Raw genomic sequence first — 57,671 nt, 5'->3', positions numbered from 1 at the left:
GTGTCCTCCTCACGACTATAGGCGTCCCGCTGCCGCCAACCCGGCGCTAAAGGGCGCAATCCAGGCCTTATAAGCACTGCTCTCAAGACAGTGCGCCTGTATAAACGAAGACTCACGCGCGTTACTCGCTGTTTCCAAGCGCCTGAACGAGGACCCTTTTCATGCCAGACATTACCCTGACCACCTTGCAGAGCCTCAAGCTCAAAGGTGAAAAAATCACCATGCTGACCTGCTATGACGCCACCTTCGCCCACGCCAGCTGCCAGGCCGGGGTTGAAGTGCTGCTGGTGGGCGACTCCCTGGGCATGGTTCTTCAAGGGAATGACAGCACCCTGCCCGTCACCACCGATGAACTTGCGTACCACACCGCCAGCGTCAAGCGTGGCAACGATGGCGCCTTCATCATCGCCGACCTGCCGTTCATGGGTTACGCGACGCTTGAACAGACCTTCCAGAATGCCGGCAAGCTGATGCAAGCCGGTGCGCACATGATCAAAGTCGAAGGTGCGGTGTGGCTTGCCGAGTCGATCCGCCTGCTGGCTGAGCGCGGCGTGCCGGTGTGCGCGCACATGGGCCTGACACCACAGTCGGTGAACCTCCTCGGCGGCTACAAGGTACAGGGCCGTAATGAGGCCCAGGCGCGCCAGATGCGCGCCGATGCCATCGCCTTGGAACAAGCCGGCGCGGCAATGATCCTGCTCGAATGCGTGCCAAGCGAACTGGCGGCAGAAATCACCCAGGCCGTGAAAGTGCCGGTGATCGGTATTGGCGCGGGTTCCGCCACCGATGGCCAGGTACTGGTGTTGCACGACATGCTCGGCCTGTCGATCACCGGTCGCGTGCCGAAGTTCGTGAAAAACTTCATGACCGGCCAAGCCAGCATCCACGACGCATTGAGCGCCTACGTCGCTGAAGTCAAAGGCGTGACCTTCCCTGGCGCCGAACACGGATTCTCTGCATGAACACCGTAAAAACCGTACGTGAACTGCGCGCAGCCGTAACGCACGCCCGCAGCGCCGGCAAGCGCATTGGCTTTGTGCCCACCATGGGCAACCTGCACAGCGGCCATGCCACCCTGGTGACCAAGGCCGCCCAACAGGCCGACTTCGTGGTGGCGAGCATCTTCGTCAACCCGCTGCAGTTTGGCGCCGGCGAAGACTTGGACAAGTACCCACGCACCCTCGCCGCCGACCAGGAAAAGCTGCTGCAAGCCGGCTGCAACCTGCTGTTCGCGCCCACCGTCGAGGAAATGTACCCCGGCGGCATGACCGGCCAGACCCGCGTGAGCGTGCCGCAACTGTCTGAAGGCCTGTGCGGCGCCAGCCGTCCAGGGCACTTCGAAGGCGTGGCGACGGTGGTCAGCAAGCTGTTCAACATGGTCCAGCCGGACATGGCCGTGTTTGGCCAGAAGGATTACCAGCAACTGGCGGTGATCCGCGCCATGGTCCACGACCTGAACATGCCCATCCAGATCATCGGCGAACCCACCGTGCGCGCCGACGACGGTCTCGCACTGTCGTCGCGCAATGGCTACCTCACCGATGAGCAGCGGGCCATTGCCCCGGTGCTGTACCGCAGCCTCAGCCAGATTGGCGCAGCGATCAAAGCCGGTGATCACGACTTCGCCAAGCTGCGTGCCGAACAGGTCCAGCAGATCGAAGCTGCCGGGTTGCGCCTGGACTACCTTGAAGTACGCCAGGGCGTGCATTTGCGCCCCGCTACGCCCGAGGACCGCGATATCGTAATCCTGGTAGCCGCTTATCTGGGGGCCACCCGCCTCATCGACAACCTGCACCTGACCCTCGACTGACCCCTCCTTGCTGCGGAAATAAAAAGTGCCGGTATAAAAAAGTACCGGCCTGAACGCAGACAAAGCCAAGACATATCGACACGCTAGGTTTAATGTAATCGCCCTGCGCTATGGTTAGCGCTGTCCGGAACCCATTGCTTGATAAAAGACTGGACGTTCCGGGCTTAAAAGTGTCCTAAAGGCAGTCCCCGTAATAAAAGGAAACCCGCAGCGATGGCGTACTACCGCACTCCTCATGACGTTACCGCTCTGCCCGCCTGGCAAGCGCTCAATCAACATCGCCAAGCCATGCAGGATTTCAGCATGCGCGAAGCATTCAATGCCGATCCTCAGCGTTTCTCCCAGTTCACCTTGAGCAGCTGCGGACTTTTCCTCGATTACTCGAAAAACCTGATCACCAGCGAAACCCGTGACCTGCTCGTGGGCCTGGCCAAAGAAGTCGGCCTGAAAGACGCGATCAATTCGCTGTATGCCGGCGAGCCCGTCAACTCTTCCGAAGGTCGCCCAGCGCTGCACACCGCTCTGCGCCGTCCGGTGGGTGACAAGCTGTCGGTGAACGGCGTGAACATCATGCCGGACGTGCACAAGGTGCTGAACCAGATCACTGACCTGGTCGGCCGCATCCATGATGGCCTGTGGCGTGGCTACACCGAAAAGCCGATCACCGACGTGGTGAACATCGGTATCGGTGGCTCGTTCCTCGGCCCGGAACTGGTCTCCGAAGCGCTGTTGTCCTACGCCCATAAAGGCGTGCGCTGCCATTACCTGGCGAACATCGACGGCAGCGAGTTCCACGAGCTGACCATGAAGCTGCGCGCCGAGACCACGCTGTTTATCGTCTCGTCAAAATCCTTCAACACCCTTGAAACCCTGAAAAACGCCCAGGCCGCCCGCGCCTGGTATCTGGCTCAGGGTGGCTCGGAAGCCGAGTTGTATCGTCACTTCATCGCCGTATCCAGCAACAACGCGGCAGCCGTGGCCTTCGGTATCCGCGAAGAAAACATCTTCCCGATGTGGGACTGGGTCGGCGGCCGCTACTCACTGTGGTCGGCCATCGGCTTGCCCATCGCCCTGGCGATCGGCATGTCCAACTTCAAGGAACTGCTGTCCGGTGCCTACACCATGGACCAGCATTTCCAGAACGCCCCATTCGAAGCCAACATGCCGGTGCTGCTGGGCTTGCTGGGCGTGTGGTACGGCAACTTCTGGGGGGCGCAGAGCCACGCGATCCTGCCGTACGACCACTACCTGCGTAACATCACCAAGCACTTGCAACAGCTGGACATGGAATCCAACGGCAAGAGCGTTCGCCAGGACGGTACGCCCGTCGCTACCGATACCGGCCCGGTGATCTGGGGTGGCGTGGGTTGCAACGGCCAGCACGCTTACCACCAGTTGCTGCACCAGGGGACCCAACTGATCCCGGCCGACTTCATCGTGCCGATCGTCAGCTTCAACCCGGTGTCCGACCACCATCAGTGGCTGTACGCCAACTGCCTGTCCCAGAGCCAGGCGCTGATGCTCGGCAAGACCCGCTCCGAAGCCGAAGCCGAGCTGCGCGACAAAGGCATCCCGGAAGACGAAGTGCAGAAGCTGGCACCGCACAAGGTGATCCCGGGTAACCGTCCGAGCAACACCCTCGTGGTCGAGCGCATCAGCCCGCGTCGCCTGGGGGCACTGGTCGCCATGTATGAGCATAAAGTGTTCGTGCAGAGCGTGATCTGGGGCATCAACGCCTTCGACCAATGGGGCGTGGAACTGGGCAAAGAGCTGGGCAAAGGCGTCTACAACCGCCTGACCGGCGCCGAAGAAACCTCGGCCGAGGACGCTTCGACCCAGGGCCTGATCAACTACTTCCGCGGTCGTCACCGCGGCTGATACAGGTATTGCAGGGTCAACGTCCGTTTGGAGGTTGGCCTTGAACCCTCCCCTTGCAGGGTGCATCTTTATGACTTGTGGCTAAAACAAGAATAAGGATCGCTCATGTTCGATATCAGCACGTTTCCCACCGCCGATGCCGTCCGCCGGGCTGCGCAACTCAGTCAAGAGGACTACCAGCGCCTCTACCGCCAATCCATCGAACAGCCGGATACCTTCTGGGCTGAACAGGCCAAGGCCTTTCTCGACTGGATAACCCCTTGGCACACGGTTCATCGCTCAGACATCAACACCGGCGCCGCCCAATGGTTTGCCGGCGGGCAACTGAACGTCAGCTACAACTGCATCGACCGTCACCTGGGGCAACGCGCCGATCAACCGGCCTTCATCTGGGAAGGCGATGATCCTGCGAAATCGTCCACAATCACTTACCGCCAGCTGCACCAGAACGTCAGCCGCCTGGCCAATGTACTGAAAAGCCGTGGCGTGAAAAAAGGCGACCGGGTGTGCATCTACATGCCGATGATCCCGGAAGCCGCCTACGCCATGCTTGCCTGCACGCGGATTGGCGCCGTGCACTCCGTGGTTTTTGGTGGGTTCTCGCCGGACGCCCTGCGCGATCGTATTCTCGACACGGACTGCCGCACCGTGATCACCGCCGACGAAGGCGTACGCGGCGGCAAGCCGGTGGCGTTGAAACAAAATGTCGACAAAGCCCTGGCCAGTTGCCCCAACGTCAGTACCGTGCTGGTGGTTGAGCGCACGGGGGCTGACCTGATCTGGGTGAAAGACCGCGACATCAAGTACCGACAAGCCCTGGACGCCGCCAGCGACGACTGCCCGCCCGAGCCGATGGACGCTGAAGACCCGCTGTTCATCCTCTACACCTCCGGCAGCACCGGCAAACCCAAGGGCGTGTTGCACACCACCGGGGGCTACCTGCTGCAAGCAGCGATGACCTTCAAGTACGTGCTCGACTACCGCGACGGCGAAGTGTTCTGGTGCACCGCCGATGTGGGCTGGGTCACCGGCCACAGTTACATCGTGTACGGCCCGCTGGCCAATGGCGCGACCTCGCTGATGTTTGAAGGGGTGCCGAGCTACCCGGACAGTTCGCGCTTCTGGCAGGTGATCGACAAGCACAAGGTCAATATTTTCTACACCGCGCCCACGGCCTTGCGTGCATTGATGCGTGAGGGCCATGGCCCGCTGGAGAACACGTCCCGCGCCAGCCTGCGCCTGCTGGGCAGCGTCGGCGAACCGATCAACCCAGAAGCCTGGGATTGGTACTTCAACGCCGTGGGCGAACAACGCTGCCCGATTGTCGACACCTGGTGGCAGACCGAAACCGGCGGCATCATGCTCAGCCCCTTGGTCAGCGCGCAACGGATCAAGCCGGGCTGTGCAACCCAGCCGATGTTCGGCGTACAGCCCGTGTTACTGGATGAACACGGCAAGGCCTTCAGCGGCGCCGGCAGTGGCGTGCTGGCGATCAAAGCGAGCTGGCCGGGGCAGATCCGCAGTGTGTACGGCGATCCGCAGCGGATGATCGACACCTACTTCAAACCCTACCCCGGCTACTACTTCACCGGTGACGGTGCGCGGCGCGATGAAGACGGTGACTACTGGATCACCGGACGCATCGACGATGTGATCAACGTGTCCGGTCACCGTATCGGCACCGCCGAGGTCGAGAGCGCCCTGGTATTGCACGACCAGGTCGCCGAAGCCGCCGTGGTGGGCTACCCCCATGACGTCAAAGGCCAGGGCATTTATGCCTTTGTCACGCCCATGAATGGCGTGGAGCCCAGCGACGCGTTAAAAAAACATTTGCTGGAATTGGTCAGCAAGGAAATTGGCAGCTTCGCCAAGCCGGAACTGATTCAATGGGCACCGGCCTTGCCCAAGACCCGCTCCGGCAAGATCATGCGCAGGATTTTGCGCAAGATCGCCTGCAACGAACTCGACAGCCTCGGCGACACGTCGACCCTGGCTGACCCGAGCGTCGTAGAGGGCTTGATCGACAAGCGCCTGAACCGATAGGAAACCCCACGTCGCCATGGAATTTATTCGCAGCCGTATCGAAACCCAGTTGATGAGCCTCACCGGCCTGTCGCTGGGCCAACTGGACCTGGAAAACCCCAAGGGTGACCCAGGCCTGTTCGGGCCTGACTCGGTGAGTTGGCAAGTCCATGGCGACTTCACCAGCATGCTCGTCGGCGGCATCAGCGCCTTGATGCTGCAGGCCTTGCACCCCTTGGCCCTGGCGGGTGTATGGGACCATTCGAACTTTCGCCAGGACATGCTCGGGCGCTTACGGCGTACCTCGCAGTTCATCTCGGGCACGACCTTTGGCTCGCGCAAAGACGCTGAATGGCTGATCGAAAAGGTCCGTACCATTCATTTGCAGGTGGTCGGCCATGCGCCGGATGGTCGGCCCTATGCGGCCAGCGATCCGGAACTGCTGACCTGGGTGCATGTGGCGGAAGTCAGTCACTTCCTGGCCGCCCACTTACGGTATCGCAACCCACACCTCTCAGGCCGGGACCAGGACCGTTACTACAGTGAAATTGCCTTGGTGGCCGAGCGGCTGGGCGCACGGCATGTTCCGCGCTCGCGGCAGGAAATTTCGGATTATCTGGCACGTATTCGTCCACAACTGCTGTGCGACGATCGCAGCCGCGAGGTCCTGCGTTTGCTGCTGAATGCGCCCTCTCCCAGTACGCTGGCCAAACCTTTTGGCGCCTTGATGATGCAAGCCGGGATCGACCTGCTGCCGGATTGGGCCAGCGCCATGCTTGGACAGCACCAGAGCCCGCTGCAACGCCAGATGATCCGAGCCGGGGTCAAACGCAGTGCGCCGATGCTGCGTTGGGCCATGCGCAACGGTTCGGTACAACGCGCCCATCGGCGGATGGGGTTGATGTAGGCGACGGCGCATAGCTGTTAAACTTCGCGCCCTCAATTCCCCAGCAAGGCGCGCTCCATGTCTTCCTTGAATCAGGCGCTGCGCGCCGCCCTCGATCATCGCCAAGACCTGATCAGCGAGTTGCACGCCCAGGGCACCGACTGCTACCGCGTGTTCCACGGCAGCCAGGAAGGCGCCGGCGGCCTGACCATCGACCGCTACGGCCCGCAATTGCTGGTGCAGAGCTTCCACCAATCCCTGCAAACCGAAGCGCTGTTGGACCTGCATCAACAGATCAACCAGTCCATGGGGCTGGAATTGCTGCTGGTGTACAACGACCGTTCCCGTGGCAATTCGCGCATCGACCGCGAAGACACGGTATACCGTGCCGAGCCCGCCGCGCTGGAGGACCTGGTTGGTCACGAGTGGGGCCTCAATTACCGCGTGCGCGGGCGCCATGCCGGGCAGGACCCACTGCTGTTCCTTGACCTGCGCAATACCCGTGGCTGGGTCAAGGCGCACAGCGCCGGCAAAAGCGTGCTGAACCTGTTCGCCTACACCTGCGGCGTGGGACTGAGCGCGGCTGCCGGCGGTGCGCGTGAGGTGTGCAACCTGGACTTTGCCGAGGGCAACCTGGCGGTCGGTCGCGAAAATGGCCTGCTCAACCCGCAATTGCCCACCATGGAGTTCGTACAATCCGACTACTTCCCGGCCATTCGCCAACTGGCCGGCCTGCCGATCACCCAGCGACGTGGGCAGAAACTGCCGAGCTATCCGCGCCTGGAACAATGTCAGTACGACCTGGTTTTGCTTGACCCTCCGGCCTGGGCCAAGAGCGCATTCGGTACTGTCGACCTGCTGCGCGACTATCAGAGCCTGCTCAAACCCGCGCTGCTTGCCACGGCTGACGATGGCGTGCTGATCTGCTGCAACAACCTGGCAAAAGTCAGCATGGAGGATTGGCGCGAGCAGGTACTGCGTTGCGCTGAAAAAGCCGGCCGACCGGTGCGCGACTGCAAAATCATGACGCCCGGAGTGGACTTTCCCTCACAGGATCAACAGCCCCCCCTGAAAACCCTGATACTGCAACTGTAAGACCTTTCCCAAAGGCCCGGCTCTTCGGAACCGAAAACCCGTGCCATACTCCAAGGCACTCCTGTATGACATAGATGGCGCCGCCCCATGCCCAAAGGATTGATCCGCGCCGCTGGCGCCTTGTTGACTGCCCTTGCCCTGTACAGCTTACTGGGCTTTCTGATTCTCCCCGGTATTGCGCTTCGTATCGCCAACCAGCAGTTGGCGAATTACGCCACGGTGCCGGCGCGGATCGAACGGATCGAGTTCAATCCGTTCAGCCTGGAAGTGACGGCCTGGGGCCTGCAAATCGGTGAGCCCGGCAAGGAGCAGGTAGGTTTCGAACGCCTCTATGCCAACCTGCAGATCGACAGTCTCTGGACCCGCGCCTTGCACCTCGCTGATATACAACTGGACAAGCCCAAGACCGAGCTGTTGTTCGACAAGTCCGGCCAGTTGAATCTGGCGCAGTTGTTCAAGCTGCCACCCAGTGAGCCCACCCCGACCGATCCGGATGCCAAGCCGTTTCCGTTGCGTATCGACAGCATCAAGCTGGCGGCCGGCTACGTGCACTTCCAGGATTTACGCCCCAGCGAGCCTATCGAATTCCTCTACGACACACTCGACTTCGAGCTGAAGAACCTCAGCACCTTGCCAGAAGACAATGCCGACATGACCTTGGTCGCGGCAGGCCCTGAAGGTGGGCAGATCGACTGGAAAGGCAATTTCAGCCTGGTGCCGATCACCTCCGAAGGTACGTTGAAGGTCACTGGCGGAAAGATGAAAGCCTGGTGGCCCTACGTACGTGACGCGCTGCCACTGGTGCTTGAAGACGGCGTGCTCAACTTCAGCACCGAATACACGTTCAACCTGGCCAAAGAGACCGAACTGAAGCTGACCAACACCGCCGCCAGCATCGCACCGTTCTCCATCAAGGCCCCCGACGGCCGCCCATTGGTACGCCTGGAGCGCCTGGACGTCAGCGAGACCACCGTGGACCTGGCCAAGCAGCAGGTGATCGTCGGCAAGATCCGCAGCAACAAACTGGAAACCTGGGCGGCGCTTGAGGCCGACGGGCAGTTGGACTGGCAAAAGCTGTTCGCCAGCCAACCGAGTAAACCCGCCAAGGCGCCGGAGCCTGCGACCGCACCGGCCACCGCCGACTCGCCAAAACCCGCGCCCGCCGCGCCAAGCAAACCGTGGCAAGTGCTGCTCAAGGACGTGCAACTGCGCAATTACCAGGTGCACCTGGCTGACCGTCAGGCCAAGCCGGCGGTCGCGTTGGAAGTGGGCCCGCTGAACGTCGATATGCAGAACTTCGATAGCCTCAACCAGAGCCCGTTCACCTTGAAAGTCGACACCGGCCTGGGCAAGCAAGGCAAGCTCCAGGCGACCGGCGAAGTCAACCTCAACCCGGTCAGCGCCAAGCTCAAAGTGAACACCCAGGACATCGACCTCCGAGTTGCCCAGTCCTATATCAGCCCTTTCATCCGCCTGGAACTGCGCAGCGGCATGCTCGGCAGCGCCCTCGATGTAAACCTGAAAAGCACCGCCCCGTTGAAACTGCAAGTCACTGGCCGGGCACAGGTCGACCAGTTGCACACGCTGGACACCCTCAAGACCCGCGACTTCGTCAAATGGCAGCGCCTGGTACTGGAAGGTGTGAACTATCAACACGGCGACAGTCTGTCGATTGACAAGGTCAACCTGCTGCAGCCGTATGCGCGCTTCATGATCAACGACGACCGCACCACCAACGTGGATGACCTGTTGATACCGCAACCAGCCGACAAGAGCGCCAAGCCCGCCAGCAAAGACAAGCCCTTGGGCATTCGTATCGGGCAAATTGCGATCAATGACGGTTCCGCCAACTTTGCTGACTTCAGCCTCACACCTAACTTCGCCACGGCCATTCAACAGCTCAACGGGCAGATCGGCACGATCGACAGTCGCCAGGCCAAGCCGGCCAGCGTCGATATCAAGGGCAAGGTGGACCGGTATGCGCCGGTGACCATCAAAGGCAGCGTGAACCCGTTTGATCCTATGGCAGCGCTGGATATCGCCACCAGTTTCAAACGTGTCGAGCTGACCACCCTGACCCCCTATTCCGGTAAGTTCGCGGGGTTCCGGATCCGTAAGGGGCGCCTGAATCTCGACCTGCACTACGTGATCACCAAGGGCCAATTGAAGGCTGAGAACAAAGTGGTGGTTGAACAGCTGCAACTGGGTGAGAAAGTCGACAGCGCCGATGCCGTGGACTTGCCGATTCGCCTGGCAATCGCCCTGCTGAAGGACTCCGACGGCAAGATCTCCATCGAACTGCCGGTGACCGGCGACCTGAATAACCCGCAATTCAGCGTAATGCCGATCGTCTGGCAGACCCTGCGTAACCTGGTAGTGCGCGCGGCGACAGCGCCCTTCAAGTTTATCGGTGGGTTGGTGACGGGTGGGGGATCGGAAGACCTGGGGAATGTGTCGTTCGCCGCAGGTTCCAGCGAGTTGAACAAAGACGCTGAGGGCGCGTTGAATAAGCTGGCCAACGCGCTGAAAGAGCGCCCTACCCTGCGCCTGGAAATCGAAGGTACCGCCGCTGCCAGCAGCGATGGCCCACTTCTCGCCGCACAGCGTCTGGAGCGCGAATACCAATACAACTACTACAAGATGCTCCAGCGCCGTGGCGACAAGGTTCCGGCCCAGGCTTCCTTGGTGGAAGTACCGGAAAGTGAAAAAGCGCCCTTGCTGGAAGGCATCTACCGCACCCGTTTGAAACAGCAGCCGCCGGCGGAGTGGAAAGACCTTAGCCGTGATGAGCGCACAGCGAAGCTCAAGGACGGCGTGATCAAGTTCTGGAGCACAAGTGATGTACTGCTGCGCCAGTTGGGTCAGGACCGGGCCAGCACCGTCAAGGACTACCTGGTCGACAAAGGGAAGTTGGAAGATGACCGGGTGTACTTCATCGATGCCAACCTGGGCCAGGCCGAAAAGGATGGTCGAGTCGTGACACCGATGCACCTGGACGCCGAGTAACGCCTGAGCGACACCTGTGCAACGGTGGGAGCTGGCTTGCCTGCGATACCGACACCTCCGTGATTCAGCTGAATCGAGGTGATGCTATCGCAGGCAAGCCAGCTCCCACCGTTGTTATCGGCTGACCTTGCGATTTTTTCCAGCCCACAATAGAACAGGCCCCGACACAAGTGCCGGGGCCTGTAATGACCACATCCGTGTGGTCGGTCGCATGAACCTTAGAGGTGCATTGAGTGGATATCTAACTCACGCGCCGCCGCCGCCTAGTTCAGACGAATTATTGAGCGTTACTCTGCTTTCAGGCCGTCGGCCGATACAGCTTTAACGCCTTTGATTTTCTTGGTGATATTCACCGCGGTAGTTTTCTGAGCTTCGGTGACTGCTGCAGTCGAAGACAGGGAAACTACGCCTTTGTTGGTCTCGACTTTGATGTCGGTGCCAGGAATGCCTTTCTCGGTTACCAGATCAGCTTTTACTTTGGTAGTGATCCAAGTATCGGAGGTCGACTCTTTGGCGTTAGCCGCTGCGCCTTTGGTTTTATCGATGTTGTCAGCCTTGGTAGCGCCGCCAGCCAGCAGGCCATCAGCAGAAACGGCAGTCACACCTTTAATTTTCTTGGTGATGGCAACAGCAGTCGCTTTTTGCGCATCCGAGATAGCGACTTCCGAGGACAGGGAAACCACACCTTTGTTGGTTTCAACCTTGATGTCCGAACCCGGAATGCCTTTTTCGGTCAGCAGATCAGCTTTAACTTTGGTGGTGATCCAAGTGTCAGAAGTCGATTCTTTTGCCTTGGTGACTTCACCGGCTGCCAGGGTCATTGGCGCCTGGGAATTCTGTGCGAAGGCTACGTTAGCCATAGCCAGGGTCAGAGCGGTAGCAGTTGCAGTAGCGAGAGCGAACTTCTTCATACGAGTAACTCCTGTTTTATTAAAAGTCTGCAGTGTGTGAACCTTGATGCTGCAGCGTTAACAGGGTTATTGCAGGCAGTGTGCCAAGTCTTGATCTGGAATTAAATCGTTATAAAACAATCACTTATAAAAACAGGTAATTTTCGAAATCGTGCAACTTGCATGAAACAGTCCGCCCCTGCATGCAAGTTGCGGCTTTTTTTGAGTTTAGTAAGCGCCTGATTATTAGGCATTTTCTCACGGGCATAAAAAAAGGACTCCGAAGAGTCCTTTTTTCAGCGTAAAGCCCGGGGTGATTAAACGCCCGAAGCCTTCGCTGCTGCTACGTCCTTGATGGACAGCTTGATACGGCCGCGGTTGTCCACGTCCAGAACCAGCACTTCCACTTCCTGGCCTTCTTTCAGAATGTCGGTCACTTTCTCAACGCGAGCGTCGCTCAGCATGGAGATGTGAACCAAACCGTCTTTGCCTGGCAGGATGTTGACGAATGCGCCGAAGTCGACGATGCGCTCAACCTTACCAACGTAGATCTTGCCGATCTCGGCTTCAGCAGTGATGCCCAGAACGCGCTGACGCGCGGCTTCTGCAGCTTCCTTGGTTTCGCCGAAGATCTTGATCGAACCGTCGTCTTCGATGTCGATCGAAGCCTTGGTTTCTTCGCAGATCGCACGAATGGTCGCGCCGCCTTTACCGATAACATCACGGATTTTGTCGGTGTCGATTTTCATCGCGATCATGGTCGGAGCATTTTCCGACAGCTCGGTACGCGACTGACCAATGATCTGGTTCATCTGGCCGAGGATGTTCAGGCGCGCTTCCAGAGCTTGGCCCAGAGCGATTTCCATGATTTCTTCGGTGATGCCTTTGATCTTGATGTCCATCTGCAGCGCGGTCACACCTTTGGCGGTACCGGCTACTTTGAAGTCCATGTCACCCAGGTGGTCTTCGTCGCCCAGGATGTCGGTCAGGATGGCGAACTTCTCGCCTTCTTTAACCAGACCCATGGCGATACCGGCAACCGGCGCCTTCATCGGCACACCGGCGTCCATCAGTGCCAGGGAAGCACCGCAAACGGAAGCCATGGAGCTGGAACCGTTCGACTCAGTGATTTCCGATACGACACGGATGGTGTACGGGAACACGTCGGCGGCCGGCAGCATGGCCGAAATCGAACGACGGGCCAGGCGGCCGTGACCGATTTCGCGACGACCAGCACCGCCCATGCGACCACACTCGCCCACCGAGAACGGAGGGAAGTTGTAGTGCAGCATGAAGGGGTCTTTTTTCTCGCCTTCCAGGGTGTCCAGCAGCTGTGCGTCGCGGGCAGTACCCAGGGTCGCAACAACCAGTGCCTGGGTTTCACCACGGGTGAACAGGGCCGAACCGTGAGTCTTCGGCAGAACGCCGACTTCGATGTTCAGCGGGCGCACGGTGCGGGTGTCGCGGCCGTCGATACGTGGCTTGCCGTTAACGATGTTTTCGCGAACGGTGCGGTATTCGATTTCACCGAAGGCTGCTTTGACTTCGCTGGAAGAAGGCTGACCTTCTTCGCCGGACAGCTTGGCAACGACTTGGTCCTTCAGCTCACCCAGGCGAGCGTAACGGTCGGCCTTGACAGTGATGGTGTAGGCGTCGGAGATAGCAGCGCCGAACTCGGAGCGGATAGCGCCCAGCAGTGCAGTGGCTTCTGGCTGTGGAGCCCAGGTCCAGGTTGGCTTGGCCGCTTCGGCAGCCAGTTCTTTAACGGCGTTGATCACCACTTGGAACTCGTCGTGAGCAAACAGTACCGCGCCCAGCATCTGGTCTTCGGTCAGCTCTTTGGCTTCCGATTCAACCATCAACACGGCTTCCGAAGTACCGGCAACGACCATGTCCAGGCTCGAAGCTTTCTGCTGCTCGTAAGTCGGGTTCAGCAGGTAGCCGGTGCTTTCGTGGAAGGCGACGCGGGCAGCGCCGATCGGACCATCGAAAGGAATGCCGGAAATAGCCAGGGCCGCCGAGGTACCGATCATCGCAGCGATGTCCGGATCGGTCTTCTTGCTGGTGGAAACGACGGTGCAGACAACCTGCACTTCGTTCATGAAGCCTTCTGGGAACAGCGGACGGATCGGACGGTCGATCAGTCGGGAAGTCAGGGTTTCTTTCTCGGAAGGACGGCCTTCGCGCTTGAAGAAACCGCCAGGGATCTTACCGGCAGCGTAAGTCTTTTCCTGGTAGTGAACGGAAAGAGGGAAGAAGCCTTTGCTCGGGTCAGCGGTCTTGGCGCCAACAACGGTCACCAATACGGTGACGTCGTCGTCAACGGTAACCAGCACTGCGCCGGAGGCTTGACGGGCGATACGGCCTGTCTCGAGGGTAACGGTCGACTGACCGAACTGGAATTTTTTGATAACCGGGTTCACGGTGTCCTACCTTCTTTGTGGCTCTTGGGGAACTTGTCTTCTTACGAAATTCTTGGGCAATGTCGGGAATCGGCCCGCCGCTTGTCCAGGGTAAAACGTGTATCCAGATAAAACTTGAGGCTGGGAGCCTGCCATGGGCCAGCGGGAATCCCACTGACACACGGCAGACAACCAACCTCTAGCGCAATCGCTGATTAGCGACGCAGACCCAGGCGACCGATCAGAGTCTGATAACGACCCAGATCCTTGCCTTTCAGGTAGTCCAGCAGCTTACGGCGCTGGTTTACCATGCGGATCAGACCACGACGGGAGTGGTGATCTTTACCGTTGGCCTTGAAGTGACCTTGCAGCTTGTTGATGTTGTGGGTCAGCAGTGCAACTTGCACTTCTGGCGAACCAGTGTCACCAACAGCTTGCTGATAGTCAGCTACGATTTGTGCTTTTTCTTGAACGTCGAGAGCCATGAGGCAATCCTTTTTTCAGGAAACCACCCAAAGGGCGGTTTCAACAGGCCAGGGACAAATCCCTGTATCTAAAAATGAGTGTTGACCGTGCCTGTTAACAGCCACACTCGTTCGGTCATTCTGACCGAATCAGTCGACGCGGCGCGATGCGCCCGTCTTCGCTCACTTCACCGATACCGATAAAGCGACCGTTATGATCCTGTACCCGCACCATACCGAACTTCGGAGCGTCCGGGGCACGTACCGGTTGGCCGTTGAGCCAGTAGAACGCGCTGTGCTCCGAAAAGTGCAGCAATGGCCAATCCAGTAGACCGCTGTCCGACGGCATCAGGAAACGATCAACCGCTTCGTTCCCCCCTTCGGCGTGTACGGCTTCCAACTCTTCCAGCGTGACCGTCTGGGCCAGGCTGAACGGACCTGCCTGGGTGCGTCGCAGCTCTGCAACGTACGCGCCGCAACCAAGCTTTTCACCGATATCTTCCACCAGGGTACGGATATAGGTGCCTTTGCTGCAGTCCACGGCCAAGCGGGCAGTGTCGCCTTCATGAGCGAGCAATTCCAAGCGCGCAATAGTAACAGAACGCGGTTCGCGCTCCACTACTTCGCCCGCACGTGCCAGCTTGTAGAGCGGCTGGCCATCACGCTTGAGAGCCGAGTACATCGGCGGTATCTGACTGATTTCCCCACGAAAACCGGGTAAAGCAGCTTCAATATCAGCACGACCAACGGTCACGTCGCGAACCTGCAAAACATCACCTTCAGCGTCGGCCGTGGTGGTGGTCTTGCCCAGTTGCATCAGGGTTTCGTACCCCTTGTCGGAATCGAGCAGGTATTGCGAGAACTTGGTGGCCTCACCAAAGCACAACGGCAGTACGCCGGTGGCCAGGGGGTCAAGGCTGCCGGTGTGCCCGGCCTTCTCCGCATTGAGCAGCCAGCGGACTTTCTGCAACGCGGCATTGGAGGTGAAGCCAATGGGCTTGTCGAGCAGAATGATGCCGCTGACATTGCGACGGATACGTTTGACCTGAGCCACCGCTTACTCCTTGGCGTCTTCAGGTGTGGACGGATGCTGGCTGTCTTCAGCCACGGCGCGCTCGATCAGCGCCGACAGGTGCGCACCACGTACGACGCTTTCGTCGTAGTGGAAGTGCAACTGGGGAACACTGCGCAGCTTCATCTCACGGGCCAACTGCATACGCAGGAAGCCTGCGGCGGCGTTGAGCACCTTGATGCTTTGTGCAATTTCTTCGGCGCTGTCCTGCCCCATCACGGTGATGAAGATCTTGGCGTGACCCACGTCACGGCTCACTTCAACAGCAGTGATCGTGACCAGGCCAACGCGGGGGTCTTTGACTTCGCGACGGATCAGTTGGGCCAGCTCGCGCTGCATCTGATCGCCGATACGCTGGGTACGGCTGTATTCTTTTGCCATGTCTTGTTACCTGTTACTGCCACACGGTGAAACCCGTGGGGTCTGAAAGCGGCAAACGCCCGGCCTGACAAAAGCCAGACCGGGCGTTGCGTTTAGAGTCCGGACACTGCGCGGGGCATTTGCATGCCCACACACGGCGTGGCTCCTGAAGTGCGCGAGTTAGAGGCTGCGAGCAACCTGAACCTTCTCGTAGACTTCGATCTTGTCGCCAGCCTTGACGTCGTTGTAGCTCTTGACGCCGATACCGCATTCCATGCCGGCACGTACTTCGGAAGCGTCATCCTTGAAGCGGCGCAGGGATTCCAGCTCGCCTTCGAAGATAACGATGTCTTCACGCAGTACACGGATTGGACGGTTACGGTACACAGTACCTTCGATAACCATGCAACCGGCGATCGCGCCGAATTTCGGCGAGCGGAACACGTCACGCACCTCGGCCACACCCAGGATGTTCTCCCGGACGTCGCTGCCAAGCATGCCGGTGAGGGCCTTCTTGACGTCTTCGATGATGTCGTAGATGACGTTGTAGTAACGCATATCCAGGCCTTCCTGCTCGACGATCTTGCGAGCGCCAGCATCGGCACGCACGTTGAAGCCGAACAGTACAGCGTTGGAGGCCAGTGCCAGGTTGGCGTCGGATTCGGTGATACCACCGACACCGCCACCGACAACGCGCACTTGCACTTCGTCGTTACCCAGGCCGTTCAAGGCGCCGTTCAACGCCTCGAGGGAACCACGGACGTCAGATTTGAGGACGATGTTAAGCGTCTTCTTCTCTGCCTGGCCCATGTTCTCGAAGATGTTTTCCAGCTTACCGGCGTGAGCACGAGCGAGTTTGACTTCGCGGAACTTGCCTTGACGGAACAGAGCCACTTCACGGGCTTTCTTCTCGTCCGACAGCACGCTCATCTCGTCGCCAGCGTCCGGGGTACCGTCCAGGCCGAGGATCTCGACAGGGATGGAAGGACCGGCTTCTTTGATTGGCTTGCCGTTCTCGTCGAGCATGGCACGTACACGGCCGTAGTTCGAACCAACCAGCACCATGTCGCCTTGGCGCAGGGTACCGTCTTGAACCAGAACGGTTGCAACCGGGCCACGACCTTTGTCGAGACGCGATTCAACCACAACACCGCGACCTGGGGCCGATGGGGTTGCCTTGAGTTCGAGTACTTCAGCTTGCAGCAGGACGGCTTCGAGCAGCTCGTCTACGCCAGTACCGACTTTCGCCGAGACCGAAACGAACGGCGTATCACCGCCCCACTCTTCGGACGTCACGCCGTGAACCGACAGTTCGCTACGGATGCGATCGAGATCGGCGCCCGGCTTGTCGATTTTGTTCACGGCAACAACCAGTGGAACACCAGCGGCCTTAGCGTGCTGGACAGCTTCAATGGTCTGCGGCATCACGCCGTCGTCCGCTGCAACTACCAGGATCACGATGTCAGTCGCCTTGGCACCACGGGCACGCATTGCGGTAAACGCGGCGTGACCAGGGGTGTCGAGGAAGGTGACCATGCCGCGCTCGGTTTCAACGTGGTATGCACCGATGTGCTGGGTGATACCGCCGGCTTCGCCAGCAGCTACCTTGGCACGACGGATGTAGTCGAGCAGCGAAGTCTTACCATGGTCAACGTGGCCCATTACGGTCACAACTGGCGCACGGGAGAACGTCTCACCTTCAAACTTCAAGGACTCGGCCAGGGAGTCTTCCAAGGCGGTGTCGCTGACCAGGGTCACTTTGTGGCCCAGTTCTTCGGCTACCAGCTGAGCAGTTTCCTGATCAAGCACCTGGTTGATGGTCGCTGGGGTACCCAGTTTGAACATGAACTTGATGATTTCAGCAGCCTTGACCGACATCTGATTGGCGAGATCGCCAACCGTGATGGTCTCGCCGATCTGCACATCACGCACGACAGGGCCGGTTGGGCTCTGGAAACCGTGGGCGTTGCGTTTTTTCAGCTTGGCCTTGCCGCGACCACCACGACGGAAGCCATCGCTTTCTTCGTCGGTGGTGCGTGGAGCAACGCGTGGAGCAGGCGCTTTCTCTTTGACCGAGGCACGATGCGGAGCGTTTTTACGCTCGCCATCGCCACCACCACCGCGACGATTGTTATCGTCGGCACGTGGTTTGTCCGGACGACGAGGTTCGTCGCGCTTGCGGGCGTCAGCAGCCGGTGCTGGTGCGGCGGCAACCGGAGCGGCCTCACGCACAGCTTCAACAGGCGCTACAGGAGCGGCGACCGCTTCAGTACCAGCAGGTTGCGCAGCAGCAGGCTGGCGACGCGCTTCTTCTTCGGCGCGACGCTTGGCTTCTTCTTCAGCCTTCTGACGAGCAGCATTTTCTACTGCGCGACGTTCTTCCAGTTCGCGTTTGCGCTCGGCTTCGATTTCTTCCGGGCTGCGCTGTACGAAGACTTTCTTCTTGCGTACTTCAACGCTGATGCTCTTGCTACCAGCAACACGCAGGGTGCTGGTGGTTTTGCGCTGCAATGTAATCTTGCGCGGTTCTTCCACTTTCGCCTTGTGGCTGCTCTTCAAGTGAGTCAGCAAAGACTGCTTCTCACTATCGCTCACACCTTCATCGGCGGCGGTGTGCGGCAGACCTGCCTCACGCATCTGCTGCAACAGGCGCTCTACCGGTGTTTTGACCTCATCGGCCAGTTGTTTCACCGTGACTTGCGTCATGCACTTCTCTCCTCAGGCCGCGCCTAGTTACTCGAACCAATGGGCTCGGGCGGCCATGATCAACTTGCCGGCACGATCATCGTCAATGCCGTCGATGTCGAGCAGATCGTCAATAGACTGCTCGGCCAGGTCTTCGCGGGTAATTACGCCGCGCACCGCCAGTTCCATCGCCAAATCCTTGTCCATACCCTCAAGCGAGAGCAGGTCTTCGGCCGGATGGGCGTCTGCCAGCTTTTCCTCAGTAGCGATGGCTTTAGTCAACAAACGATCCTTGGCCCGAGCGCGAAGCTCGTTGACGGTGTCTTCGTCAAAGCCGTCGATGTTGAGCATTTCTTCCAACGGTACGTAGGCAATCTCTTCCAGGCTGGTGAAGCCTTCATCTACCAGCACCTGTGCCAGGTCTTCGTCGACTTCCAGCTCGTCGATGAAGTTGCGCAGGATGTCACCGGTTTCAGCTTGCTGCTTAGCCTGGATGTCCGATTCGGTCATCACGTTCAGGGTCCAACCGGTCAGTTGGCTCGCCAGACGCACGTTCTGACCACCACGACCAATGGCCTGAGCCAGATTGTCTGCGCCAACGGCGATGTCCATTGCATGGGCATCCTCGTCAACGATAATTGCCGCCACTTCAGCTGGCGACATGGCGTTGATCACGAACTGCGCCGGGTTATCGTCCCACAGGACGATGTCCACACGCTCACCGCCCAGTTCGCCCGACACTGCCTGGACGCGCGAACCGCGCATACCAATGCAAGCGCCTTGCGGGTCGATGCGTTTGTCCTTGGACCGAACCGCGATCTTGGCGCGCGAACCCGGGTCGCGGGACGCAGCCATGACTTCGATCAGGCCTTCGGCAATTTCCGGCACTTCGATACGGAACAGCTCGATCAGCATTTCCGGCGCGGTACGCGACAGGATCAACTGAGGGCCGCGGTTCTCGGTGCGGATTTCCTTGAGCAGCGCACGCAAGCGCACGCCAACCCGGAAGGTTTCGCGAGAGATGATGTCTTCGCGGGCCAGCAACGCTTCGGCGTTGTTGCCCAGGTCAACGATCACGTTGTCGCGGGTTACTTTTTTCACGGTGCCGGAGATGATTTCACCCAGGCGTTCGCGATAGGCGTCAACGACTTGAGCGCGCTCAGCTTCGCGAACCTTCTGCACGATGACCTGTTTGGCGGTCTGTGCAGCAATACGGCCGAATTCGATCGACTCGATCTTTTCTTCGACGACATCACCGACCTGGGCGCCTGGATGCGTTTCGGCAACCTTGCTTGGCCAGGTTTCGATGGCCGGATCATCAAGATCGGCCTCTTCGACGACCGTCCAGCGACGGAAAGTCTCATAGGCACCGGTGTGGCGGTTGATTTCCACACGCAGATCAACTTCGTCTTCAAAACGCTTTTTGGTAGCAGTAGCCAGGGCCAGCTCCAGCGCTTCAAAAATCACGTTTGCCGGTACGCCCTTTTCATTGGATACCGACTCAACAACCAGCAGTACTTCTTTGCTCATCGTACGCCTCGCCTTTCGCAAGCCATTGGATCCGCGGGATCCGCGTCTCAGTCAAAACTGGGAATAATGTTGGCCTTGTCGATCATATCGATCGGCAACAGGAACTCATGGTCTTCTACCTGCACCACGACGTCCTGCTCTTCTACACCGCGCAGAAGGCCCTGAAAGTTGCGTCGCCCTTCGAACGGGGAGCGCAGCTTGATCTTCACTTGTTCACCGGCAAATTTTGCAAACTGATCAATAGTGAACAGTGGGCGTTCCATGCCTGGCGAGGAAACTTCTAAGGTGTATTCAACGGAGATCGGATCTTCAACATCCAGCACACCGCTGATCTGACGGCTGACAATGGCACAATCGTCCACCAGCACGCCGCCCTCTTTATCGATATAAACGCGCAACATTGAGTGGCGACCTTGAGCCGAAAACTCAATACCCCAGCATTCATAGCCTAGGGCCACGACCACCGGGGCCAACAAGGCCTGCAACTCTTCTAGCTTGCTCGACACCTGAACCCCCTCGTGCATGTATGTGCATGCTGTGCAAAATAAAAAAATGGGCGAAACGCCCATCCTTGAAACGCCGTCGAACAGCGGCGTTGAAAGTGTCCAGCTAACAAAAAGCCCCTTAAAAGGGGCTCCGCTAAAACTGGTTGCGGGGGCCGGATTTGAACCGACGACCTTCGGGTTATGAGCCCGACGAGCTACCAGACTGCTCCACCCCGCGACAAAGCTGGGGCGGAAGTATACGACCGATCCCTTACAGGGTCAATGTAACCTTCCACCTACAAGAAAGCCCGCAACAGCGGGCTCTCCTGATAATTGGTACCGAGAAGGGGACTCGAACCCCTACACCCTATGGGCACAACCACCTCAAGGTTGCGTGTCTACCAATTCCACCACCTCGGCAATACAGCGCTTACAACCCTTCTTACTTCTGCTCTTGAGCTGGAGGTACGTCAGTCGCTGGAGTAGCCGACTTTTGCTCTTGAAGCACCGGGACATCATCAGAAGCCGGTTTTGCTTTTGGTACTTCCAACACTGCTGGGTTTGGGAGACCTACTTGAGTCAGCACATGAGCTTTCTCTTTAGCAAAGTAACCTAACCCCAAGCTGGTTATGAAGAAACCGGCGGCAAGTATAGCAGTAAACTTACTAAGAAAGGTAGAGGAACCTTGGCTTCCGAATACAGTATTTGAAGCACCTGCACCGAAAGACGCACCAGCATCCGCACCTTTACCCTGTTGCAACAAGACCAGGGCAACTACGCCCAAGGCAGCCAACAGATGAAAAACGACTACGACTGTTTCCAGCATTTTTTCAGTTTCCCGCGGCGCGACAGATCGCACCGAACTCATCTGCATTCAGGGAAGCTCCACCAATGAGCCCCCCATCGATATCCGGCATGCCGAACAGTTCGACCGCATTGGCCGCCTTCACGCTGCCGCCGTATAGAAGCCGCACACCTTGTGCGACTTCAGAATTCTCTGCCGCCAACTGCGCCCGGATGGCTGCGTGCACATCCTGCGCCTGTTGCGGTGTAGCAGTCAGCCCGGTGCCAATGGCCCAGACCGGCTCGTAAGCAATAACCGCCTTTGCAAACGCACCAACACCCAGCTCCTCGATGATGCTGCCAAGCTGACGCGAGACAACCTCAAGAGTCTTGCCCGATTCACGCTGCTCAAGGGTCTCCCCTATGCACAACACTGGAATCAAGCCACAAGCCTGTGCCGCTGCGAACTTGCGATTGAGTGTCCCATCACGCTCGCCCATCATCTGACGACGCTCGGAGTGCCCGACAAGCACATAGGAACAACCCGCATCAACCAGCTGACTCGGTGCAATCTCACCGGTCAACGCACCTTGCATGGCTTCCACCGCAGAATTCTGCGCGCCGACCTGAATCGACTTACCTTTCAAGCCATCAACCACTTGGGTGATATGCAAGCAAGGCGGGAACACCGCGATATCAACACCGCTAGGCAAGGCCAAGTGACGAAGGCCATTGATCAGCTCAGCGACACTGGCGCGGGTACCGTGCATCTTCCAGTTACCAGCTACCATAGTGCGACGCATGCTGTACCTCGTCGGTCAAAGTGGGCGCAGATGTTACCCAACCACATCATCACTGGCAAGCCGAATTCAGGCGCAAACTTCAGTTACCAGTTTTGCCAGGTCTTCGGCATGGCCGCGAACCTGTGTTTCGTCATCACCTTCGACCATGACACGCACCAGAGGCTCTGTGCCGGACTTACGCAACAACACTCGACCACGCCCAGCCATTGCCAGGGTCACGCGCTCGCAAGCCTCTTTGACAGCGGGGTGCTCAATCGGGTTTTCACCACCGGCAAAACGCACATTGAGCAGCACTTGCGGGCATTTGCGCAGCGACTGACGCGCCTGGGCAAGGCTCTCTTCGCGACGACGCAACGACAGCAGAACCTGCAACGCAGCAATGATGGCATCGCCCGTAGTGGTGTGCTGGAAGCAGACAACGTGCCCGGAATTCTCACCCCCCACCTGCCAGTTACGCTCCAGCAGTTCGGCGATCACATAGCGGTCACCGACATTGGCGCGCACGAACGGGATGCCCAGGTCCGCCAAGGCCAATTCAAGCCCCAGGTTACTCATCAGCGTACCGACGACACCACCTTGCAGCTTGTTACGCTCATGCAGGTCGCGGGCAATGATGAACAAAAGGTCGTCCCCATCAACGATCGCCCCCGTGTGGTCCACCATCAGCACACGGTCACCATCACCATCGAAGGCAATACCCAGGTCAGCATGCTCGGCAAGGACGGCGGCCTGCAGTTGCTCCATATGCGTGGAGCCGCAGTTGTCGTTGATATTCAGCCCGTTCGGCTGGGCCGACAGAACGGTCACGTCCGCCCCCAATTCCTTGAATACGCTTGGCGCCACTTTATAGGTCGCACCATGGGCGCAATCGACCACAATCTTCAAACCGGCGAAATTGGTGCTGCTCGGCACACTGCTCTTGCAGAATTCGATATATCGACCCGATGCGTCGTTGATACGCGACACCTTGCCCAACTTGCTGGACTCAACCACCGTCATCGGCGCATCCAGCAGCTCTTCGATCATCAACTCGATCTCATCCGGCAGCTTAGTGCCCTGACCTGAGAAGAATTTGATGCCGTTGTCGTCATGGGGGTTGTGCGAGGCACTGATCACAATACCGGCTTCAGCGTGAAAGGTGCGCGTCAGGTAGGCGATCGCCGGGGTCGGCATAGGGCCCAGCAGCATGACATCGGCACCCGCGGCGGACAGGCCTGCCTCCAGTGCGGACTCAAACATGTACCCTGAAATACGGGTGTCCTTGCCCACCAGGATGCGACACGCCCCCATACTGCGGAACGCCATACCCGCCGCCCAACCCAGCTTGAGCATGAAATCAGGAGTAATCGGAAATTCGCCGACCCGACCACGGATACCGTCGGTGCCAAAGTATTTTTTAGTCATAAGTGCTCCATCATTCTTATTCGGCTGATTCTACCGCAGCAATCATGCGCACCACATCCACCGTCTCGGCGACATCATGCACACGCAAGATACGCGCGCCCTTGCTGACTGCAAGCGCCGCCAGTGCAAGACCACCATACAGCCGCTCACCCACCGGACGATTCAGCGCCAGCCCTATCATGCTCTTGCGCGAAACGCCGACCAAAAGAGGCCGACCAAGCGCATGCAGGGATTCCATATGCTTGAACAGGCTTAGATTGTGCTGCAGGGTTTTAGCAAAGCCGAAGCCGGGATCGAGGATGATCTTTTCCGCGGCAATCCCCGCGACAGCACACTGAGCGACCCGCTCAGCGAGAAAACCACTCACCTCGCCAACAAGGTCCTCGTAATGAGGACTGTCCTGCATGTTGCCGGGCTCTCCCAGCATATGCATCAGGCACACCGGCAAACCGGTAGCAGCAGCGGCATCGAGGGCACCGTCACGCTGAAGAGAGCGCACATCGTTGATCAACCCCGCTCCCAGTCGCGCAGTTTCGCGCATCACGGCCGGCGTTGAAGTATCAACAGAGATGATCACATCCAGCTCGCGCGCAATGCGCTCGACTATCGGCGCCACCCGCTCCAGCTCCTCCAAGGGAGAAACGATGCGAGCGCCAGGTCGGGTCGATTCACCACCGACATCAATGAGCGTCGCTCCCGCAGCCACCATTGCCGCAGCGTGACGCAACGCAGCATCGAGCTGGCTGAAGCGGCCGCCATCGGAAAAGGAGTCAGGGGTTACGTTAAGAATGCCCATGACATGTGTATGGGCCAAATCAAGAACCCGGTTGCCGCAAGGCAACCGGGTGGAGGACAACGCAGAAGTCATTTCAAACCTTAGTGGTCGGCTGCCGGGCCGCCGATTGGGGTTTCAGGGCGCTCGTTCTGAACCACTGGCGGAGTGCCAGAGGTGCCCGAACCGCCTTCCCAATCGCGAGGCTCGCGGGGTGCGCGACCGGCCATGATGTCATCGATCTGGTCGGCATCAATGGTCTCGTACTTCATCAGCGCATCAGCCATGGCGTCCAACTTGTCGCGGTTGTCAGTCAGGATTTGCTTGGCCGTGCCGTAGCACTGGTCAATGATGCTGCGCACTTCGGAGTCAATCAGCTTGGCTGTCTCACCCGAGAAGCTGGCGCTTTGACCGCCACCGCCACGACCCAGGAACACTTCGCCCTCTTCCTCGGCATACATCAGCGGGCCGAGTTTTTCCGACAAGCCCCACTTAGTCACCATGTTCCGCGCGATCTGGCTGGCACGCATGATGTCGTTGGAGGCACCGGTAGTCACGCCGTCGAAACCCAGGGTCATCTCTTCAGCAATCCGGCCGCCGTACAGCGAGCAGATCTGACTGATCAGGGCGCGCTTGGAAAGGCTGTAGCGGTCCTCTTCCGGCAGGAACATGGTGACACCCAGCGCCCGCCCCCGAGGAATGATCGACACTTTGTAGACCGGGTCATGCTCAGGCACAACGCGACCGACAATGGCGTGACCGGCTTCGTGATAAGCGGTGTTCTGTTTCTCTTTTTCGGACATGACCATGGATTTGCGCTCGGCGCCCATCATGATTTTGTCTTTGGCCAATTCGAACTCTTTCATCTCCACGATGCGCTTGCCGGTACGGGCAGCGAACAACGAAGCCTCGTTGACCAAGTTGGCCAGGTCAGCACCCGAGAAACCTGGCGTACCACGGGCAATCACGGCCGGAGCCACGTCATCGCCCATGGGCACCTTGCGCATGTGCACTTTCAGGATCTGTTCGCGACCACGGATATCCGGCAGGCCAACCACAACCTGGCGGTCGAAACGGCCTGGACGCAGCAAGGCAGGGTCCAATACGTCCGGACGGTTGGTTGCAGCGATGACAATGATGCCGTCGTTCATTTCAAAGCCGTCCATCTCAACCAGCAACTGGTTAAGGGTCTGCTCACGCTCATCATGACCGCCGCCCATGCCGGCACCACGATGGCGACCAACGGCGTCGATTTCATCGATGAAGATGATGCAAGGCGCATGCTTTTTAGCCTGCTCGAACATATCGCGAACACGGCTGGCACCCACACCCACGAACATCTCGACGAAGTCAGAGCCGGAAATAGTGAAGAACGGCACCTTGGCTTCGCCGGCAATTGCCTTGGCGAGCAGGGTTTTACCGGTACCTGGTGGCCCCACCATCAAGACGCCGCGAGGAATGCGGCCACCCAGACGCTGGAACTTGCCCGGGTCGCGCAGGAACTCGACCAACTCACCTACTTCTTCCTTGGCTTCGTCGCAACCGGCAACGTCAGCCAGGGTGGTCTTCACCTGATCTTCGGAGAGCAGGCGTGCCTTACTCTTGCCGAAGCTCATCGGCCCGCCCTTGCCTCCCGCGCCGCCCTGCATCTGGCGCATGAAGAACATGAACACGGCGATGATCACCAGGATCGGGAAGCTGGCTACCAGCAATTGGGTCCAGATACTTTGCTGCTCAGGCTGCTTACCTTCGACAACCACGTGGTTATCCACCAGGTCGCCGATCAGGCCATTGTCCTGGATTGCCGGACGAATGGTCTTGAAGCTGTCGCCATCGTTGCGTTTACCGGTGATCACATAGCCATCAACCGCTACGCGCTCGACCTTGCCATCCTTAACTTGCTGGATGAAGTCGGAATAGTTGAGGGTCTGCGGCTCGTTAGGGCTGGAGAAGTTGTTCATCACCGTCACCAGGACTGCCGCGATGATCAACCACAGGATCAGATTCTTTGCCATATCGTTCAATTAACTACCCTCTGAAGCAAGCTCCGCTACTGGCGCGCGCTTCGCATGATATTCACCGGCCTAACTTACTACATTACCTACAACACTGGCAGGCGCCGTCTGTAACCCTTTGTGAAACTTTGACTACACAATATTCGTAAAGCTTCGTGACGAAAGCGATATAAAAAAACCTATCGCCCTCCTCGAATTCCTCAAAAGCGCTCTTCACTCGCCGCGCCTTCGACGCCGCGGAAGCCGCGGCACAGCAGGTATTGCTCTCTGGAACGGTCTCGGGAGGAGTCGGGCTTGCGCGTCTGCACCTTGTCGAACAACTTGCGGATGTTCTTGTGGTACTCGTCGAAACCCTCGCCCTGGAAGACCTTCACCAGGAAATCACCCCCCGGACGCAACACCCGACCCGCCAAATCCAGCGCCAATTCGCAAAGGAACATGGCACGTGGCATATCGACAGCCGGTAATCCACTCATATTGGGGGCCATGTCGGAAATCACAAGGTCTACCTGCGAATTTCCCACAGCCTCAAGAATCTGTGCGAGCACCGTATCCTGGGTAAAGTCACCATGAACAAAGGTCACATCGGGGATGCTGTCCATTTCCAGAATGTCGGAAGCGATCAGACGACCCTGCCCACCAATCAGACGACTGGTCACCTGGGACCAGCCACCCGGGGCCGCGCCAAGGTCGATAACGCTCATGCCTGGACGAATCAACTTATCCTTGTCCTGGATCTCCAGCAACTTGTAGCTGGCCCGGGAACGGTAGCCATCCTTTTGCGCCTTTTTGACGTAAGGATCGTTGAAATGTTCTTGTAGCCACTTAAGGCTGGTTTTGGAACGGGCCACGGGCCACCTCGAAAAATAAAACGGGTCGTGATTAACTGGGCGGTCCCGGACTCGCTCGGGTAAACTGGCCGCCGCTTTTTACAAGATCAGACGCAGGGGTCAGATTATGCCGCTCACTCAAGAGCAGAAGAAACAGTACAAATCCATTGGCCACCATCTGAAACCAGTTTTGATTGTGGCAGATAACGGTTTGACTGAAGGTGTGTTAGCCGAGTTCGAACGCGCACTGAACGATCATGAACTGATCAAGATCAAGGTCAATATCCTCGACCGCGAAGCGCGCCTGGCCGCCATTGCAGAATTGTGCAAGGTGGGCAAAGCGGACCTGGTCCAGGTCATCGGCAAGATGGCGCTGCTGTATCGCAAGAACTTCAGCGTCAACAAGCAGCTGTCGAACGTACATCGCTTCAAGTAGTTTTCAAATGATAAAAAGGGTCACGGGCGTGCTTCGCGCGCCCCGCCACTCCATCCCGGTGTGGGCTGTATAACCAGCACCAGGCCGGAGAACCCTAGCACAAGATAGCTGAATAGCTGCCAGCGCAACGCTTCCGGCTGCCAGACATGCACGATGCAATACATTGCACACGCATACAGCGCCATCAACAGCAGTTGCCCGCGAATATCCCGCCACAAACTCTCCAAGCCTTCAGCCTTGACCAGCACCAATGCCTGGAGCGTTACGCACGCCGCCGCAAAACCCACCAGCAACGCACTGAGTAATCCGTCGATCTCATCGATCAACAACGGCGCCAGCCCAATCAGGCCCAGCGCCGGTAACACACCAATATGCAGCAACCACAGGCCGCCGACCCAAAGCATCTGGGAGAGCTGCCAAAGCATGGCGCCCGCATGAAGCGGGCGCCGCCTTTCAGACGTGACGAACTTCAACAATCTCGTACTCGATCACGCCACCCGGCGTCTTCACGGCCACCACATCACCCTCTTCCTTGGCAATCAAGGCGCGGGCAAGCGGGGAACCGACGGAGATTTTGCCGAGCTTGAAGTCAGCCTCGTCCTCGCCAACGATGTGGTAAACCACGCTCTCATCAGTTTCGACGTTGGCGATTTCCACGGTGGTGCCGAAAATCACCTTGCCGGTGTGCGGAATAGTCGTGACGTCGATGATCACCGCATTCTGCATACGGCCTTCGATGTCACGAATCCGCGCCTCGACCATACCCTGCTGCTCGCGAGCAGCGTGGTATTCGGCGTTTTCCTTCAAGTCACCCAGCTCGCGGGCCGTACCGATGTCCTGGCTCAGCTTTGGACGTACGACCTTGGTCAGATGGGCGTGCTCCTCTTCCAGGGCCTTGGCGCCCTGGACGGTCATTGGGTATTTGATCATGCCTTCAATCCTGCGTGTAGGTCCTGCAAGCGACGCACGGTTTTTTCCGGACCGAACTTGAGCGCTTCGCAGATGGCTTCGCCAGCAGCAATGGTAGTGGTGCAGTAGATCTTGTGCTGCAAGGCATTACGACGAATGGAGTAGGAGTCCGCGATCGACTGGCGACCTTCGGTGGTGTTGATGATCAGGGTGACTTCGTCATTCTTGATCATGTCGACCACGTGCGGACGGCCTTCCGTCACCTTGTTCACGCGACGCACTTTCAGGCCGGCAGCTTCGATCAGCTTGGCGGTCCCGGCAGTGGCCACGACTTCGAAGCCCAAGTTGATCAGATCACGGGCTACGCCCGCAACCAGCGGTTTGTCGTCATCACGCACGCTGATAAACGCGGTACCGCCGGTTGGCAACACTTCGCTGGCGCCCATCTGAGCCTTGGCGAACGCTTCACCGAAGGTATCGCCCACGCCCATCACTTCACCGGTGGACTTCATCTCTGGGCCCAGGATCGGGTCCACGCCAGGGAATTTGGCGAATGGGAATACCGCCTCTTTCACGCTGTAGAAGTTCGGAATGATTTCCTTGGTGAAGCCGATTTCCTTCAGGGTCTTACCGGCCATCACGCGAGCAGCGACCATGGCCAGGGACACACCAATGCACTTGGAAACAAATGGCACGGTACGCGAAGCACGCGGGTTGACTTCGATGACGTAGATGTCTTCGCCTTGCAGCGCCAACTGTACGTTCATCAAGCCGACCACGCCCAGCTCCAGGGCCATTTTCTTGACCTGTTCGCGCATTTCGTCCTGGATATGCGCCGGCAGCGAGTACGGCGGCAGCGAGCAAGCGGAGTCACCGGAGTGAACGCCCGCCTGTTCGATGTGCTGCATGATCGCACCGATCACCACGTCGGTCCCGTCGCAAACAGCGTCTACGTCCATCTCGATGGCGCAGTTGAGGAAGTGGTCCAGCAGCACCGGGCTGTCGTTGGACACTTTCACTGCATCGCGCAGGTAACGTTTGAGCTCGTCTTCTTCGTAGACGATTTCCATCGCACGACCGCCCAGTACGTAGGACGGACGCACCACCAAGGGGTAACCGATCTTGCTGGCCGCGCGGATCGCTTCATCTTCGCTGCGCACGGTGGCGTTCGGCGGCTGACGCAGGTTCAGACGCTCAACCATCTGCTGGAAACGCTCACGGTCTTCGGCACGGTCGATAGCGTCAGGGCTGGTGCCGATAATCGGGACGCCAGCGGCTTCCAGTGCGCGAGCCAGTTTCAACGGGGTTTGGCCGCCGTACTGGACGATCACGCCTTTTGGCTTCTCGACGCGACAGATTTCCAGCACGTCTTCCAGTGTTACCGGCTCAAAGTAAAGACGGTCGGAAGTGTCATAGTCAGTGGAAACAGTTTCCGGGTTGCAGTTGACCATAATGGTCTCGTACCCGTCTTCGCGCAGGGCGAGAGCGGCGTGTACGCAGCAATAATCGAACTCGATGCCTTGGCCGATACGGTTTGGACCGCCACCCAGGATCATGATTTTGTCGCGGCCCGACGGCGCAGCTTCGCACTCTTCCTCGTAAGTGGAGTACATATACGCAGTGTCGGTTGCGAACTCGGCCGCACAGGTATCAACGCGCTTGTAGACCGGGAAGATGTCCAGCTTGTGGCGATGCGTGCGCAGGTTCTTCTCGGTCACACCCAGCAGCTTGGCCAAGCGCTGGTCGGAGAAACCTTTGCGCTTGAGGCGGAACATCAGGTCGCGGTCGATAGAGGACAGACCGAGGGTCTTGACCTTCTCTTCTTCCTTGATCAGATCTTCGATCTGCACCAGGAACCACGGGTCGATCATGTTCATGCCGAAGATGTCTTCGACGGTCATGCCGGCGCGGAAAGCATCGGCTACGTACCAGATACGCTCGGCACCCGGCACGGTCAGCTCACGCTTGAGCACGCTCATGCTTTCCGGGTTGCTCAGGTCGAGCTTCTCGTCCAGACCGCAAACGCCCACTTCCAGGCCACGCAGGGCTTTCTGCAGGGACTCCTGGAAGGTCCGGCCGATAGCCATGACTTCACCGACTGACTTCATCTGAGTGGTCAGGCGGGCGTCGGCTTTCGGGAATTTCTCGAAAGCGAAGCGTGGCAGCTTGGTGACGACGTAGTCGATCGACGGCTCGAAGGACGCCGGCGTTGCGCCGCCCGTAATTTCGTTCTGCAGCTCGTCCAATGTGTAACCGATCGCCAGCTTGGCAGCGATACGCGCAATCGGAAAGCCGGTAGCTTTCGATGCCAGCGCAGAAGAACGCGATACACGCGGGTTCATCTCGATCACAACCATGCGGCCAGTGTCCGGGCAGATGCCGAACTGGACGTTGGAGCCACCGGTCTCCACGCCAATCTCACGCAGCACCGCCAAGGAGGCGTTACGCATGATCTGGTATTCCTTGTCCGTCAGGGTCTGTGCCGGAGCAACAGTGATCGAGTCACCGGTGTGCACGCCCATCGGGTCAAAGTTTTCGATAGAGCAAACGATGATGCAGTTGTCCTTCTTATCGCGGACAACTTCCATCTCATATTCTTTCCAGCCGATCAGGGATTCGTCGATCAGCAGCTCTTTGGTCGGAGACAAGTCCAGGCCACGGGCGCAGATTTCTTCGAATTCTTCACGGTTGTAGGCAATACCGCCGCCCGTGCCGCCCATGGTGAAGGACGGACGGATGATGCACGGGAAGCCCAAGCGTTCCAGGACAGAATTGGCCTCTTCCATGCTGTGGGCGATACCGGAACGCGGGCAATCAAGGCCGATGGACTTCATGGCCTTGTCGAAACGCGAACGGTCTTCAGCCTTGTCGATGGTGTCGGCATTGGCGCCGATCATCTCTACGCCAAACTTTTCCAGGACGCCTTCGCGCTCCAGGTCCAATGCGCAGTTCAGAGCGGTCTGGCCACCCATGGTTGGCAGCAGTGCGTCCGGACGTTCTTTCTCGATGATCTTGGCGACGGTCTGCCACTTGATCGGTTCGATGTAGGTGGCGTCGGCCATGTCCGGGTCGGTCATGATGGTGGCCGGGTTAGAGTTCACCAGGATGACGCGGTAACCCTCTTCGCGCAGGGCTTTACAGGCCTGGGCGCCGGAGTAGTCGAATTCGCAGGCCTGGCCGATCACGATCGGGCCAGCGCCGAGAATCAGGATGCTTTTTATGTCTGTACGTTTTGGCATGGGTTTGTCACTCAAATCCGCAGGTCAGTCGGCAAGCCGTCTTGAACAATCTTTGATGAGCCTGCGGGGGCCACCGAAGCTCGGGGCCGCCCGCAAGCCGCTCAGTCAGCGTCGCTTGGCCATCTCATTGATGAAACGGTCGAACAGCGGCGCTACGTCGTTCGGGCCCGGGCTGGCTTCAGGGTGGCCCTGGAAGCTGAACGCGCTCTTGTCGGTGCGCTCGATGCCCTGCAGGGAACCGTCGAACAGCGACTTGTGAATCGCGCGAACGTTGCTCGGCAGGGTCGCTTCATCCACCGCAAAACCGTGGTTCTGGCTGGTGATCATCACAATGCCGGTGTCCAGGTCTTGCACAGGGTGGTTGGCACCGTGATGGCCGTGCCCCATTTTCAGGGTCTTGGCGCCAGAGGCCAGGGCCAGCAGCTGGTGACCGAGGCAGATACCGAATACCGGAATCTCGGTCTCCAGCACTTCTTTGATCGCCTGGATAGCGTAGTCGCAAGGCTCAGGGTCACCCGGGCCGTTGGACAGGAACACACCGTCCGGCTGCAGGGCGAGCACGTCGCTGGCCGGGGTTTGCGCCGGCACCACGGTCACGCGGCAACCGCGCTCGACCAGCATGCGCAGGATGTTGTACTTGACGCCGTAGTCGTAGGCGACCACGTGGTAAGGCAACTCGGCCGCATCGATGGTCGCGTGGCTATCGGTCTTCAAGTCCCAGACAGTGGAGCGCCACTCGTACTTCTCTTTGACGCTGACGACTTTCGCCAGGTCCATGCCCTTCAGGCCAGGGAAGCCTTGGGCTGCGGCAATCGCCGCCTCTTCGGAAATATTGTCACCGACCATGATGCAGCCGTTCTGCGAGCCTTTCTCACGCAGGATGCGTGTCAGGCGACGCGTATCGATACCGGCGATCGCCACAACGTTGTTGGCTTTCAGGTAATCGGACAGCGACATCGTGTTACGCCAGTTGCTCGCAACCAGCGGCAGGTCACGAATCACCAGACCGGCCGACCAGACACGATCAGACTCGACATCTTCCGGTGTCGTACCGGTGTTGCCGATGTGCGGATAGGTCAGGGTAACGATCTGTTGGGCGTAGGAAGGATCGGTAAGGATTTCCTGATAGCCGGTCATGGCAGTGTTAAACACCACCTCTCCAACGGTTTGACCGTCGGCTCCAATGGCTTCGCCGCGAAAAATGCTGCCATCAGCAAGGGCGAGTATGGCTGGCTTAGTCAAGAAGACCTCCCGTAAATAAAGCCTGAAAGGGCGATCGCAGGTTGTAAAAAAGCGGAGTGACGTATGGACACGTCACCCCGCTTCTTCACTGAATTATTCTGCGCGCTTTTAGTGGACACACTAAAGCTGTAGCTTACAGAAAAAGGCTTTTTTGGTCCACCGCTAATGAGCCTTAAAGGCAGGGGAATGCGACAGGACGTCGCTTAGCGGGTAAAAACGGGGCCTAAGCATAAGCTTGGGCCCCTGTTTTAGCTACTGATTAGTGCAGATCCAACACGTCACGCATGTCATAAAGGCCCGCCGCACGACCTTCCAGCCAGAGCGCAGCACGTACCGCCCCCTTGGCAAACGTCATGCGGCTGGACGCCTTGTGCGTGATTTCCAGGCGCTCGCCCTCGGTGGCGAACAATACGGTGTGATCACCCACCACATCGCCACCGCGCACGGTTGCAAAACCAATGGTGTCACGCGCACGCGCACCGGTATGGCCTTCACGGCCGTACACCGCCACTTTCGACAAGTCGCGACCGAGCGCATCGGCGATCGCTTCACCCATGCGCAACGCGGTACCCGACGGTGCGTCGATCTTGTGACGGTGATGAGTCTCGATGATTTCGATATCCGCCTCATCCCCCAGCACGCGCGCCGCCAGATCCAACAGCTTGAGCGACAGGTTCACACCCACACTGAAGTTGGCCGCGAAGACGATCGGAATGTCCTTGCCCGCCTCCGCCAGCAACTGCTTCTGTTCAAGCGTCAAACCGGTGGTGCCGATCACCATCGCCTTGCCCGCCTTGCGGCAGAAAGCCAGGTTTTTCAGCATGACGTCCGGCAGAGTGAAATCGATCAGCACGTCGAATTCGTCAGCCACCTGCTCCAGGTTGCCGGACAACGAAACACCGATACGCCCCAGCGAAGCCAACTCACCCGCATCCGCACCGATCAATGTGCTGCCGGGACGAACGATCGCTGCGGTCAGCCCGGAGGCCGGCGAGCGCTGCTGCACCGCCTCTACCAGCGTCTTGCCCATGCGCCCGGCAGCGCCCATTACGGCTATACGTCGCATACCCAACTCCTTACAGGTCGCCGAAGAAGCGCTTCACGCCATCGAAAAAGCCCGTGGTTTTCGGCGAGTGGGAGTCATCGCCTTCCAGCGAGCTGCGGAACTCTTCCAGCAATTCGCGCTGACGACGCCCCAGATTGACTGGCGTCTCAACGGCAACGCGGCACATCAGGTCGCCAGCACCACCACCGCGCACCGGCGCAACGCCTTTGCCACGGATACGGAACTGTTTGCCGGTCTGCGTGCCTTCAGGGATCTTGAGTTTGACGCGACCATCAAGGGTCGGAATTTCCAACTCGCCACCCAGCGCCGCATCAACAAAGCTGATTGGCACTTCGCAGAACAGGTGCTTGCCGTCGCGCTGGAAGATCGAGTGCTCGCGCACATTGATCACCACATACAGATCGCCCGTAGGGCCACCTTGAGTACCCGCCTCGCCTTCGCCCGACAGACGAATACGGTCGCCGGTATCCACACCCGCAGGCACTTTTACCGACAGCGTCTTGTACTCTTCGACACGACCTTCGCCGTGGCAGGAGTCGCACGGGTCGGAAATGATCTTGCCCTGGCCATGGCAACGCGGGCAGGTCTGCTGCACCGAGAAGAAGCCCTGCTGCATGCGGACCTGGCCAATACCGCCACACGTCGGGCAAGTGATCGGCGAGGAGCCTTTTTTGGCACCCGAACCATCGCACGGCTTGCAGTTGACCAGCGTCGGCACACGGATATTGACGCTGGTGCCGCGCACGGCTTCTTCCAGGTTCAACTCCAAGGTGTAGCGCAAATCACTGCCACGCTGGGCGCCGCCCCGCTGACCACCCCGGCCACCGCCGAAGAAGTCGCTGAATACGTCACCGAAAATATCGGAGAAGTTCTGGCCGCCAAACCCGGCACCGCCACCGCCCATGCTCGGGTCGACCCCTGCGTGACCGTACTGGTCGTAGGCCGCACGCTTGTTGGGATCAGACAGGCATTCGTAGGCCTCATTGGCCTCTTTGAACATTTCTTCGGATTCTTTGCTATCCGGATTACGGTCCGGGTGATGCTTCATCGCCAGGCGACGGTAGGCCTTCTTCAGGTCCGCCTCGCTGGAGCCGCGCTCCACACCCAACACTTCGTAATAGTCACGCTTTGCCATAAGTCTTTGCACTCTTAAGGACGTTCGGCCAGACCCTCCTGAGCCCTGCCAAACTCGTTGAGCCCCAATACAGGCCCGGACCCAACTCACGTCAATTCAACGATCCTGGTCATTACTACTTTTAGCCAGGGACCCGGCCAAAATGCGGTACTTCTTACTCGGAAAGCAGGAGCATTCCCGATCGCACCGCCAGCATCCGAACCTTGTCGCATGCTGTAAAAATTCGCATACCCCAGACACGCCAACGCGGGAGCAAGCTCCCGCGCGGCGACATCCTACCAGTCACCGCTTGATAGCGGTCAACCGGGCGACCAACTTACTTCTGGTCTTTGACTTCTTCGAACTCGGCATCGACAACGTCGTCGTGCTTGGCTTCAGGCTCTGCCTGTTGCGCGGCACCATCAGCTGGCTGACCTTGTTCGGCATACATTTTCTGCGCGACAGGTGCGGAAACTTTCGACAGCTCTTCGATCTTGGCTTCGATAGCGGCCTTGTCGTCGCCTTTGACGGCGGCTTCCAGGGCAACCACGGCAGCTTCGATCGCGGCCTTCTCTTCAGCCGTCACTTTATCGCCAGCATCAGCGACCATTTTGCGCGTCGAGTGAACCAGTGCATCACCCTGGTTACGGGCGCCAGCCAGCTCGGCAAACTTGGCATCCGCATCAGCGTTGGCTTCAGCATCACGAATCATCTGTTGAATTTCTTCATCAGACAGACCGGAGTTGGCCTTGATGGTGATCTTCTGCTCTTTGCCAGTTGCCTTGTCTTTCGCGCCGACGTGCAGGATACCGTTGGCGTCGATGTCGAAGGTCACTTCAATTTGTGGCACGCCACGCGGTGCTGGTGGAATCTCAGCCAGGTCGAACTTGCCCAGGGACTTGTTCTGCGCCGCTTGCTTACGCTCACCTTGCAGCACGTGAATGGTCACCGCGCCTTGGTTGTCGTCGGCAGTCGAGAACACTTGGGATTTCTTGGTAGGAATCGTGGTGTTTTTCTCGATCAGCGCAGTCATCACGCCGCCCATGGTTTCGATACCCAGGGTCAGCGGGCTGACGTCCAGCAGCAGCACGTCTTTCACGTCACCGGCCAATACCGCGCCTTGGATGGCAGCACCCATGGCAACCGCTTCGTCCGGGTTCACGTCTTTACGTGCTTCCTTGCCGAAGAACTCGGTAACTTTCTGCTGCACCAGTGGCATACGGGTTTGACCGCCCACCAGGATCACGTCGTTGATGGAACCTACGTCGATACCGGCGTCTTTCAGCGCAATGCGGCAAGGTTCGATGGTGCGCTGAACCAGGTCTTCAACCAGTGCTTCCAACTTGGCGCGAGAGATCTTCACGTTCAAGTGCTTAGGACCGGTGGCATCTGCAGTGATGTACGGCAGATTCACGTCGGTCGACATGCTCGAGGACAGCTCGATCTTGGCTTTCTCAGCTGCTTCTTTCAGGCGCTGCATGGCCAGCGGGTCACCCTTGAGGTTCATGCCGCTTTCTTTCTTGAATTCGTCAACGAGGTAGTCGATCAGACGAATGTCAAAATCTTCACCACCCAGGAAGGTGTCACCGTTGGTGGCCAACACTTCGAATTGGTGCTCACCGTCAACTTCAGCGATCTCGATGACCGAGACGTCGAACGTACCGCCACCCAGGTCATAAACGATCACAGTGTGGTCGCCCTTGGCCTTGTCCATACCGTAAGCCAGAGCAGCTGCGGTGGGTTCGTTGATGATACGTTTTACGTCCAGACCCGCGATGCGGCCGGCGTCTTTGGTCGCCTGGCGCTGGCTGTCGTTGAAGTAGGCCGGAACGGTGATGACCGCTTCGGTGACGGTTTCGCCGAGGTAGTCTTCGGCGGTTTTCTTCATCTTTTTCAAGACTTCAGCCGAAATCTGCGGTGCAGACATCTTGTTGCCATTTACTTCAACCCAGGCGTCACCGTTGTCAGCCTTGGCGATTTTGTAAGGCACCATCTTGATGTCTTTCTGTACGACTTCTTCGTCGAACTTACGACCGATCAGACGCTTTACCGCGTACAGGGTGTTGTGCGGGTTGGTGACAGCCTGACGCTTGGCCGATTGACCAACGAGGATCTCGCCATCATTTGCGTAAGCGATGATCGACGGCGTAGTACGCGCGCCTTCGGCGTTTTCGATAACTTTGGCTTTGCCGTTTTCCATGACGGAGACGCAGGAGTTGGTGGTCCCCAGGTCGATACCGATAATTTTGCCCATGATTTACTCTCCCGAAACTTGAATTTGGATGCCGCAGCAGTGGTGGCTAACTGCGGTAGCACTTAAACGCTTGACTTATAGATGGGGGCCTTACGGCGTATTTCAAGCCTGCTCATCAATAGAAGGCGAAACCGGTGCAGGTGCTTTGCTCACCACCACCATCGCCGGACGCAGCAAGCGACCGTTGAGCTGATAACCCTTCTGGAACACCTTCAACACACTGTTAGGCTCCAGATCATGGCTTTCCTGCATGGCCATGGCTTGGTGATGCTCAGCGTTGAACGGTTCGCCGCCGACTGGATCAATGGCTTCCAACTGATAACGCTTCAGGGTGTCCTGGAACATTTTCAGGGTCAGCTCGATCCCTTCGCGCATCGGGCGGATGTTTTCGTCATCCGGGTTGGACAACTCAAGACCACGCTCCAGGCTGTCGATGATCGGCAGCAAGTCACTGGCGAATTTTTCCAGTGCGAATTTGTGAGCCTTCTCTACATCCTGCTCGGCACGGCGGCGGACGTTCTGCAGATCGGCGGCAACACGCAAAGACTGGTCCTGCGCAGCGGCCAATTGCTCTTCGAGCACCTGCACACGAGTTGCCAGCTCATCGCCGACAGCCGAATTGGCGTCTGGAGTTTGCGTATCCTGCGTCTGTTCGTCAGCCATAGTTTTCTCCTTTCAAAATCATGCGCGAACTCAACTCGCGCTTCTGTTCCGGTATATGGGGCCACAATTTCCAGGTTCAAGGGCGCGGGCGTTACCAAAAGTCTTTCCTATGACCGGGATCAATTCCTGCCTATACATTCCTCATCGCGCTAAAAAAAGCGTTCATCCAAGCAAATCGAGCTAATCATCAGGATTGTCAGCCCCGAATAAAACACTGTATAAATAACCAGACCTAAAGCCTGGGAGCGGCCGTCATGCTCGTGCACCTGTCCGTACATAACTACGCCATCGTTGAACACCTGGATCTCGAACTGGATCGCGGGATGAGCGTAATCACAGGCGAAACCGGCGCCGGCAAGTCGATCATGCTCGACGCCCTGGGCTTGACCCTTGGGGACCGTGCCGACAGCGGCGTGGTGCGCCCCGGCGCGGACAAGGCCGATATCCTGGCCACTTTCGACCTGGCGGATATTCCCGAAGCCGAGGCGTGGCTGGCGGAGCGCGACCTTAATAATGAAGGCCCGTGCATCCTGCGCCGGGTCATTACTGCTGAAGGCCGCTCACGCGGCTATATCAACGGCACCCCCTGCCCACTGGGCGACTTGAAAGCCCTGGGCGAACTGCTGATCGATATCCACAGCCAGCATGAACACCAGTCGCTTCTGAAAACCGACACTCATCGCCGCCTGCTCGACGAATACGCCGGTGCGACAGACCTTGCCCGCCAGGTGCAACTTGCCGCCCAGCGCTGGCGCCAAACGCGCCAGGAACTGGAGCGACTCTCCAACTCCGGCGACGAACAACGCGCACGCCACCAGCTACTCAGCTATCAGCTCGAAGAGCTGGAAAGCCTGGGCCTGGGCGAGACTGAACTGGAGCAACTCGAGCAGGAACACAAGAACCTCACCAACGCAGAAACTCTGCTGGGCATTTGCCGCCAGGTGGTGGAGCAATGCAGCGAGAGCGACTCCGGTAACGTACTCAACGCGCTGACCGCCAGTCTCAATCGCCTGTCCAGCGTGAACAACGCCTCCGGTTCCCTGAGCGAGGCCACGACCTTGCTCACCAGCGCACAGATCCAAGTAGAAGAAGCCGTCGGCGAATTGAACCGCTTCCTGGATCACTTCGATGCCGACCCGGCACGCCTGCAGGAAATAGAAGAACGCCTGGACACCATCTATACCCTGGCGCGCAAACATCGAATCCAGCCCACCGAAGTGGCGACGATGCAGCAAAAGTTGCTGGATGAAATCGAGACCCTGAATGCCAACGACGAATCCATCGAGCGCCTAGGTGACGAGCTCGCGTCCTTCGCCCGCCACTACCAGGAAAAAGCACGCGAACTGAGCGATCTGCGCCACCAGGCAGCAACGGGCCTGGCCAGCGCAGTGGAGCTGGAGATCCAACGCCTGGGCATGCCTGGTGGGCGCTTCACCATTGAACTGCACGCCAGCACCAGTAACGAATTGCAGCCACATGGCCTGGAACAAGTTGAACTGCTGGTCAGCGCCAACCCTGGGCAGCCGCTCAAAGCATTGGCAAAAGTGGCCTCCGGCGGTGAGCTGTCTCGGATCAGCCTGGCGATCCAGGTGATTACCGCGCAAACCTCTCGGGTTCCGACACTGGTGTTCGACGAAGTTGACGTGGGGATTGGCGGGCCGACAGCGGAGATTGTTGGCCAATTATTACGACGCCTCGGGGATCGGGGCCAGGTACTGACGGTCACTCACTTGCCACAAGTGGCCGCCCAGGGGCATCAACATCTGTTTGTGCACAAGGTACGCGGCAGTGATGCAACGCACACAGCCGTGTCCAAGCTGAACAAGTCGGAACGTGTGGAGGAAGTGGCGCGCATGCTTGGCGGCATTGATTTGACCAAGGAGTCCTTGGCACACGCGAAGAAAATGGTCGTGGCGGCGAAAGCCTGAGCAGAGCACTTTCGCTCATCTTTCCGGCTTATAGAAAGCACGAAGGCGACCCTAAGGTCGCCTTCAATCGTTTTGCAGAGCGAATCTGCAGCGATTTTTACTTTTTCTTACGGATGTACAGAACCAGATTATGGTCGACCAAATCGAAGCCATGCTCCTCGGCAATCTTATGCTGAAGCGCCTCGATTTCCGGGCTGGTGAACTCGATAACCTCATTGGTATCCAGGTCAACCATATGGTCGTGATGACCACCGTCAGCCAATTCGAACACTGCATGACCGCCGTCGAAATTATGACGAACCACCAGCCCTGCGGCTTCAAACTGGGTCAGCACACGGTAAACCGTGGCCAGGCCGACGTCCTCGTTAGACTCCATCAGCGCCTTGTAAACATCCTCGGCACTCATGTGGCGCTGCTCAGCAGAATCGAGCATTTGTAGAATCTTGACTCGTGGCAGAGTCACTTTAAGACCGGCTTTGCGTAGTTCGCTATTTTCAACCATGGTTAGCTTTCTCGCGGATGCTGCTTCGCAGCTTCTCTTAATACGGGTATGATCGGCGTTTACGTTGTCCCAGCCAAGATAGTGGAAGTCGCCCACCGATGCAAAACACCAAGCTCTTGCTAACCAGTTTCACCTTTGTGGGACTGCTCGCACTCGCCGGTTGTTCATTCCCCGGGGTTTACAAAATCGACATCCAGCAGGGCAATGTCGTCACGCAGGACATGATAGACCAGTTACGCCCCGGAATGACCCGACGGCAAGTACGGTTTATCATGGGTAACCCCCTGCTGACCGACACTTTCCATGCCGATCGCTGGGATTACCTCTACAGCCTGCAGCCAGGTGGCGGTGAACGCCAACAGGAGCGCGTCAGTGTCATCTTCAATGGCAACGACCAGCTTGTCAGCCTGTCCGGCGACTTCATGCCCGGCGTGAGTCGTGATGAAGCCCTGCTCGGCAAGGATAACGGCACTAACGTGACCGCGCCTGCGCAGGAAGGTGAAAAGCAGAAGTCGGAAGTACCGGCCAAGCCAGGCTCCCTGCTCGACAAGATCCAGAAAGACGTCGACGGCGTGGAAACAGTTCCCGTCCCGACACCACAGCCTCTGGACACCAGCCCGCAGTAAGTTTGCGTCGCTCAACAAAAAGCCCGGCATGCCGGGCTTTTTGTTGCGTGCCATTTGGCGAGCCTATGAGCCCTGCTGTTTAGCCAGCGCAGCCTTGGCCGCGCGCAGTCGGCGCACCTCTTTTGGGTCCGCCAGCAACGGCCGGTAAATCTCAATACGATCACCTGCTTGCACGGCACGCACCTCAGCATCCGCAACCACCTTGCCGAATATGCCCAAAGGGCAGCCAGCAAGATCCAGCTCAGGAAACTGCGCTGCGATACCTGACGCCCGCACCGCCGCGCGCAGGCTGGTGCCCGCCGCCACCTTCATCGCCAGCAGAACCTGGCGATCCACGGCCGCATACACCACTTCAATCTCAACCATGCAGTTGTTTGGCCCGCTGGCAAAATGCATCCACCAGCGTATTAGCTGCCTGATTGAACAAGGGGCCCAGCGTTGCTCGCACGATAGGCCCGGCGTAATCAAAGGAAAGATCCAGGCTGATTTTGCAGGCCTTATCCGTCAGCGCCTTGAATACCCACACCCCATGCAGTTGGGTGAACGGGCCTTCCTGCAGATTCATTTCGATGGATTTCCCAGGCACCAGCGCATTACGCGTCACAAAGTGCTGGCTAAGGCCGCCTTTCGCGACCCCAACACTGGCGACCATGTACTCATCACCGCTTTCCAGCACCTCGGCCTTCGAGCACCACGGCAGGAATTCCGGGTAACGCGCCACGTCGTTGACCAGGTCATAGAGCGCCTGAGCCGGATAAGGCAGCAGCGCTGAACGTTGAATATGCGTCGTCATGTGTGCGTTATTTCCACAGCTGAGCGGCAAACATCGCGAAAGAACAGCCCGATCCGCGAAAGAAAAAAACCAGAGAACTGCCCGCATTGTCCGGGATTCGTCGAACACGCTCAAGCACGCAGGTTGACCGTAGCCGACACGCTCGCAACTCCCTATAATGCCGCCCCTATGGCTAAACAAAAGAAACACCCCACAGGGACCATCGCGCAAAATAAAAAGGCGCGACACGATTACTTCATCGAACATCGGTTCGAGGCTGGTCTGGTCCTGGCCGGCTGGGAAGTAAAGAGTCTGCGCGCCAGCAAGCTGCAACTGGTCGACAGCTATGTGCTGCTCAAAGATGGCGAGGCATGGCTGCTGGGCAGTCATATCACCCCGCTGACTACCGCGAGCACCCACGTGATTGCTGACCCGGTGCGCACACGCAAGCTGCTGCTCAACGCACGCGAACTGGAAAAGCTTGCCGCCGCCGTACAGCAGAAAGGCTATGCCTGTATCTGCCTGTCTTGGTACTGGAGCAAGCACCTGGTCAAATGCGAGATCGCGCTGGGCAAAGGCAAGAAGGAATACGACAAGCGTGATACCGAGCGCGAGCGCGATTCCAATCGCGAGCTGCATCGCGCCGTGCGCAACAAGGGCAAGGAAGACTGATCCTTGCAAGCCTGTAGCCCTGGGAGACTCCCTCGGCTACAGGCCCTTGCGCCGCTCCGCACGCGCCACGCGCTGAACCTCCTGACGAACCTCCTCCAACACTTCCTGCACATACAGCAGATGACGCGTTGAAACTTCCCGCGCCTGCTCGGCACGCCCTTCGATAATCGCCAGGTACAAATCCCTGTGCTGACTGATCAGCATGTCGCGGGTTTCCGTACGCTGTTGATACATCCCCCCGATGTTGGTCACCACGTTACGCTTCAGCAGGTCGAACAGACCGCGAATGGTGTGCAGCAACACGGCATTGTGGCTGGCTTCGGCGATAGCCAAGTGAAACCTGGCATCCGCCGCCCCCTCTTCAGCTCGGCTCACTTCATCGGAGCGGGTGTAGCAGTCTTGGAGCGCTTCGAAAGCCGCCGTAAGTCGTTCGCGATCGACCTCGGTGGCACGTAGCGCCGCGTAATAGGCGCAAGAGGCTTCAAGGGTCTGGCGGAACTCCAGAAGATCACGCTGGACCTCGGGATTATTCTCCAACAGGTGGAGCAGCGGATCACTGAACGTGGAGCCCAAGGACTCCGCCACGTAGTTACCACCACCCTGACGACTGACGAGCAAACCTTTGGCCGCCAATTTCTGGATTGCCTCCCGCAAAGACGGACGCGACACACCAAACTGCTCAGCCAAAGCGCGCTCGGCGGGCAAGCGCTCGCCCGACTTCAGCGTGCCCTCAAGGATCATGCCCTCAAGCTGCTCGACGATATCGTCGGACAAACGGCGCTGACGCACCTGATCAAACCCCATAACTCACTCTCCACCATCCCGACCACTCGCCGGGCCCTCTATTCTGGCCTATCGCCGCACTCGCAGCACCTATCAGAACGCCTTCGATTTATCCGCTCAGATCCGTTGCCTACCCACCTACGACCAAAGTTTCGCGAGCGGCAAATTGACACACCGCCCCGAAGCCTTTTAACCTAGCCCACAGCGATTGTAAATTGGTATTACCAATTATCCAAGCTGACCAAACAACAACAATCAGGGGCCACCCCATATGCAAACCTGGCAACAGCTCTACAGCCCGCTCGGCAGCCTCGGCCTGTCCGCATTAGCGGCCGTCATTCCGATCGTATTCTTCTTCCTGGCCCTGGCCGTGTTTCGCCTCAAAGGCCACGTGGCCGGCAGCATCACCTTGGCGCTGTCGATCCTGGTGGCGATCTTTGCCTTTAAGATGCCGGTGGACATGGCACTGGCCGCCGCCGGTTATGGCTTTGCCTACGGCCTGTGGCCTATCGCGTGGATCATTGTCGCCGCGGTGTTCCTCTACAAACTCACGGTCAAGAGCGGCCAGTTCGAGATCATTCGCAGCTCGGTGCTGTCGATCACTGACGACCAGCGCCTGCAAGTGCTGCTGATCGGCTTCTGTTTCGGCGCCTTCCTGGAAGGTGCGGCCGGTTTCGGCGCCCCCGTGGCAATCACCGCCGCACTGCTGGTCGGCCTCGGTTTCAACCCGCTGTACGCCGCGGGTCTGTGCCTGATTGCCAACACCGCACCGGTGGCCTTTGGCGCATTGGGTATCCCGATCATCGTTGCGGGTCAAGTGACCGGCATTGATGCGTTCAAGATTGGCGCCATGACCGGTCGCCAACTGCCGCTGCTGTCGCTGTTCGTGCCGTTCTGGCTGGTGTTCATGATGGACGGCCTGCGCGGCGTGCGTGAAACCTGGCCGGCGGCGCTGGTAGCGGGCTTGAGCTTTGCCATCACTCAGTACTTCACGTCCAACTTCATCGGCCCTGAACTGCCGGATATCACCTCGGCCCTTGCCAGCCTGATTTCCCTGACCCTGTTCCTGAAAGTGTGGCAACCCAAGCGCACCGCTGGCGCACAGATTGCCGGCGCCACTTCCAGCGCGGCAGTCACCGCCAGTGCCGGCGGTTTCGGCCTGCCACGCAACACGGTTGTCTCGCCCTACAGCCTGGTGCAGATTTTCAAGGCTTGGTCACCGTTCCTGATCCTTACCGTGCTGGTGACGATCTGGACGCTCAAACCGTTCAAGGCGATGTTCGCCGCCGGCGGCTCGATGTACAGCTGGGTGTTCAACTTCGCGATTCCGCACTTGGACCAAATGGTGATCAAGGTCGCACCCATCGTGACCAACCCCACCGCGATCCCGGCTGTGTTCAAGCTGGACCCGATTTCCGCGACCGGCACCGCGATTTTCTTCTCTGCATTGATCTCTATGCTGGTGCTTAAGATCAACATTAAAACTGGTCTTACCACTTTAAAAGAGACCTTCTATGAACTTCGCTGGCCCATCCTGTCCATTGGCATGGTGTTGGCGTTCGCATTCGTCACCAATTACTCCGGCATGTCGTCGACCATGGCGCTGGTATTGGCCGGCACCGGTGCAGCCTTCCCGTTCTTCTCGCCTTTCCTCGGGTGGCTGGGCGTTTTCCTGACAGGTTCTGATACCTCGTCCAACGCCTTGTTCAGCTCGCTGCAGGCCACCACTGCGCATCAGATCGGCGTGAACGACACGCTGCTGGTCGCGGCGAATACCAGCGGCGGCGTCACCGGCAAAATGATCTCGCCTCAATCGATCGCCGTGGCGTGCGCCGCCACTGGCCTGGTAGGCAAGGAATCCGACCTGTTCCGCTTTACCCTCAAGCACAGCCTGTTCTTTGCCACGATCGTCGGGCTGATCACCCTGGCCCAGGCCTACTGGTTCACCGGTATGCTGGTGCACTGAGACCTGCACGCAATAGGGTAAGAATCGACGCCGGATACGATTCCGGCGTCAGCTATTTCTGGAGGACCGATGAGCCTGCCTGCTGCCTTCCTGAGCGACGTCGCACACTTGATCCCGAAAGATCGGCGTTTCGACGACGCGCTTTCCACCCTCGCTTTCGGCACCGACGCCAGCTTTTACCGACTGATCCCACAGCTGGTGATCCGCGTGGAATCGGAGGACGAAGTCGTTACGCTGCTGCAACTCGCTCAGCGCGACCGCGTACCGGTAACCTTCCGCGCTGCGGGCACCAGCCTGTCCGGGCAAGCCATCAGCGATTCGGTGCTGATCGTACTGGGCGACAACTGGAACGGCCGCGAAATCCGTGGGCAAGGCACACAAATCCGCCTGCAGCCCGGTGTCATCGGCGCTCAGGCGAATGCGTGGCTGGCACCGTTCGGGCGCAAGATCGGGCCGGACCCGGCGTCGATCAACGCCTGCAAAATCGGCGGCATCGTCGCCAATAACGCCAGCGGCATGTGCTGCGGCACGGCGCAGAATACCTATAACACCTTGGCCGGGATTCGCCTCGTACTGGCTGACGGCAGTCGCGTGGACACCGAAGACGCGGCCAGCGTTAAGGCGTTTCGTGAACAGCACGGGCCGCTGCTTGAACGCCTGGCGACACTGGGCCGCGAAACCCGGGCGAATGCTGAGCTGGCGGCAAAAATACGCCACAAATACCGTCTGAAAAATACCACCGGCCTGTCACTCAACGCCTTGGTGGATTTTGATGAGCCACTGGATATCCTCAGCCACCTGTTGGTGGGCTCCGAGGGCACCCTTGGTTTTATCAGCGCGGTCACCTACGACACCGTGATCGATCACCCGAACAAAGCATCGGCGTTGATTGTGTTTCCGGACGTCGAGACCTGCTGCAACGCAGTGAGCGTCCTTAAAACCCAACCGGTCTCGGCCGTCGAGCTACTGGACCGTCGCAGCCTGCGCTCGGTACAGAACAAGCCGGGCATGCCCACGTTCGTACAGCAGCTATCGGAAACTGCCTGCGCCCTGTTGATCGAATCCCGTGCGGCGTCGACGTCCTTGCTGCATGAGCAACTGGCGCTGATCATGGCCTCCCTCGCCCAATTCCCGGTAGAGAAGCAGGTCGATTTCACCGAAGACCCCGTGGAAAACGCCCGCCTGTGGGCGATCCGCAAAGACACCTTCCCAGCCGTCGGTGCCGTGCGCAAAACCGGCACCACCGTGATCATCGAGGACGTGACCTTCCCGGTTGAGCAACTGGCAATCGGCGTCAACCGCTTGATCGAACTGTTCGACAAACATCACTACGACGAAGCGATACTTTTCGGACACGCACTGGAAGGCAATCTGCACTTCGTGTTCACTCAAGGCTTCAACAGCGCGGAAGAAGTCACACGCTACCAAGCGTTCATGGACGACGTGGCGCAATTGGTGGCGGTGGAGTTTGGGGGCTCGTTGAAAGCCGAACACGGCACCGGCCGCAATATGGCGCCGTTTGTCGAGCTGGAATGGGGCAGCGACGCCTATCAATTGATGTGGCAACTCAAGCGGCTACTCGACCCCAACGGCATCCTCAATCCGGACGTGGTGCTCAGCGAAGACCCACACATCCACCTCAAGCACCTCAAGCCGCTGCCCGCCGCCGATGAGCTTGTGGATAAGTGCATCGAATGCGGCTTCTGCGAGCCGGTGTGCCCATCGAAAGGCCTGACCTTGAGCCCACGCCAACGCATCGTGATCTGGCGCGATATCCAGGCAAAAAAACGCGCCGGTGTCGACACCACTGAGCTGGAAGCCGCCTATCACTACCAGGGCATCGACACCTGCGCTGCCACCGGCCTGTGCGCCCAACGCTGCCCCGTGGGAATCAATACCGGCGACCTGGTGAAAAAACTGCGCAGCCGCGACGCCGACCGTACGAAAACGGCCGAATGGCTCGCCACTCATTTCGCCACTGCACTGCAAGGCGCGCGCTTTACGCTGCATGTGGCCAATGGCGCGCGCATGCTGCTGGGCGCGCCTCGCCTGGCGAAGCTGTCGGCCAGCGTGACCAAGCTGTCCAAGGGACAGATTCCGCAATGGACCCCTGCCATGCCGCAGCCGGAAAAAGCCATTCGCTTCAGCCCGGCCGTGACGGACGAGCGGCCACGCGTGGTCTACCTGGCCGCCTGCGTGTCACGCGCCATGGGCCCGGCGGCGGGGGACAAGGAACAGATGTCGCTGTATGACAAAACCCGCAATCTGTTGGAAAAAGCCGGTTACCAAGTCGTGTTTCCCGACAATCAGGACAGCCTGTGCTGCGGCCAACCTTTCGCCTCCAAAGGCTATGCCGAACAGGCCGAACACAAGCGCCAGGAACTGATCGGCGCGCTGCTGCACGCCAGCCGTGGCGGGCTCGATCCGATCTACTGCGACACCAGCCCCTGCACCCTGCGCCTGGTACAGGACCTGAGCGAAACCCGCCTGGATCTTTACGACCCCGTGCGTTTTATCCGAACCCACCTGATGGATCGCCTCGACTTCACACCCCAGGAAGCGCCGATCGCCGTGCACGTCACCTGCAGCACCCAGCACCTGGGCGAAAGCCAGGCCCTGATCGACCTGGCCCGACGCTGCTCCAACACCGTGGTCATCCCGGAGGGCATTCATTGCTGCGGTTTTGCCGGCGACAAAGGCTTCACCACGCCGGAGCTCAACGCCCACTCACTGCGCACGCTCAAGGACGCGGTGCAATATTGCAGCGAAGGCATTTCCACCAGCCGCACCTGCGAGATCGGCCTGAGCCAGCATGGCGGCATTGATTATCACGGCTTGGTCTACCTGGTGGACCGTGTCACCCAGGCCCGCGCACACTGATCCAGCAAAAATGATCCTGCAAAAAAACAGAACCCCTGCGCGCCGGCACAGTCATCTGCATAGGCCTCGACAAACGAGGCTCATCCGTGATGTCGCTGGCAGCCGTTCAACGCCAGCAGCGTCGAGCCCCTTTGCGCAAGGAGATACCCTATGAAGCGTTCCGCTCTTGCTGGCTTGTTCGTTACCGCTGCGATGTTGACTTCGCCTGTGTTCGCTGCGGGCGATCCCGATCTGTGCAAAATCAATCTGGACAAAATCAACAACGGTAAAGCGCTGCTCGCCACTGACACCAGCGGTAAAAGCGGCGAGATCGACACCGCCGTCTCCCAGGCCAAAGCGGCCCACGCCGCGGGCGATGACAAAAGGTGCATCGAGATCACCTCGAAGGCGCTGCAAGACCTGCAGAACAGCGAAAAAGGCGGTCAATAGGCTGCTCTTTCACGGAAGGCCAACCTTCGGGTTGGCCTTCCGTGACCGTTTGGCGTACACTGCACAGGCTTGTCACTCACTAAGAAACAACGAGTTACAAGCACGGGGCCGTTTAGGATTCGACGCCGGTCGCGAAACTTTAGGTGCATGCCGAGTTGGTAACAGAACTCGTAAATCCACTGTTGCAACTTCTTATAGTTGCCAATGACGAAAACTACGGCCAGGAATTCGCTCTCGCTGCGTAAGCAGCCTTAGCCCTGAGCTTCTGGTACCTTCGGGTCCAGCAATCACCAGGGGATGTCTGTAAACCCAAAGTGATTGTCATATAGAACAGAATCGCCGTGCAGTACGTTGTGGACGAAGCGGCTAAAACTTACACAACTCGCCCAAAGCACCCTGCCCTTCGGGTCGCTGAGGGTTAACTTAATAGAAACGGCTACGCATGTAGTACCGACAGCGGAGTACTGGCGGACGGGGGTTCAAATCCCCCCGGCTCCACCACTTCAACGAAAAAAGACGTCCTTGGACGTCTTTTTTTGTGCCTGAAATCCAGTAAATGCAGGGCTTCAGCGCTTATTGGGCTTCGCAAGGTTTGTGAGTTCCAGGCGCGCGGGCATTCCAGGTGATGACAGCGGCAGCCATCGGCTACAGGTCATTGACGGCGAGTGCGTGCGGCGGCGAGGTGTTTCGAGCGACTGATAACCAGACACCCGCCGAGGGAATGGCCGATCAGGTTGGCCGTATCAATGCCCAGGTGGTGATCACGCAGGGACCCACTTAGCTGATCAAGCAGCGAGCGGCCCATATCCTCGGCTCGTGGACGGATTTGTCAAAAATGCGAGCCACGGTCGACTGCGGCGTCCGATTGAAATAGGCGAAATACGCTCGACGGCCATGGCTTGGCGATGATGATCAAGTGCGCACATAGCGCGACGCCGACCAACACCGCCAGTACGTCGACGTCCGTGCAAAAAAACCCGCACATCTGCGGACAAAAAGCACAGCAGCAAGCCGATATTCGCTACAGCACGAGGGGCGCGCTGGGTGTCCACACCGGCCCGCTGCACAGCCGCCGCTTAACAAAGTTAAATGACGCGTCCTGTACTGAACGGACAACACACGCAGTATGAAACTGCCGTTCTAAATCGTTCTCAACAATAGCACCAATAAGTTAGCCAGCTAACTATCTCAAACACTCATCCGAATAGGCAACCAATTAATTTCATATCGCTTTAACGATAAACCCAAGATTTATTTATTTTCACATATCTTTTACATAGCCCTACATAGGATAGTGTCATTACGGCATCAACGCTGCCAGCCGAGTTAAAGGAGTGTGTATGACAGGTGTATTGGCATCCGTTAACAGTCGCACACAACTGGTCGGTCAGAACCGGCTTGAACTGCTACTCTTCAGGTTCAACAACCTCCAGCTGTACGGGATCAACGTTTTTAAAGTTCGAGAAGTTATACGTTGCCCAAAGTTATCTCTACTACCAAAGTCTAATAACAATATCTGTGGCGTTGCCAATATTCGAGGCGCCTGCATTCCTATTCTAGACCTCGCCATGGCCACTGGACTGCCAGGCGTACAAGACCAGGAAAGTGCTTTTATCATACTTACGGAGTACAACAACCGCGTTCAAGGCTTCCTCGTCTATGCGGTTGAGCACATCGTCAATTTGAACTGGGAAGACATTCATCCACCGCCCAAGGGCAGTGGTGAACACAATTATCTGACGGCCGTGACCCGCGCGGATGATCGCCTGGTCGAGATTATTGACGTTGAAAAAGTACTGACTGAAATATCGCCATCGTCCGAGGAAATATCCAGCGGCGTGGTGGATCACGAGGTCACCCTGCGGGCCAGACACCTGCGTGTCCTGACCGTGGATGACTCCCTCGTCGCGCGTAAACAGGTGACACGCTGCCTGGAGACCGTGGGTGTCGAGGTGGTTGCCTTAAATGACGGTCGACAAGCGCTTGATTACCTGCAATCCATGCTCGACGAGGGGCGCAAGCCGGAGGAGGAGTTTCTGATGATGATCTCCGACATCGAAATGCCAGAGATGGACGGCTACACCCTGACCGCCGAAATCCGTAACGACCCGCGCATGGCCAAGCTGCACATTGTGCTGCACACCTCGCTCTCCGGCGGGTTCAACCAAGCCATGGTCAAGAAAGTGGGCGCCGATGACTTCCTGGCCAAGTTTCGCCCCGACGACCTTGCCGGGCGCGTTGTTACGCGCATCAAGGCTGCACATCCGAACTGAAGGGTTAACCCGACAACACCCAAGCCAAGGAGGCTAGCAAGAAACGTATAAGAACAAATCAACAGAGGGAATATCATGTTGAAATGTAATGAGTTCTACCATCTGGCGCCAGACAGCGAGGCAAGACCTTTCTGGCGGGACCGCGCGCGTAACGCGCAGTCGGCTATCCAATGCGCCCTGGGCTGCGGCGTACAGCCTACCCACTCGGTCCTCTTGCCTGATACGACCCCATCGCAGGACGTCACAGCCCCCCCGATAACCTCGACCTCCATGAAAGAGGAGCTGGTCGCTGCACAGGCCATCTGCGCCCGAGCCAAGACCGCCGTGGTCGAGATGTTCAGCCACGCTCGCATGGGCCGAGCCCTCGAGCTTGAACACATCAGTACGCTGGTCGACGATATTTCAAGTTCAATCGCACGCCATCCCAATGCGTTTATCAGCCTGGCACGCCTGAAAAGCCTCGACGACTACACCTATATGCATTCGGTCGCCGTGTGCGCACTGATGATTGCACTGGCCAATCAACTTGCCCTCCCCGCCGCAATGGTGCGCAGGGTCGGGCTGGCCGGCCTGCTGCACGACATCGGCAAGATGGCCATACCCGGTGCCGTGCTGAACAAGCCAGGTCGGCTGAGCGATGACGAATTGCAACTGATGCGTACCCATCCGCTGGAAGGTGAGAAAACCCTGCTGGGCACATCGCAGGTGTGCGAAATGGTCGTGGATGTATGCCTGCATCACCACGAGCGGTTCGACGGCACCGGTTACCCGGATCGGTTGGCAGGTGAACAGATCAGCCTTTTCGCTCGGATGGCCGCTGTGTGTGATGTCTATGATGCCGTCACGTCGGACCGTTCTTACAACCAAGGCTGGGATCCCGCCGTTGCCATCCAGCAAATGTCGACGTGGGAAGGGCATTTTGATGATGAGGTGTTTCGGGCGTTTTTAAAGGCTGTGGGTATTTATCCTGTCGGGTCCATCGTTCAACTAAAAAGCGGCACAATTGGTGTCGTCATTGAGCAACATGCACACTCAATGTTGACGCCCAAGATCAAATTATTCTTTTTGCCGGTTCTAAACATCTACATCACCCCCAAAACAATCGATTTGAGCGACCCCACCCAGACCGATAAAATTATTGCGCGCGTGCCGTCACAGCGTTATGGCTTTAAAAATACCGAGCGTTTATGGCGCGATGAAGATACGCATACACAGAGTTAAGCACTCTACAGCTGTACAGCATTCCGATGCCTAAGCAGCACATGATCAAGCATTAAGCCTTGCGTGAAAAATATATTGGAATGTCGACATCCAATTATGTTGACAACTATTAGCGTGGGCGGGAAATACCATGAAATTCAAATCATTGCAGACTCGAATTTGCTTCACCGCCGGACTCTGCCTGTTTATCTCATGTGCGAGTCTGGTGTTGTATGGGCTGTACTCTTCAAATGCCAATCAAGCCTATGTGGGCACCGAAGTTTCAACATTGATTGAAAGCGCCACCATCCGCGAAATGCAAAACCTGGCGGAGTCCCGCGCCAACGCCATACAGGCCAAACTGCAGACGGCCCTGGATTCGGCTCGTACCTTGGCCAACACACTGGGCGCCAGCAAAAATGCACACAGTTCGCTGACATTAGGCCGTGATCATATCAATGCGATGTTGCTCAGCGTGCTCAAAGACAACCCGGACTTCAACGGCACGTATTCATGCTGGGAGCCGGATGCACTGGACGGCCAGGATCAAGCCTTTCGTAACAATGAAGGCGGCAACAACCCATTGACCGGCCGCTTCACCCCCTATTGGACGCGCAGCGCAGATGGCCACATCGCGGTACAACCGCTGGTCGAGTATGACTCCGACACCCGCCACCCCAACGGTGTATTGAAGGGCGGCTGGTACTCCGGCCCTCGGGATACCCAGAAGGAAAGCGTGCTGGACCCCATTCCCTACGTGGTGCAAGGCAAAAACGTGTGGCTCACCACGCTGTCGGTTCCAATCACTGCCAATGGCACTTTCTACGGCGTCGTCGGCGCTGACTTCGACATTTCGTTTATCCAGAAGCTCAGCGAGCAAATGTCTGCCGACCTGTACGGCGGTAAAGGCTCCGTGTCGATTGTGAGCCATCAAGGGCTGGTGGTGGCCGACAGTAAACGGCCGGAACTGATCGGCCAGCCACTGAAGGGGTTGCTACCCAACACCTGGGATAAGGTGCTGGCCAATGTGCAGAAAGGCCAGGGCGATAGCCGACTCAATCAAGAGTCCCAGGAAATCGAGGTGCAGATGCCCATCCCCTTGGGTCGCACCGACAAACCCTGGGCCATACTGATCCACTTGCCCAAGGCCGTGGTCATGAGCCAGGCCCTTGCCCTGGAGAAGGAATTGCAATCTCGCGGCTTCAAGAGCAGCGTATGGCAGGTTTCGGTCGGCGTACTCATTTCGGTAGCGGCATTGCTTGCTCTTTGGTTTGCCACCGCAAAAATCGTCGGCCCGATACGTGAAGCCGCCGCCTTGGCCGCCAACATCAGCCTGGGCGATTTCTCTCATCGCCTGGTGCAAAAATCCGAAGATGAAGTCGGCCAATTGTCCTTCGCCTTGAACGATATGTCGGAAAGCCTGCAGCGCCAGGTCCGTGTAGCCGAGCGCATTTCCGAGGGAGACCTGGACCTGGAGGTACGCCTATCCTCCCCCAACGACACGTTAGGCAAATCGCTGGAAAAAATGGTCGGCAACCTGAACGCGTTGATTTCCCAAGTGCAGGCCAGTGCAACGCAGATCACCGGCAGCTCCGCACAGGTCACCGAATTGAGCCAGTCGTTGTCCGACGGCGCATCCAACTCGGCATCGTCCATCACCGAAATCAGCGCCGTCATGACCCAAATGGCGGCGCAAACCACCGACAACGCTGCCAACGCCAAAAAAGCCGACGAGCAATCCCAAGCCTCGCGAGCCGACGCAGGTGAAAGTGACAAGCTGATGAGTGAATTGATAGCCGCCATGGCGGAGATCGACAACTCGGGTAAAGACATTACCGCCATCATCACCACCATCGACAACATCGCCGCCCAAACCAACCTGCTGGCCTTGAACGCTGCAATCGAGGCTGCACGCGCCGGGGAGTTGGGCCGAGGTTTTGCAGTGGTTGCCGATGAGGTCAGGAGCCTCGCCGCCCGTAGCGCCGAAGCAGCCCAGCAAACAGCGGCGCTGATTGCGGACTCTTCGACCAAAACGCAGCGTGGCATGGTTATCGCCGGGCGCACGGCCGATTCATTGAGAAACATCGTGACCGGCACCAGCACGGTTTCCAGTCTGGTCTCATTGATCTACCAAGCCTCCAGTGAACAGGCCTCCGGCTTGCAACAGGCCAGTATCGGGCTGGAGCAAATTGATGAAGTCACTCAGCAAAATCAGACCAACTCCCAGCAATGCGCAGTGGCCGCCCGGAACCTGTCGGAACGGGCCAGCGCCATGCAGCAAGGGCTGAGCCGCTTTAAAGTCAAAGCCTCTTAGCGCCTCCAGCGAAGCCAGGGGGTGATCCCCCTGGCCCAGCGCCTTCAATTTGCTATCTGTTTTTTGTTCATCAAATATTAAGAATCACCTCCCTATACTCACTGATTGCGGGCCGTTCCCCCGAGCGCCCCCCTGCTTCGGTAGCCACACCCCATGACGCGTACCGCTCCCCTCCTGCTCCTGTTGGCTGGTCTGTTGTTCTTCTTTGCCCTCGGTAACCATGAGCTGCAAGGCTCCACCGAAGCCCGCGTCGCCGGCATCGCCATGGCCATGCACCTGGACAATAACTGGGTGGTGCCCCAGTTATTCCGTGAGCCCTTCCTGGAAAAACCGCCCCTGAGCCTGTGGATCGATGCCGGGGCGATTCGCCTGTTCGGCGGCACCACCTGGGCCGTGCGCCTGGCGTCGGCATTTGCCGGGTTGTTCAGCGTGATGCTGCTGTATGGCATGCTGCGCAGGTTCGGTCGACCGCAGACGCTGGCGTTCAGTGCGGCCTTGATCCTGGCGACTATGGCCAGCTACTGGGGCAATGTGCGCGGCGTGGGTGAAGACTCGCTGCTTACCCTCGGCGTGACCACCGCGTTGCTGGCGTTCTACCAGGCCGTGCGGCCCGATCGTGAAGGCTCCAGCGCGGGCGCATGGGCACTGTTTACTGCAGGGATGGTGATCGCCACGCTCAGCAAAGGCGTGCTGGGCCTGGCGATGCCGGGCATTGTGATTTTTGTGTACCTGGCCATCACCAGCCTGATGGACAAGCGCCTGCGCATTGGCGATTGGCTCAAGCCTGCGCTGTTTACCTTATTGGCGTTGGTGCCGCTGGTGATTTGGTTGGATTTCCTGTTCCAACGCGGCGGGCTGCAGGCCGTGGCCGAAGTGGTGTTGACCAACAGCGTCGGCCGGTTCAGCGGCTCGTTTGTCGAGGCCGGACACTACGAGCCGTTCTACTACTACATCGCCAAGTTGCCCGAAGCGTTCCTACCCTGGAACATCCTGGTCTACCTGGGCCTGTGGCATTTCCGTAAAAGCCTGATGCGCAACCGCTACCACCTGTTCTTCAGTGTCTGGCTGGTGGCGCAGTTCACCCTGCTGACCCTGGCATCGAGCAAACGCACCGTGTACCTGATGGCACTCACTCCGGCCGCCGCCGTACTGGCTGCGGAATACGCACGGGTATTGCTGGACAGGCTGAAAACTCACAAACCCGCACTGCACCCCCATCACAGAACCCTGGTGGGCGGCGTGTTCACCCTGGCCGTCGGTTGCTACCTGATTGCGGCCTTCTGGTTCGCGCCCAAAGCCGACGCGCACCACTCGTTTATACCGGTGATCAGCCAGGTGCAGGCATTGAAAGACGAAGGCAGGGAAGTGGTGTTGTTCCGGCCTAACGAGCGCATCGCCGGGGCCAGCGTGTTTTACCTGCAGGCCTATTTGCCGATCCTGCAAACCGAGGCGCAGTTGCACAACTACCTCAGTGCCAAGCCCGGCAACGTTGCATTGCTGGACCATACCGATGACCTGACCACCCCGGTCAAGGTGATCAAGCAGATGTCGATCAATCGCCAGCCTTACTACTTCGTGGAGGAGTAAGGCCGGCGCAGGGCATCAGTGCTTGGTGACTTTGTCCAGGTAACCCATGGCAAACGCCGAGACCACGAAGGTCATGTGAATGATCACGTACCACATCAAGTGCTGCGGATCGACGTTCTTGGCGTCCATGAAGATGCGCAGCAAGTGGATGGACGAAATCGCCACGATGGACGCCGCCACTTTCATCTTCAGCGACGAAGAGTCCATGGTGCCCAGCCAGTTGAGTTTCTCTTTGTTGTCATCGATATCCAGCTGCGAGACGAAGTTCTCGTAGCCGGAGATCATCACCATCACCAGCAAGCCACCGACCAGGGCCATGTCGATCAACGACAGCAGCACCAGGATCAACTCGGACTCGGCCATCGAGAACACGCTCGGCAGCAGGTGAATCACTTCCTGGAAGAATTTCAGCGCCAGCGCCAACAACCCCAGGGACAAGCCGAAATAGATCGGCGCCAGCAGCCAGCGCGAGGCATACATAGCATTTTCGATAAAGCGTTCCATTGGATCTCACACAGCTTGGCTAGAAATGGCGGCGAGTATACCAGCCGCCACAAGACACCTGTCACCACGAGAAAACTGACGTGGGCGGCATCTGTAAGGGAATTTTTCTGCTAGTGTCGAGCCCAATAAATCGGCTCGATGACGTCGGACAGGAAAAACTCAGATGATGGATGTGCGATCCCCTTTGGCCAGTATCGGCCTGTGCGCGGCATTGCTGCTGGCCGGCGGCTGCTCCCCCAGCGACGAGCAGAAGCAGGCGACCCTCGAAGAGAAAACCGCCAAGTTCGAACAGTCCCTCGACAGCATCCAGGACCCCAAGCTGCGCGACGCCATCGCCGATCTGGGCGGTTCGTTGCTATTACTGGAACGGGCTCAGGCCAAGCTCGCCACCAAGCCCATCGAAGCAGAATACGGCGAAGACAGCTTGGCACTGCTCAAGCACTACCCCACGCCCCAGGCGCTGGTGGACACCTACATCAATGGCCTGTTCGTGCTGCGCAAGACCTCCCATTCCGACTATTTGACGGACTTGCAACCGGTCTTCCCGTTCACGTTCAATACGTCTGACCAGTTTCCCTTCCCCCATGGCCTGGAATGGCAGTCGGTCACCTTGAGCAACAACAAGGTCATCCCCTTCCAGCCGGAATGGTCGGAAACCGATCCCGGCATCCAACTGAGCCCCAGCAGCTCCAACTTGACCAACCCGGATGACCTGACGGTGACCTACCCGTTCATCGACGGCATCGAGACGGAAAACAAGAGCCAGCCCCAACCCATCAACCTAAAGGGCACGGTCGAAGTGATCGCGCCGGGCAAGGTGTTGACGTTTGACCTGTCGAAAAAGGACGTGGGCCACACGCGTACCGAAGGCAATATCACCCTCAAGCTGCTGCTCCTGGAGAAAAACTACGCCGAGATCGAGCTGACCAACAGCCAAGCGTTGGCGCCGGAAGTCGGCGATGAATCGCCCAACCCGCTGCTGGTACAGGCACGGGACAGCACCGGGCAATTCCTCACGCGCTCGGGCTCGATCAATGAAAGCAGCGCGCAGGTGGCGTTCTACGAGAAACAACTGGCCGAGATGCAAAAGCAGAAGGCCTGGTCGGAGGCATTCGAAAAA

At 58.3% G+C, this 57,671-nt stretch carries 46 protein-coding genes, 2 tRNA genes and 1 other RNA gene (1 of these 49 running past the window's edge); 20 read left to right on the top strand and 29 right to left on the bottom strand.

Annotated features, from left to right (window positions below):
* Window positions 1-161: 161 nt before the first annotated feature.
* The 7 genes from panB to BM403_RS19960 all read left to right on the top strand — a co-directional run bounded on the left by panB (window position 162) and on the right by BM403_RS19960 (window position 10,697).
* Window positions 162-962 (top strand): 3-methyl-2-oxobutanoate hydroxymethyltransferase, encoded by an 801-nt coding sequence (gene panB, locus BM403_RS19990; protein ID WP_046034293.1) that lies wholly within the window; start codon window positions 162-164, stop codon window positions 960-962.
* Window positions 959-1,810, top strand: coding sequence for a pantoate--beta-alanine ligase (panC, locus tag BM403_RS19985; protein WP_046034292.1), 852 nt, complete (start codon window positions 959-961; stop codon window positions 1,808-1,810). Before panB ends, panC begins: the two co-directional genes overlap by 4 nt.
* A gap of 213 nt (window positions 1,811-2,023) precedes the next feature.
* On the top strand, window positions 2,024-3,688 hold the full coding sequence (gene pgi / locus BM403_RS19980) for a glucose-6-phosphate isomerase (protein WP_093544344.1): 1,665 nt from the start codon (window positions 2,024-2,026) through the stop codon (window positions 3,686-3,688).
* Window positions 3,689-3,793: 105 nt separating this feature from the next.
* On the top strand, window positions 3,794-5,731 hold the full coding sequence (gene acs / locus BM403_RS19975; protein ID WP_093544341.1) for an acetate--CoA ligase: 1,938 nt from the start codon (window positions 3,794-3,796) through the stop codon (window positions 5,729-5,731).
* Window positions 5,732-5,747: 16 nt separating this feature from the next.
* A complete protein-coding gene (locus BM403_RS19970; RefSeq protein ID WP_015885911.1) occupies window positions 5,748-6,617 on the top strand; it encodes an oxygenase MpaB family protein in 870 nt (289 codons plus the stop codon).
* Window positions 6,618-6,674: 57 nt separating this feature from the next.
* Window positions 6,675-7,691, top strand: a complete 1,017-nt coding sequence (locus tag BM403_RS19965; protein ID WP_093544338.1) for a class I SAM-dependent rRNA methyltransferase — start codon at window positions 6,675-6,677, stop codon at window positions 7,689-7,691.
* Window positions 7,692-7,778: 87 nt separating this feature from the next.
* On the top strand, window positions 7,779-10,697 hold the full coding sequence (locus BM403_RS19960) for a DUF748 domain-containing protein (protein ID WP_093544335.1): 2,919 nt from the start codon (window positions 7,779-7,781) through the stop codon (window positions 10,695-10,697).
* A gap of 287 nt (window positions 10,698-10,984) precedes the next feature.
* On the opposite strand, the gene BM403_RS19955 is transcribed toward BM403_RS19960, so the two are convergent.
* The 16 genes from BM403_RS19955 to rlmE form a co-directional block, all read right to left on the bottom strand.
* Window positions 10,985-11,608 (bottom strand): BON domain-containing protein, encoded by a 624-nt coding sequence (locus tag BM403_RS19955; RefSeq protein ID WP_093544332.1) that lies wholly within the window; start codon window positions 11,606-11,608, stop codon window positions 10,985-10,987.
* 296 nt (window positions 11,609-11,904) lie between these two features.
* Window positions 11,905-14,010, bottom strand: a complete 2,106-nt coding sequence (pnp, locus tag BM403_RS19950; protein ID WP_046034287.1) for a polyribonucleotide nucleotidyltransferase — start codon at window positions 14,008-14,010, stop codon at window positions 11,905-11,907.
* Window positions 14,011-14,204: 194 nt separating this feature from the next.
* Window positions 14,205-14,474, bottom strand: coding sequence for a 30S ribosomal protein S15 (rpsO, locus tag BM403_RS19945; RefSeq protein ID WP_003177875.1), 270 nt, complete (start codon window positions 14,472-14,474; stop codon window positions 14,205-14,207).
* Between the two features lie 115 nt (window positions 14,475-14,589).
* Window positions 14,590-15,507 carry a tRNA pseudouridine(55) synthase TruB gene (gene truB / locus BM403_RS19940; RefSeq protein ID WP_015885916.1) on the bottom strand — a complete coding sequence of 306 codons (918 nt, stop codon included), beginning with the start codon at window positions 15,505-15,507 and terminating at the stop codon, window positions 14,590-14,592.
* A gap of 3 nt (window positions 15,508-15,510) precedes the next feature.
* A complete protein-coding gene (gene rbfA, locus BM403_RS19935) occupies window positions 15,511-15,906 on the bottom strand; it encodes a 30S ribosome-binding factor RbfA (RefSeq protein WP_015885917.1) in 396 nt (131 codons plus the stop codon).
* Between the two features lie 159 nt (window positions 15,907-16,065).
* Complete coding sequence (gene infB / locus BM403_RS19930) at window positions 16,066-18,591, bottom strand: translation initiation factor IF-2 (protein ID WP_015885918.1); 2,526 nt, start codon at window positions 18,589-18,591, stop codon at window positions 16,066-16,068.
* A 27-nt stretch (window positions 18,592-18,618) separates the two neighbouring features.
* Window positions 18,619-20,100, bottom strand: coding sequence for a transcription termination factor NusA (nusA, locus tag BM403_RS19925; protein WP_003212187.1), 1,482 nt, complete (start codon window positions 20,098-20,100; stop codon window positions 18,619-18,621).
* 47 nt (window positions 20,101-20,147) lie between these two features.
* Window positions 20,148-20,606 (bottom strand): ribosome maturation factor RimP, encoded by a 459-nt coding sequence (rimP, locus tag BM403_RS19920; RefSeq protein ID WP_003235029.1) that lies wholly within the window; start codon window positions 20,604-20,606, stop codon window positions 20,148-20,150.
* A 140-nt stretch (window positions 20,607-20,746) separates the two neighbouring features.
* Window positions 20,747-20,823 (bottom strand) — tRNA-Met (locus BM403_RS19915).
* Between the two features lie 96 nt (window positions 20,824-20,919).
* A tRNA-Leu gene (locus BM403_RS19910) sits at window positions 20,920-21,005 on the bottom strand.
* A 22-nt stretch (window positions 21,006-21,027) separates the two neighbouring features.
* Complete coding sequence (gene secG / locus BM403_RS19905) at window positions 21,028-21,411, bottom strand: preprotein translocase subunit SecG (RefSeq protein ID WP_010206600.1); 384 nt, start codon at window positions 21,409-21,411, stop codon at window positions 21,028-21,030.
* Window positions 21,412-21,415: 4 nt separating this feature from the next.
* Window positions 21,416-22,171, bottom strand: a complete 756-nt coding sequence (gene tpiA, locus BM403_RS19900) for a triose-phosphate isomerase (RefSeq protein WP_015885920.1) — start codon at window positions 22,169-22,171, stop codon at window positions 21,416-21,418.
* 66 nt (window positions 22,172-22,237) lie between these two features.
* A complete protein-coding gene (gene glmM / locus BM403_RS19895; RefSeq protein ID WP_093544329.1) occupies window positions 22,238-23,575 on the bottom strand; it encodes a phosphoglucosamine mutase in 1,338 nt (445 codons plus the stop codon).
* A gap of 16 nt (window positions 23,576-23,591) precedes the next feature.
* Window positions 23,592-24,443 (bottom strand): dihydropteroate synthase, encoded by an 852-nt coding sequence (folP, locus tag BM403_RS19890; RefSeq protein WP_093544326.1) that lies wholly within the window; start codon window positions 24,441-24,443, stop codon window positions 23,592-23,594.
* 8 nt (window positions 24,444-24,451) lie between these two features.
* Window positions 24,452-26,362, bottom strand: coding sequence for an ATP-dependent zinc metalloprotease FtsH (gene ftsH, locus BM403_RS19885; RefSeq protein ID WP_043205904.1), 1,911 nt, complete (start codon window positions 26,360-26,362; stop codon window positions 24,452-24,454).
* Window positions 26,363-26,562: 200 nt separating this feature from the next.
* Complete coding sequence (rlmE, locus tag BM403_RS19880) at window positions 26,563-27,213, bottom strand: 23S rRNA (uridine(2552)-2'-O)-methyltransferase RlmE (RefSeq protein WP_015885924.1); 651 nt, start codon at window positions 27,211-27,213, stop codon at window positions 26,563-26,565.
* A gap of 106 nt (window positions 27,214-27,319) precedes the next feature.
* On the opposite strand from rlmE, the gene BM403_RS19875 reads away from it, so the two are divergent.
* Window positions 27,320-27,628 carry a YhbY family RNA-binding protein gene (locus BM403_RS19875; protein ID WP_010206607.1) on the top strand — a complete coding sequence of 103 codons (309 nt, stop codon included), beginning with the start codon at window positions 27,320-27,322 and terminating at the stop codon, window positions 27,626-27,628.
* Between the two features lie 20 nt (window positions 27,629-27,648).
* On the opposite strand, the gene BM403_RS19870 is transcribed toward BM403_RS19875, so the two are convergent.
* The 8 genes from BM403_RS19870 to grpE form a co-directional block, all read right to left on the bottom strand.
* The gene (locus tag BM403_RS19870; protein WP_093544323.1) at window positions 27,649-28,053 is read right to left on the bottom strand and encodes an MFS transporter; all 405 of its coding nucleotides are present in this window, start codon (window positions 28,051-28,053) and stop codon (window positions 27,649-27,651) included.
* A 28-nt stretch (window positions 28,054-28,081) separates the two neighbouring features.
* The gene (gene greA / locus BM403_RS19865; protein ID WP_015885926.1) at window positions 28,082-28,558 is read right to left on the bottom strand and encodes a transcription elongation factor GreA; all 477 of its coding nucleotides are present in this window, start codon (window positions 28,556-28,558) and stop codon (window positions 28,082-28,084) included.
* A complete protein-coding gene (gene carB, locus BM403_RS19860; protein WP_015885927.1) occupies window positions 28,555-31,776 on the bottom strand; it encodes a carbamoyl-phosphate synthase large subunit in 3,222 nt (1,073 codons plus the stop codon). Before carB ends, greA begins: the two co-directional genes overlap by 4 nt.
* 105 nt (window positions 31,777-31,881) lie before the next feature.
* The gene (gene carA / locus BM403_RS19855; RefSeq protein WP_046034282.1) at window positions 31,882-33,018 is read right to left on the bottom strand and encodes a glutamine-hydrolyzing carbamoyl-phosphate synthase small subunit; all 1,137 of its coding nucleotides are present in this window, start codon (window positions 33,016-33,018) and stop codon (window positions 31,882-31,884) included.
* A gap of 259 nt (window positions 33,019-33,277) precedes the next feature.
* A complete protein-coding gene (dapB, locus tag BM403_RS19850; RefSeq protein ID WP_064053115.1) occupies window positions 33,278-34,084 on the bottom strand; it encodes a 4-hydroxy-tetrahydrodipicolinate reductase in 807 nt (268 codons plus the stop codon).
* 10 nt (window positions 34,085-34,094) lie between these two features.
* The gene (gene dnaJ / locus BM403_RS19845) at window positions 34,095-35,219 is read right to left on the bottom strand and encodes a molecular chaperone DnaJ (protein ID WP_015885930.1); all 1,125 of its coding nucleotides are present in this window, start codon (window positions 35,217-35,219) and stop codon (window positions 34,095-34,097) included.
* Window positions 35,220-35,535: 316 nt separating this feature from the next.
* A complete protein-coding gene (gene dnaK, locus BM403_RS19840; RefSeq protein WP_015885931.1) occupies window positions 35,536-37,452 on the bottom strand; it encodes a molecular chaperone DnaK in 1,917 nt (638 codons plus the stop codon).
* Between the two features lie 102 nt (window positions 37,453-37,554).
* Window positions 37,555-38,115, bottom strand: a complete 561-nt coding sequence (gene grpE / locus BM403_RS19835) for a nucleotide exchange factor GrpE (protein WP_015885932.1) — start codon at window positions 38,113-38,115, stop codon at window positions 37,555-37,557.
* Window positions 38,116-38,369: 254 nt separating this feature from the next.
* On the opposite strand from grpE, the gene recN reads away from it, so the two are divergent.
* Window positions 38,370-40,043, top strand: coding sequence for a DNA repair protein RecN (gene recN / locus BM403_RS19830; RefSeq protein WP_046034280.1), 1,674 nt, complete (start codon window positions 38,370-38,372; stop codon window positions 40,041-40,043).
* A 97-nt stretch (window positions 40,044-40,140) separates the two neighbouring features.
* Here recN and fur read toward each other — a convergent pair whose 3' ends face one another.
* A complete protein-coding gene (gene fur / locus BM403_RS19825) occupies window positions 40,141-40,545 on the bottom strand; it encodes a ferric iron uptake transcriptional regulator (RefSeq protein WP_003194220.1) in 405 nt (134 codons plus the stop codon).
* 98 nt (window positions 40,546-40,643) lie between these two features.
* Between fur and BM403_RS19820 the strand changes: the two genes are divergently transcribed.
* Window positions 40,644-41,171: an outer membrane protein assembly factor BamE gene (locus BM403_RS19820; protein WP_015885934.1), complete on the top strand. Its 528-nt coding sequence runs from the start codon at window positions 40,644-40,646 to the stop codon at window positions 41,169-41,171.
* Between the two features lie 63 nt (window positions 41,172-41,234).
* Here BM403_RS19820 and BM403_RS19815 read toward each other — a convergent pair whose 3' ends face one another.
* Both BM403_RS19815 and BM403_RS19810 read right to left on the bottom strand, forming a co-directional pair.
* Window positions 41,235-41,537 carry an RnfH family protein gene (locus BM403_RS19815; RefSeq protein WP_015885935.1) on the bottom strand — a complete coding sequence of 101 codons (303 nt, stop codon included), beginning with the start codon at window positions 41,535-41,537 and terminating at the stop codon, window positions 41,235-41,237.
* A complete protein-coding gene (locus BM403_RS19810; protein WP_015885936.1) occupies window positions 41,530-41,964 on the bottom strand; it encodes a type II toxin-antitoxin system RatA family toxin in 435 nt (144 codons plus the stop codon). Before BM403_RS19810 ends, BM403_RS19815 begins: the two co-directional genes overlap by 8 nt.
* Before the next feature lie 168 nt (window positions 41,965-42,132).
* On the opposite strand from BM403_RS19810, the gene smpB reads away from it, so the two are divergent.
* The gene (gene smpB / locus BM403_RS19805) at window positions 42,133-42,615 is read left to right on the top strand and encodes an SsrA-binding protein SmpB (protein WP_003235073.1); all 483 of its coding nucleotides are present in this window, start codon (window positions 42,133-42,135) and stop codon (window positions 42,613-42,615) included.
* 36 nt (window positions 42,616-42,651) lie between these two features.
* Here smpB and BM403_RS19800 read toward each other — a convergent pair whose 3' ends face one another.
* Entirely contained in the window at window positions 42,652-43,419 is a 768-nt protein-coding gene (locus BM403_RS19800) for a GntR family transcriptional regulator (RefSeq protein WP_015885937.1), read from the bottom strand.
* A gap of 250 nt (window positions 43,420-43,669) precedes the next feature.
* Here BM403_RS19800 and BM403_RS19795 point away from each other — a divergent pair, with 250 nt between their 5' ends.
* From BM403_RS19795 to BM403_RS19760, 8 genes are all read left to right on the top strand, one after another.
* Window positions 43,670-45,364, top strand: coding sequence for a lactate permease LctP family transporter (locus BM403_RS19795; protein WP_015885938.1), 1,695 nt, complete (start codon window positions 43,670-43,672; stop codon window positions 45,362-45,364).
* Window positions 45,365-45,433: 69 nt separating this feature from the next.
* Window positions 45,434-48,244, top strand: coding sequence for an FAD-binding and (Fe-S)-binding domain-containing protein (locus tag BM403_RS19790; protein WP_093544320.1), 2,811 nt, complete (start codon window positions 45,434-45,436; stop codon window positions 48,242-48,244).
* Between the two features lie 150 nt (window positions 48,245-48,394).
* Window positions 48,395-48,673 (top strand): hypothetical protein, encoded by a 279-nt coding sequence (locus BM403_RS19785; RefSeq protein ID WP_015885940.1) that lies wholly within the window; start codon window positions 48,395-48,397, stop codon window positions 48,671-48,673.
* Window positions 48,674-48,777: 104 nt separating this feature from the next.
* Window positions 48,778-49,174, top strand: a transfer-messenger RNA (tmRNA) gene (gene ssrA / locus BM403_RS19780).
* Window positions 49,175-50,013: 839 nt separating this feature from the next.
* Complete coding sequence (locus tag BM403_RS19775; RefSeq protein WP_046034278.1) at window positions 50,014-50,946, top strand: chemotaxis protein CheV; 933 nt, start codon at window positions 50,014-50,016, stop codon at window positions 50,944-50,946.
* A 75-nt stretch (window positions 50,947-51,021) separates the two neighbouring features.
* Window positions 51,022-52,167 (top strand): cyclic di-GMP phosphodiesterase, encoded by a 1,146-nt coding sequence (locus BM403_RS19770; RefSeq protein WP_046034277.1) that lies wholly within the window; start codon window positions 51,022-51,024, stop codon window positions 52,165-52,167.
* 130 nt (window positions 52,168-52,297) lie between these two features.
* Window positions 52,298-54,460, top strand: a complete 2,163-nt coding sequence (locus tag BM403_RS19765) for a methyl-accepting chemotaxis protein (RefSeq protein ID WP_093544318.1) — start codon at window positions 52,298-52,300, stop codon at window positions 54,458-54,460.
* Between the two features lie 153 nt (window positions 54,461-54,613).
* Complete coding sequence (locus BM403_RS19760) at window positions 54,614-56,047, top strand: ArnT family glycosyltransferase (RefSeq protein ID WP_093544315.1); 1,434 nt, start codon at window positions 54,614-54,616, stop codon at window positions 56,045-56,047.
* A gap of 15 nt (window positions 56,048-56,062) precedes the next feature.
* Here the strand turns inward: BM403_RS19760 and BM403_RS19755 are convergent, their stop codons facing one another.
* Complete coding sequence (locus tag BM403_RS19755) at window positions 56,063-56,551, bottom strand: TIGR00645 family protein (protein WP_010206662.1); 489 nt, start codon at window positions 56,549-56,551, stop codon at window positions 56,063-56,065.
* 163 nt (window positions 56,552-56,714) lie between these two features.
* Here BM403_RS19755 and BM403_RS19750 point away from each other — a divergent pair, with 163 nt between their 5' ends.
* Window positions 56,715-57,671 carry the 5' portion of a hypothetical protein gene (locus tag BM403_RS19750; protein WP_093544312.1) on the top strand. Its footprint extends 867 nt past the window's final position, so the window shows 957 of its 1,824 coding nt (coding positions 1-957); the start codon lies at window positions 56,715-56,717; the stop codon falls past the right edge of the window.

The sequence above is a fragment of the Pseudomonas sp. OV546 genome (assembly GCF_900116845.1).
In the GTDB taxonomy this organism is placed as follows: Bacteria; Pseudomonadota; Gammaproteobacteria; order Pseudomonadales; family Pseudomonadaceae; genus Aquipseudomonas; species Aquipseudomonas petroselini.
This window is presented reverse-complemented; position numbering and strand designations above follow the sequence as displayed.

Excerpts from the sequence above, each read along its gene's own strand:
- panB (WP_046034293.1), top strand. The coding sequence starts at position 162 with ATGCCAGACATTACCCTGACCACCTTGCAGAGCCTCAAGCTCAAAGGT.
- panC (WP_046034292.1), top strand. The coding sequence starts at position 959 with ATGAACACCGTAAAAACCGTACGTGAACTGCGCGCAGCCGTAACGCAC.
- pgi (WP_093544344.1), top strand. The coding sequence starts at position 2,024 with ATGGCGTACTACCGCACTCCTCATGACGTTACCGCTCTGCCCGCCTGG.
- acs (WP_093544341.1), top strand. The coding sequence starts at position 3,794 with ATGTTCGATATCAGCACGTTTCCCACCGCCGATGCCGTCCGCCGGGCT.
- BM403_RS19970 (WP_015885911.1), top strand. The coding sequence starts at position 5,748 with ATGGAATTTATTCGCAGCCGTATCGAAACCCAGTTGATGAGCCTCACC.
- BM403_RS19965 (WP_093544338.1), top strand. The coding sequence starts at position 6,675 with ATGTCTTCCTTGAATCAGGCGCTGCGCGCCGCCCTCGATCATCGCCAA.
- BM403_RS19960 (WP_093544335.1), top strand. The coding sequence starts at position 7,779 with ATGCCCAAAGGATTGATCCGCGCCGCTGGCGCCTTGTTGACTGCCCTT.
- BM403_RS19955 (WP_093544332.1), bottom strand. The coding sequence starts at position 11,608 with ATGAAGAAGTTCGCTCTCGCTACTGCAACTGCTACCGCTCTGACCCTG.
- rpsO (WP_003177875.1), bottom strand. The coding sequence starts at position 14,474 with ATGGCTCTCGACGTTCAAGAAAAAGCACAAATCGTAGCTGACTATCAG.
- rbfA (WP_015885917.1), bottom strand. The coding sequence starts at position 15,906 with ATGGCAAAAGAATACAGCCGTACCCAGCGTATCGGCGATCAGATGCAG.
- infB (WP_015885918.1), bottom strand. The coding sequence starts at position 18,591 with ATGACGCAAGTCACGGTGAAACAACTGGCCGATGAGGTCAAAACACCG.
- nusA (WP_003212187.1), bottom strand. The coding sequence starts at position 20,100 with ATGAGCAAAGAAGTACTGCTGGTTGTTGAGTCGGTATCCAATGAAAAG.
- secG (WP_010206600.1), bottom strand. The coding sequence starts at position 21,411 with ATGCTGGAAACAGTCGTAGTCGTTTTTCATCTGTTGGCTGCCTTGGGC.
- tpiA (WP_015885920.1), bottom strand. The coding sequence starts at position 22,171 with ATGCGTCGCACTATGGTAGCTGGTAACTGGAAGATGCACGGTACCCGC.
- glmM (WP_093544329.1), bottom strand. The coding sequence starts at position 23,575 with ATGACTAAAAAATACTTTGGCACCGACGGTATCCGTGGTCGGGTCGGC.
- folP (WP_093544326.1), bottom strand. The coding sequence starts at position 24,443 with ATGACTTCTGCGTTGTCCTCCACCCGGTTGCCTTGCGGCAACCGGGTT.
- ftsH (WP_043205904.1), bottom strand. The coding sequence starts at position 26,362 with ATGGCAAAGAATCTGATCCTGTGGTTGATCATCGCGGCAGTCCTGGTG.
- BM403_RS19875 (WP_010206607.1), top strand. The coding sequence starts at position 27,320 with ATGCCGCTCACTCAAGAGCAGAAGAAACAGTACAAATCCATTGGCCAC.
- BM403_RS19870 (WP_093544323.1), bottom strand. The coding sequence starts at position 28,053 with ATGCTTTGGCAGCTCTCCCAGATGCTTTGGGTCGGCGGCCTGTGGTTG.
- greA (WP_015885926.1), bottom strand. The coding sequence starts at position 28,558 with ATGATCAAATACCCAATGACCGTCCAGGGCGCCAAGGCCCTGGAAGAG.
- carB (WP_015885927.1), bottom strand. The coding sequence starts at position 31,776 with ATGCCAAAACGTACAGACATAAAAAGCATCCTGATTCTCGGCGCTGGC.
- dapB (WP_064053115.1), bottom strand. The coding sequence starts at position 34,084 with ATGCGACGTATAGCCGTAATGGGCGCTGCCGGGCGCATGGGCAAGACG.
- dnaJ (WP_015885930.1), bottom strand. The coding sequence starts at position 35,219 with ATGGCAAAGCGTGACTATTACGAAGTGTTGGGTGTGGAGCGCGGCTCC.
- dnaK (WP_015885931.1), bottom strand. The coding sequence starts at position 37,452 with ATGGGCAAAATTATCGGTATCGACCTGGGGACCACCAACTCCTGCGTC.
- grpE (WP_015885932.1), bottom strand. The coding sequence starts at position 38,115 with ATGGCTGACGAACAGACGCAGGATACGCAAACTCCAGACGCCAATTCG.
- recN (WP_046034280.1), top strand. The coding sequence starts at position 38,370 with ATGCTCGTGCACCTGTCCGTACATAACTACGCCATCGTTGAACACCTG.
- fur (WP_003194220.1), bottom strand. The coding sequence starts at position 40,545 with ATGGTTGAAAATAGCGAACTACGCAAAGCCGGTCTTAAAGTGACTCTG.
- BM403_RS19820 (WP_015885934.1), top strand. The coding sequence starts at position 40,644 with ATGCAAAACACCAAGCTCTTGCTAACCAGTTTCACCTTTGTGGGACTG.
- BM403_RS19815 (WP_015885935.1), bottom strand. The coding sequence starts at position 41,537 with ATGGTTGAGATTGAAGTGGTGTATGCGGCCGTGGATCGCCAGGTTCTG.
- BM403_RS19810 (WP_015885936.1), bottom strand. The coding sequence starts at position 41,964 with ATGACGACGCATATTCAACGTTCAGCGCTGCTGCCTTATCCGGCTCAG.
- smpB (WP_003235073.1), top strand. The coding sequence starts at position 42,133 with ATGGCTAAACAAAAGAAACACCCCACAGGGACCATCGCGCAAAATAAA.
- BM403_RS19800 (WP_015885937.1), bottom strand. The coding sequence starts at position 43,419 with ATGGGGTTTGATCAGGTGCGTCAGCGCCGTTTGTCCGACGATATCGTC.
- BM403_RS19795 (WP_015885938.1), top strand. The coding sequence starts at position 43,670 with ATGCAAACCTGGCAACAGCTCTACAGCCCGCTCGGCAGCCTCGGCCTG.
- BM403_RS19790 (WP_093544320.1), top strand. The coding sequence starts at position 45,434 with ATGAGCCTGCCTGCTGCCTTCCTGAGCGACGTCGCACACTTGATCCCG.
- BM403_RS19785 (WP_015885940.1), top strand. The coding sequence starts at position 48,395 with ATGAAGCGTTCCGCTCTTGCTGGCTTGTTCGTTACCGCTGCGATGTTG.
- BM403_RS19775 (WP_046034278.1), top strand. The coding sequence starts at position 50,014 with ATGACAGGTGTATTGGCATCCGTTAACAGTCGCACACAACTGGTCGGT.
- BM403_RS19770 (WP_046034277.1), top strand. The coding sequence starts at position 51,022 with ATGTTGAAATGTAATGAGTTCTACCATCTGGCGCCAGACAGCGAGGCA.
- BM403_RS19765 (WP_093544318.1), top strand. The coding sequence starts at position 52,298 with ATGAAATTCAAATCATTGCAGACTCGAATTTGCTTCACCGCCGGACTC.
- BM403_RS19760 (WP_093544315.1), top strand. The coding sequence starts at position 54,614 with ATGACGCGTACCGCTCCCCTCCTGCTCCTGTTGGCTGGTCTGTTGTTC.
- BM403_RS19755 (WP_010206662.1), bottom strand. The coding sequence starts at position 56,551 with ATGGAACGCTTTATCGAAAATGCTATGTATGCCTCGCGCTGGCTGCTG.